Origin of the sequence: Xanthomonas arboricola (assembly GCF_002940665.1) — a bacterium.
Taxonomy (GTDB): domain Bacteria; phylum Pseudomonadota; class Gammaproteobacteria; order Xanthomonadales; family Xanthomonadaceae; genus Xanthomonas; species Xanthomonas arboricola_B.
Genome location: NZ_MIGY01000002.1, coordinates 399,562 through 456,221 on the forward strand (window position 1 = coordinate 399,562; position 56,660 = coordinate 456,221).

Below are 56,660 nucleotides of genomic sequence, written 5' to 3' on the forward strand. Positions count from 1 at the left end.
GTATCGACATCGGCATCAACATCAACATCAACAGCCATCTCGGCATCGGGATCGGCATCGACGTGCGTTGCGTCATCGCTGTCGCCGCTTGCGTCGGTGGTGCTGCCCGATGCCGGCAGCACGTCCTGCGCATCGCGGTGTTCCGGCGCAGCGTCGCTCGGGTCGGCATCCACGTCAGCGCCAACATCCGCCGCCGCGTCAGTCGTTGCATCGGCGCCGCCTGCATTCGCCGCATCCGCGTCCGCATCCATCGCCGCCGACGCCGGCACCGCGCCATCCAGTTGGCCGTCGCGGTCCAGCGGCAGCTGCGGTTCCAGCTCGGCGATGTCCTTCAACTCAGACAATGGCGGCAGCTCGTCCAATCGCTTGAGCCCGAAGTAATCCAGAAAGCCCTTGGTGGTGCCGAACAGGGCCGGCTTGCCGGGCACGTCGCGGTGGCCGACCACGCGGATCCACTCGCGTTCTTCCAGCGCCTGGATGATGTTGCTGCTGACCGCCACGCCGCGCACCTGCTCGATCTCGCCGCGGGTGATCGGCTGGCGGTAGGCGATCAGCGCCAGGGTTTCCAGCGTGGCGCGGGTGTACTTGGTGCGGCGCTCGGTCCACAGCCGGGCGACCCAGCCATGCACGTCGGCCTTGACCTGGAAGCGGAAGCCCGAGGCTACCTCGACCAGCTCCACGCCGCGTTCGGCGCAGCCGTCGCGCAGCAGTTCCAGCGCGCGCTCGACGCTGCCGGGCGGCGCCGGTTCTTCTTCGGGAAACACGCCCTGCAGCTGCGCCAGCGTCAGCGGCTGGCTGCTTGCCAGCAGGGCAGCTTCGATAATGCGGGTGATCAACGCTTGATCCATTCGATGATCGGCTTCAGATAGGTTCGTTGGCGGCATCGCTGTCGTCGAATTCGCTGGAGAATTGCAGCGGCGCATTGGTATTGCCCAGCGCCAGCGACTTCACGTAGATCGGCGCCAGCGGCGCCTCCTGCACGATGTCCAGCAATTGCTCCTTGGCCAGTTCGAGCAGCGCCAGGAAGGTGACCAGCACGCCGAGCTTGCCTTCTTCGGCGGTGAACAGTGATTCGAAGCGATAGAACCTGCCATCGTCCAGACGGCTCAGCACATCGCCCATGCGCTGGCGCACACTCAGCGCCTCGCGCTTGATCGCATGGCCGGTGAACAGTTCGGCGCGTTTGAGCACGTCGTACAGCGCCATCAGCATTTCTTTCAGTTCCACCGGCGGCGGCAGCTTGACCGCGGCGCGCTCGGGCAGATGCGCCTGCACCGGCGCGCTGTCGCGGCCCATGCGCGGCAGGGTATCCAGATCCTCGGCCGCCTGCTTGAAGCGTTCGTATTCCTGCAGCCGGCGCACCAACTCGGCGCGTGGATCGTTTTCTTCGCCTTCCTGGCTGGGCGGGCGCGGCAACAGCATGCGCGACTTGATTTCGGCCAGGATCGCGGCCATCACCAGATATTCGGCCGCCAGTTCGAAGCGCAGCTCCTGCATCACGTTGATGTAATCCACGTACTGCCGGGTGATCTCGGCAACGGGGATATCCAGGATGTCCAGATTCTGGCGGCGGATCAGATACAGCAGCAGGTCCAGCGGACCTTCGAAGGCATCCAGGATGACTTCCAGCGCGTCCGGCGGGATATACAGATCCTGCGGGATCTGCAGCACCGGTTGCCCATGCACCACCGCCAGCGGCATTTCCTGCTGCTGTGGCGGCGCGCTCGTGGCTGGCGGATTCGCGTCGTGCGCGAGTTCGGAATTCATCAGGTCGACATCGGGTGTTACGGTCGCCGGCCGCGGTCGGAGCCGCGCCTGCAGGGCTTTGCCTTGAGTTATTGCGATCAATGTCGTGCCCGTGCCGGCACGATCCTACAAATCCACATACAACGTGCGCCGCGTGGCATGCGGCGACGGAACAGCGAGGAGGTCGTCTACGCGGGTCGGCGGTGGGCAGCGAATCGGTCGTCGAGGAGGCGTGGGGCCTGGGCCGACGGGCCGCTGCGTCCGATTGCGGGTGCAGTGGTGGCAAGGGTAATGCGTGCGCGGGGGCGGTGTCCAGCGCTGAGGCGGCTAGAATCCCGGGGCTGTTCTTCACGTCTTGGGCGAGGTGGCCTATGTGGTACGTAATCGAAGGGTATGACCGGGCCGACGCACTGGCGGCGCGGCAGCAGGCGCGACCGGCGCATCTGGCCCGTTTGCAGGCGCTGGCGGCGGCAGGGCGTCTGCTGGTGGCCGGCCCGTGCCCGGCGATCGATGCCGACGATCCCGGCCCGGCCGGCTTCAGCGGCAGCGTGGTCATCGCCGAATTCGACGCGCTGGACGCCGCCCGCGCCTGGGCCGATGCCGACCCGTACGTCGAGGCGGGCGTGTACGTGCGCACCGAGGTCCGCCCGTTTCGCCAGGTGTTGCCATGAGCCGGGTCGAGCGGATCCGCGCCGCGCTGCAGGCGGCGCTGGTTCCGACCGAGCTGGAAGTGGTGGACGACAGCCATCGCCACGCCGGGCATGCCGGCGCGCGCGACGGGCGTGGGCATTTCAATGTGCGCGTGGTCAGCGCCGCCTTCGCCGGCAAGCCGCCGCTGGCGCGGCACCGCGCGGTCTATGCCGCGGTCGGCGAGATGATGCAGACCGATATCCACGCGCTGTCGATCGAGGCGATCGCGCCCGGCGAGGCCGGGTAACCAGGCAATCAAGCCGCCGTCGTAGGAGCGCACCCGGGCGCGACGGGGGCTATCGGTAAGGCCTGTCGCGCCTGGGTGCGCTCCTACGGGCGGCGACCGTTCGATACGCAGCGGACCAAACCGCCTCCAACCGTGATCGCCGTCGGCCTTCGTCCGTGGACTCATGGGCGGCATTTGTTGCGACGCAACACATTGCTTCACGCATTCATCACTTGCAGATACTTGATCTGTAAGCGTTTTCACGAGCGTGAAGACAGGGGTTTACGCCCTTGTATGAAAACGCTTACAGTCCGCGCCAGTTTTGGGAAGTCGGTCGCGGAGGGCGACACGAATGGCCAAGGGTGCGGTCACCATCAAAGATGTCGCCAGGGAAGCGCAGGTCTCCGTCGCAACGGTGTCGCGTGCGCTCAATGGGCATGACAACGTCGCCGGACCGGTGCGCCAGCTGGTGCAGGACGTGGCCGCGCGGCTGCGCTACAGCCCGCATGCGGCAGCCCGCAGCCTCAGCAGCCGACGCACCCAGACCTTAGGGGTGGTGCTGCCCGATCTGTATGGCGAATTCTTTTCCGAACTGATCCGCGGGATCGACGGCGCGGCGCGTGCCGCCGGCCAGCATCTGCTGGTGTCCAGTTACCACGGCGACCCGGAGGCGCAGGGCAGGGCATTGCAGTCCATGCGCGGGCGGGTGGATGGTCTGCTGGTGCTGTCGCCGTATGCCGAGCAGCCGGGGTTCCTTACCGATAACCTGCCGCAGGCGCTGCCCACGGTATTGATCAACGCGCACGTTCCCGGCGATGCCTATCCGGTGCTGAGCATCGACGACCATGCCGGCGCGATGGCGATGACCGAGCACCTGCTGTCGGCCGGGCATCGACGCATCGCGTTCATCGGCGGGCCGGCGCTCAATTTCGATGCGCGCGAACGCCTGCGCGGCTTCCGCGATGCGATCGCCGCACACGGGGACACGGCGCAGGGCATCGAATTGCCCGGCGACTTCGATGAGGCCTCCGGCCACCGCGCCGGGCAGGCGATGCTGGCGGACGGGCCGCTGCCCGATGCTGTGTTCGCCGCCAACGACATGACCGCGTTGGGCTGCCTGTACGCGTTTGCCCAGGCCGATGTCTCGGTGCCCGGCGACGTCGCACTGGCCGGCTTCGACGATATTCCACTGGCCCGTTTCGTCCACCCGGCGCTGACCACGATGCGGGTCAGCATCGCGCGCCTGGGCGAGCAGGCAATGTCCCGGCTGATGCGGCTGGTGGACCAGCCCGGCCGTGATGACGGCATCCGCCAACTGCTCAAGCCCGAACTGGTGATCCGCGCTTCCTGCGGCGCCGGCGAGCCCCGCCCCTGAGGTTTCCAGCCCGCTGACCCTTTTCGCGGACGTTCTGTCCGCTCCCGCTGCCCCCCGCAGCGGTCGTTCCTGCAAGTCGCAACGCCACAACAACAATCTGTACCGATCCCTGGAGGGACCAATGCGCCACCACTACCCCCATTCCGCCAGCCCGGCACGCAAGCTGCTCAGCTGCGCATTGGCCAGTTGCCTGCTGCTCGGCGCAGCACCGGCCTTCGCGCAGAGTGCCGCCGCGACCATCCGCGGCCAGGTCACCGTCGACTCGGCACCTGCCAGCCAGGCCCAGGTCACCGCGACCAACCTTGCCACCGGCCTGACCCGCACCGTGCAGGTCAGCAACGGCGGCTACTCGCTCGGCGGCCTGCCGCCGGGCTCGTACCGCCTGGACGTCACCGCCAATGGCCAGACCACCTCGCAGAACGTCACCGTGCAGGTCGGCCAGACCGCCACCTTGAATCTGGGCGTCGGCGGCGAACCGGCCACGGCCGCCGGTGGTAACGCCACCACGCTGGACGCGGTGCAGGTCAAGGCGCCGCCGGTGCTGGTGGAAACCCGTACCTCCGAGAACGCCACCTATATCTCCAACGTGCAGATCCAGAACCTGCCGCGTGCCACGCGCAACTTCCTGGAACTGGCCGACACCGTGCCGAACGTGCAGTTCACCCGCGATGCCAACGGCACCACCAAGGTCCGCTCGGGCGCCACCTCGGCCGAAGGCACCAACGTCTACATCGACGGCGTGAGCCAGAAGAACTACGTGCTGACCGGCGGCGTCAGTGGCCAGGATTCCAGCCGCGGCAATCCGTTCCCGCAGTCGGCGATCGGCGAATACAAGGTCATCACCTCCAACTACAAGGCCGAGTTCGACCAGGTCAGCGGCGCGGCCATCGTGGCTTCGTCCAAGTCCGGTACCAACGATTTCCATGGCAGCTTCTTCTGGGACACCAGCAACGACGGCTGGCGCGAGGAGAGCCCGCTGGAAAAGCGCGCCGGCGTGCGCGACGACTTCGAGGAAACCCAATACGGCGCGACCTTCAGCGGCCCGATCCTGAAGGACAAGGCGCATTTCTTCGTCGCCTATGAAGCCAAGGAATACACCACGCCGAACGTGGTGATCCCCGGTTCGATCTATTCGGACCGCGTCGATCAGCTGCCCACGCAGTTGCAGCCGCTGGTCGCCACCTACAGCACGCCATTCAAGGAAGACCTGTACTTCGCCAAGATCGACTGGACCATCGGCGACAACAGCCTGTTCGAGCTGAGTGGCAAGTACCGCAAGGAAGACGAGCTCAACGACGTCGGCGGTACCTCGACCCTGGAGCACGGCAGCATCAACGGCCAGGAAGAAAAGCGCGCCAACCTGCGCTGGCAGTACAGCGGTGCCAACTTCCTCAACGAAGCCAATCTCAGCTACGAGAGCGCGTTCTGGAACCAGGCGCCGATCAACAACGGCACCGGTTATGTGCTGAGTTATGCGCCGGTGCGCGGCATCGAGGACGAAGTGCTGTCCGCCGGCGCCGGCAGCAGCTTCCAGCGCAAGGGTCAGAAGGGCTGGACCTTCCAGGACGACCTGACCCTGAACAGCCTGGAATGGCACGGCGCGCACACCGTCAAGATGGGCGTGAAGTTCAAGAGCATCGATCTGGATTCCACCCAGTTCAACCCGGCCAATCCGCAGTACTACTACAACATCCTTGGCGATCTCGAAACGCCGTACCGGGTGCGCTTCGGTGCGCCGCTGGTCGAAGGTGGCGGTTCGGTGGTGTCCAAAAACAAGCAGTACGGCATCTATCTGCAGGACGACTGGGAGGTCAACGAGCACTGGACCCTGAACCTGGGCGTGCGCTACGACTACGAAGAAACCCCGGCGTTCCTGGACTTCGTCACCCCGTCCGACGTTGCCGGTGCGCTGCAGAACTGGACCAACCTGCAGAACGCCAACTACGACATCAACAACTTCATCAGCACCGGCAACAACCGCAAGGCATTCAAGAACGCCTGGCAGCCGCGCCTGGGTGCTTCCTATGACCTGTTCGGCGATCAGGCCCACGTGATCTACGGTGGTGCCGGCCGCGCGTACGACCGCAACATCTTCGACTACCTGGCGCTCGAGCAGCTCAACAACTCGTTCAAGTCCTACAGCTATTACTTCACCAGCCCCAACAATCCGGCCTGCCTGGGCGACCCGTGCGTGGCATGGAATCCGGCCTACAACACCCAGGAAGGTCTCGACGCACTGGCGGCGACCAGCAGTGGCGGCGGCGGTCGCGAGGTCTACCTGATCGACAACAACATCAAGACCCCGTACTCGGACCAATTCAGCATCGGCATGCGCAATATGGTGCCGCTGTGGGGCCAGGACTGGTTCACCGACGTGACCCTGAGCCGCATCGAAAGCCACGACGGCTTCGCATTCGTGCGCGGCAATCGTCTGCCGGATGGGTCGTTCTTCCAGCCGGGCACCACCTCTGGCTCGCCGACCGACGGCCCGGACGGCTACAGCGCCATCGTGCTGGGCACCAACGGCGTGGAAACCCGCAACAACCAGCTTGCCCTGCAGGTGGAAAAGCCGTTTGACGAGGAATCCGGCTGGGCCCTGACCGTGGCCTACACCTATTCCGACGCCAAGGAGAACCGCCAGTTCGGCGAGCACTACGCACTGGACCGCGAGCGCGTTGAAGACTACGGCTGGCGCGAGGCCGGTGGCATCGCCAAGAACCGCCTGGTGGTCACCGGCATCTACGAGCTGCCGTACGAGATCAAGCTGTCCGGCAAGCTGTCGCTGGCCAGCCAGACCGCGCGTTACGGGCAGAACTGCCTGGCCGGCAACGATCAGTGCTACATCGTGCAGTTCAAGCCGGACGGTACGCTGGGCTACAAGGAGTTCAGCATCGCCGCCAATAAAGAGTGGGATACCGGTGGCGGTGTCAAATTCAACGTGCGTGCGGATATCCTCAACGTGTTCAATTGGGTGAACTACGCCAACTTTAACGGCGAGACCGGGACACTCGGAGACTTGAACACGGCTTACGGCACCCCGACCGGTGTGCTGGCGTCGCCGATGCGTACCTTCCGTCTGGCCTTTGGCCTGAACTGGTGAGGTGCTCGACCGCTCCGGCAGATGCCGGGGCGGTCGAACTCGGCGCTTGGATAGGGTAGGTTGGCGTGCGAGATGTAATCGATTACACACGTGGGGGGCGGATGAACAGGGGCAGGACGTCGTATTGGTTGACCATTCCACTATTGCTGGGTGCGCTGGTACTGGCGTCGTGCAAACAGGCCGAGCAACCCAAAGTGGCCGAAAAGAAGGCACCGGTGAAAATCATCCTGGTGGAAGCGCAGCTGCCACCCAAGCCAGTCAAACCGCCGCTGCCGCCGCTGTTCTCGGACATCGAGCGCCGCACCTTCCAGTTTTTCTGGGATACCACCAACGAACTCAATGGGCTGTCGCCGGACCGCTTTCCGTCGCGCCCGTTCGCCAGCATCGCCTCGGTGGGGTTTGCGCTGACCGCGTACCCGATCGGCATCGAGAACGGCTGGGTCAGTCGCAATCAGGCGATCGACCGTACCCTGACCACACTCAAATTCTTCCGCGATGCGCCAATGGGGCCGCAGCGGACCGGTAGAGCCGGGTACAAGGGCTTCTACTACCACTTTCTGGACATGCAGCAGGGCAACCGTTACGACAGCTGGGTCGAGCTGTCGAGCGTGGACACCGCGCTGCTGATGATGGGCGTGTTGTTCACCCAGTCGTATTACGACGGCGACGACCCGCGCGAGAAAGAGATCCGGCAGATCGCCGATGCGCTGTACAAGCGTGTGGACTGGCGCTGGCTGCAGCAGCGCGCGCCGCTGATCTCGATGGGCTGGTTCCCCGAGAGCGGGTTCATCGACCACGACTGGATGGGCTACAACGAGGCGATGATGCTGTACATCCTCGCGCTCGGCTCGCCGACCCACGGTGTGGATGTGGATGCGTGGACCAGCTGGACCCGCACCTACAACAACGACTGGGGCGTCTACCAGGGCCAGGAATACCTGTCCTTCGGCCCGCTGTTCGGTCACCAGTACAGCCATGTCTGGATCGATTTCCGCGATATCCAGGACCAGTACATGCGCGAACGCGGCATCGACTATTTCCTCAACAGCCGCCGCGCCACCCTGGCCCAGCGCGACTACGCCATCGACAACCCGATGAAGTGGAAGGACTACGGCGAAAACGTCTGGGGCCTGACCGCCGGCGACGGCCCGCAGAATACCAGCCAGGAATACCGTGGCGAGCAACGCCAGTTCCGCCACTACTCCTCGCGCGGCGCCGGCCTGCGCGAGAACTTCGACGACGGCACCATCGTGCCGTCGGCGGCGATTTCCTCGATCGTGTTCGCCCCGGAAGTGGTGATCCCGGCCACCGAGGAAATGCACAAGCGCTATGGTGATTTCCTGTACTCCAGCTACGGCTTTCTGGACTCGTTTAATCCCAGCTTCAACTACGACACCCCGCTCAAGACCGGACGCATGGTGCCGGACCGTGGCTGGGTGGCCAGCGACTACATCGCCATCGACCAGGGCCCGATCCTGGCGATGATCGCCAACTACCAGAACGAATTCGTCTGGACCGTGATGAAGAAGAACCCCTACATCCGGGCCGGTCTGGAACGCGCCGGCTTCACCGGCGGCTGGCTCACCCCCGAAGGCGAGCCGCAGCCGGCGCCGCAGAAGGACGAGCAGAAGGCCGCCGCCCGCGCGCTGGGCATGGCCGAGTCGCGCGCCGCCGCCGCCCAGGCCCAGCAAGACCCCTCGCAACGCCAAAAACCCGAGTAATCCGTGCGCCTTTTGAAACTGTTGATGATCTCCGCCGCACTGTGTCTGGGTGTGGCGGGCTGCGAACGCTCCGACCCCGGCAAGACCACCGTGCGCTTCTGGGCCATGGGCAAGGAGGCCGAGGTGGTCGCCGAGCTGGTGACCGACTTCGAGAAGCAGAACCCGGACATCCACGTGGATGTGCAGAACATCCCGATGACGGCGGCGCACGAAAAACTGCTGACCGCCTTTGCCGCCGATGGCTTGCCGGACGTGTGCCAGCTCGGCAACACCTGGCTGCCCGAGTTCGCCCTGCTGGACACGCTGGAGCCGATGCAGCCGTATGTGGCCCGTTCCAGGAGCGTCGACCCGCAGGACTATTTCCCCGGCGTGTGGGACACCAATCTGGTCGACGGCACCCTGTATGGCGTGCCGTGGTATGTGGACACCCGGCTGCTGTTCTATCGCAAGGACCTGCTGCGCGAGGCCGGTTACAGCGAGATGCCCAAGACCTGGGCCGAGATGGAACAGGTGATGGCGGCGATCAAGCGCAAGGTCGGCCCGGACCGCTACGCCATCCTGATGCCGCTCAACGAGTTCGAGCAGCAGCTGTCGTTCGCGCTGCAGCAGGACGACCGCCTGCTGCGCGACCACGACAACTACGGCAACTTCCGCGGCGAGGGCTTCCGCAAGGCGCTGGGCTTCTACGACACCATGTATCAGAAAGGCTGGGCGCCGAAGGTTTCCGAGACCCAGGTCTCCAACGTCTGGTACGAATTCTTCAACGGCTATTACGCGTTCTATCTGTCCGGCCCGTGGAACGTGCGCGAGTTCAAGCTACGCCAGCCGCCGGGCATGGAAGGCAAGTGGGGCACCGCGGCGCTGCCGGGACCCAACGGCCTGGGCGCGGGGATTGCCGGCGGTTCCAGCCTGGTGATCTTCAAGTCGTCGCAGCACAAGGACGCCAGCTGGAAGCTGATCGAATACCTGTCGCAGCCGCAGGTGCAGGCGCGCTTCCACGCCATCATCGGCGACCTGCCGCCGCGTCGCAGCACCTGGAAGTTGCCCTCGCTGGCCAACGACGAACTGGCGCATGCCTTCGGCGACCAGCTGGAGCGGGTCAAGGCCACGCCCAAGGTATTGGAGTGGGAGCGCATCGTGCAGGAAATGCGCCTGGTGACCGAGCGCGTGGTGCGTGGCGGTCAATCGCACGAGGCCGCCGTGCAGGAGCTGGATAAACGCGTGGACGAGATTCTGGCCAAGCGCCGCTGGATCTTCGAACAGGAGGGCGGGCATATCGGTCCGGCCAATCCATCTGCAACGCCTGCGGCGACATCTGCCGCCGCGCCAGTGCCGGCATCGGACAAGGGAGCAGCACGATGATGAGGCGTAATTCCGTCGCCGGCTGGGTGTTCGCCGCGCCGTCGATCCTGGTGCTGGGCATGTTCTTCGGCGTGCCGGTGTTCGCCGCGCTGGTGCTCAGCGTCACCGATTTCGATCTGTACGCGCTGGCCGACAGCGGCCATTTGCGCTTCGTGGGGCTGGGCAACTACATCGACCTGCTGCAGACGCCGCTGTTCTGGAAGTCGTTGTGGAACACCACGTACTTCGTGCTGCTGGGCGTGCCGATGTCGATCGGGGTGTCGCTGGGCGCCGCATTGCTGCTCAATGCCAAGGCCTCGCGCTTCAAGGCGCTGTTCCGTACCGCCTTGTTCGCCCCGGTGGTGACCACGCTGGTGGCGGTGGCGGTGATCTGGCGCTATCTGTTCCACATCAGGTACGGCCTGGTGAACTTCGGCCTGAGCCATCTGGGCATCGCCCCGATCGACTGGCTGGGCGACCCGCGCTGGGCGATGCCGACCATCATGCTGTTCGCGGTATGGAAGAACTTCGGCTACAACATGGTGATCTTCCTGGCCGGGCTGCAGGCCATTCCGCAGGACCTGTATGAGGCCGCGCGCATCGATGGTGCCTCGCGCTGGAAGCAGTTCCTGCATATCACCCTGCCGATGCTCGGCCCGGTGCTGATGGTGGTCGGGGTGATCACCATCTCCGGCTACTTCCAGCTGTTCGCCGAGCCCTATGTGATGACCCGCGGCGACCCACTGCAAAGCACCGTGAGCGTGCTGTACTTCATGTTCGAGGAAGGCTTCAAGTGGTGGAACCTGGGCCGCGCGTCGGCGGTGGCGTTCCTGCTGTTTTTGATCATCCTGGCGGTGACCACCGTGATGCTGCGCTTCGGCCGCAAGAGAGATTTGATATGAGTCGTGATGTCGGCCAATCGCGCTGGAATGGCGTGCTGATCAACGGCGGCCTGCTGGTGCTGGCGTTGGTCAGCCTGGCACCGCTGCTGTGGATGCTGTCGGTGTCGTTCATGCCCACCGGCGAGGCCAGCCGCTTCCCGCCGCCGATGCTGCCCTCGGCGTTCACCACCGCCAACTACCACGAGCTGTTCGCGCGTACCGGCATGGCGCGCAACTTCGCCAACAGCCTGATGGTGTCCGGGCTGATCACGCTCGGCTCGCTGCTGATCAACACCATGGCCGGCTATGCGTTCGCCAAGCTGCAGTTCGTTGGCCGCGAGCGCATCTTCAAGATCCTGATGGCGGCATTGGTGATTCCGGCGCAGGTGGCGATGCTGCCGCTGTTCCTGTTGATGAAGCAGCTGCATCTGGTCAACAACATCGGCGGGGTGGTGGTGCCGGCGCTGGCGACGGTGTTCGGCATCTTCCTGGTGCGCCAGTACGCGCGCAGCATTCCCGACGAACTGATCGAGGCCGCGCGCATCGACGGTGCCAGCGAGATGCGGATCTTCTTCCAGATCGTGCTGCCGATGCTCAAGCCGGTGCTGGTCACCTTGACCATCTTCACCTTCATGGGCTCGTGGAACGACTTCATGTGGCCGCTGATCGTGCTGACCGACCAGGAGCAGTACACCTTGCCGGTGGCGCTGGCGGCGCTGTCGCGCGAGCACATCATGGACGTGGAGCTGATGATGGCCGGCGCAGTGGTGACGGTGATTCCGGTGCTGCTATTGTTCGTCGCGCTGCAGCGCTACTACATCCAAGGTCTTCTGCTGGGGAGTGTGAAGGGGTGAAGCCAATGTTCCTGCGATTGCTTGCCATGACCGCTGTTGCCACGTCTGCGGTCACGGCGCAGGCGCAGGAACGCGTGCTCGACGGCTTCAACGACATCAGCGCCTGGCGCCTGGTGGTCTCCAACCAGGTCAGCGGTTCGCTGCGGCCGGTGGCCACCAGTTCCGGCGGGCATGCCCTGTGCCTGGACTACAACTTCAACAGCGTATCCGGCTATGTCGGCATCCGCCGCAGCCTGCCGATCGACTATCCGGACAATTACCGTATCGGCTTTGCGCTGCGCGGCGAGTCGCCGTCCAACGACCTGCAGGTCAAGCTGATCGACGCCAGCGGCGACAACGTGTGGTGGATCAACCGGCCCGGCTTCAACTTCCCGAAGAACTGGACCACCGTCGGCTATCGCAGGCGCAACATCGAAAAGGCCTGGGGCCCGGGTCAGGACAAGCAGCTGCGCAGCAGCGCGGATGTCGAATTCACCATCTACAACAAGGTCGGCGGCAAGGGCACGGTGTGCTTCGACCGCCTGACGCTCACGCCGCTGCCGCCGGAAGACACCTCGCCGTTGAAGGCCGAGGCCATCACCGATACCGCGCCCGCACTGGAACAACGCCTGGCCGACGGCAAGCCGGAGACCTTCTGGCTCAGCGGCGCGGTCAAGCAACAGACCGTCACGCTGGATCTGGGCAAGGTGCGCGAATTCGGCGGCGCAGTGGTGCAGTGGGTGCCCGGCCTGCAGGCCTCGCAATACGTGGTGCGCGCGTCCAGCGACGGGCGCGGCTGGCGCGACCTGCGCACCGTCACGGCCGGTGCCGGCGGCACCGATTGGCTGGCACTGCCGGACACCGAGGCGCGTTACCTGCGTTTCGATCTCAAGGACGGCCCCAACTGGCGCTACGGCATCAAGGAAGTGCAGCTGCAGCCGCTGGCGTTTGCGGCGACCCCGAACGATTTCATCAAGTCGCTGGCCGCACAGATGCCGCGCGGCAGCTATCCGCGCAGTTTCTCCGGCGAGCAGCCGTACTGGACCATCCTGGGTCTGGATGGCGGCACCGAGCAGGGCCTGATCGGCGAGGACGGCGCGGTGGAAGTGGGCAAGGGCGGCTTCAGCATCGAGCCGTTCGTGGTCAGCGGCGGCAAGCTGCTGCACTGGTCCGACGTCAGCAGCGAGCAGAGCCTGCAGGACGATTACCTGCCGATTCCCAGCGTCGACTGGCATCACGACCTGATGAACCTGCGCGTGACCGCGTTCGTGCAGGGCACCCCGGAGCAGGCGCAACTGGTCGCACGCTATCAGCTGCACAACACCGGCAAGGAGGCGCGCGAGTTCACCCTGGCGTTGGCAGTGCGGCCGTTCCAGGTCAATCCGCCGGCGCAGTTCCTCAATACCCTGGGCGGCGTCAGCCGGATCGAACAACTGGCGGTGGACGGTGCGCAGGTCAGCGTCAACGGCAGGCCGCGCGTATTCGCCGCACAGCGTCCGGATGCCGGTTTTGCCAGCGCTTTCGACAGCGGCATGGACGTCAGCCATCTCACTGCCGCCACCCCGCCGGCGATCACCCAGGTCAAGGACGATACCGGCCTGGCCTCGGGCGTGCTGCTGTATCGCTGGAAGCTGGAGCCTGGCCAACGGCGCGAGGTGGCGCTGGTGGTTCCGCAGACCGGCACCGCGCAACTGCCGGCCGACTTCGATGCCGACAATGCGCAGCAGCAGGTGGCCCAGCAGTGGCGCAGCAAGCTTGATCGCGTGCGCATCAGCGTGCCGGCCGAAGGCAAGCCGGTGGTCGACACCTTGCGCACGGCGCTGGCGCACATGCTGATCTCGCGCATCGGCCCGCGGTTGCAGCCCGGCACGCGCTCGTATTCGCGCAGCTGGATCCGCGACGGCGCGATGATTTCCGAAGGCCTGCTGCGGCTCGGCCGCGAAGACGTGGTGCGCGAGTACGTCGACTGGTTCGCCCCGTATCAGTTCGCCGACGGCATGGTGCCGTGCTGCGTGGACGACCGCGGCAGCGACCCGGTGCCCGAGAACGACAGCCATGGCGAGCTGATCTTCAACATCGCCGAGTACTACCGCTACACCGGCGACAAGGCGTTCCTGGAAAAGATGTGGCCGCACGTGACCGGCGCCTACGACTACATGGAAAAGCTGCGCGCCAGCGAGCGCACCGAAGACAACTTCATGCGCAACCCGGCCTTCTACGGAATGATGCCGGTGTCGATCAGCCACGAAGGTTATTCGGCCAAGCCGGTACATTCGTATTGGGACAACTTCTGGGCGCTGCGCGGCTACAAGGATGCGGCGATGCTGGCCGGCGCGCTCGACAAGCCCGACGAGGTCGCCCGCTTCAGCGCCGCACGCGACGAATTCAGTGGCGACCTGGTCGCCTCGCTGGGGGCGGCGGTGCGCCAGCACAGTCTCGATTTCCTGCCCGGCTCGGCCGAGCTCGGCGACTTCGATGCGACCTCCACCACCATCGCGCTGGCCCCGGGTGGCGAGCAGCAACGCCTGCCGCAGGACTTGCTGACCAATACCTTCGAACGCTACTGGAAGGAGTTTTCCGAGCGCCGCGACGGCAAGCGCGCATGGAAGGACTACACACCCTACGAATGGCGCAACGTGGCCGCATTCGTGCGCCTGGGCTGGCGTGACCGCGCCTGGGACGCCACCGCGTTCTTCTTCAAGGACCGCGCGCCGCAACCGTGGAACCAATGGGCCGAAGTGGTCTCGCGCACGCCGCGTGCGCCGTTCTTCGTCGGCGACCTGCCGCATGCCTGGGTCGCCTCGGATTTCGTGCGCTCGGTGCTGGACATGTTTGCCTACGGACGCGAATCCGACGCCAGCCTGGTCATCGCTGCCGGCACCCCGACGCGCTGGTTCGAGGGCAAAGGCATCGGCATCGCCGAACTGCGCACGCCGTACGGGCGTCTGAATTACACCCTGCAGCGCACCGACAAGCAGCTGGTGCTGCAACTGCAGCCCGGCCTGATCCTGCCGCCGGGCGGGGTGGTGTTGCCGTGGCCGTACCAGGGCACCCCGGGCAAGGCCAGCATCAACGGCGAATCGGCGCAATGGCACAACGGCGAACTGCGGATTCAACAGCTGCCGGCCACTGTGCAGATCGATGTGCCCAGCGCGGTGCGGCGGGCCGAGCGCGCTACGCAATGAATGGCGCAGCTCGACCGAGCAGGGCAGCGCTGGCGCGGCGTGGTGACCGATGGCCGGTCGTGTGGGTGGCGCTGCTGCTGTGCGCCGGCGCTGTACACGCCACGCAGGCCAGCCACGCCCTGCAGGTCGCACAACCCGCACAGGTCAACCAGACCGATCGTGCAGAACGCGCATCCCAGCCAGTGCAGCCGCCGGGCCCGGCGCAGCGCGAGATGACCCTGGTCACGCTCAACCTGCATCACGACCGCGAAGACTGGCCGGCGCGTCGCGCCTATATCGCCAAACAGCTCAAGCAGCTGGCGCCGGACGTGATCGCGCTGCAGGAAGTGATCGAACGCCGCGACAGCGTGGAGAACCAGGCCGCCTGGCTGGCGCGCAAGCTGGGTTACGACTACACCTTCGCATCGGTCGATCCGGTCGGCGCGCCCAAGCGCTACGGCAACGCGTTGCTGAGCCGGCGCAGGGTGCTGGCTCGGCATCAGCGCCTGCTGCAGCCGCTGGACGATTACCGCGTTGCCGCGCATCTGCAGGTCGATATCGATGGCCAACCGATCAATGTCTACGTCACCCACCTCAACGAGCGTGCCGATGCACGCGGCACGGCCACACGTACGCGTCAGGTCGCCGACTTGCTGGACTTCATTTCCTCCAACAGCAATCAGGCACCGGTCGTGATTGCCGGCGACTTCAACACCGCCGCCGATGCCCTGGATCTGGAAGCGCTACGCAAGGGCTACGGCGACAGCTACGGCAGCGTGCACCGCAACGGCGACGCCAGCGTCAGCACCTTGAACCTGCATGTCTTCGACACGCCGGCGCGGATCGACCACGTGTTCTTTCAGCAGAACCGCCTGCTGGCCCGCGAAGCGCGCATCCTGTTCGACACGCCGTATGCCGAAGGTCGCTGGGCCTCGGACCACTACGGCGTCTGGGTGTGCCTGCAGCTCGCGCCACAGGCGCAGTCCGCGCCGTAGCCGCGCGCAAGCGATCGAATGCCGTAGGAGCGCACCCGGGCGCGATGGGGCGTTACCGGTAACGCCCCATCGCGCCCGGGTGCGCTCCCACGAGAAGCACCAGATTGCAGCGCCGCCACGCTCACCCGTGCAGGCGATTGAAGATCTGCACACCGGCCAGCCACACGCCCGCCATGCTGCCCACGTTGGTCAGCAGGAAGGTCAGCACCACGCGTGAGACGCGATTGCGGTACCAGCCGCGCAAGGTCTGCGCGTCGTCGCGTAGCGACAGGAAGTCGCCATAGGCCGGCTTGCGCATATGCACTTCGACCAGGGCCGCAAACGCACCGGTCGGCACGCTCAGACGGAACGGCTTGAAGGGCGCCACGACCGCCGCAGTGAGGATGCTCAAGGGATGGCTGCCGGCCAACAGGCAACCCAACGCCGCCAGTCCGCCGGTATACATCGCCCACTGCAACAACAGGTCCGCGCCCATGCTCAGACCGCCGCGCCAGAACCCGATGCCGATGCCGGTGATGATGATCGCCAGGATGCCCAATGTGATCCACGGAATGCGCTTGCGCTGCTGCACGTATTCCAGCGACTCGCGCAACGGGCCGGGTGCGGCGGTGTCCTGTTCCAGGTGGCGCGCAAGACCGGCCAGATGCCCTGCACCGACCACCGCCAGTATCTCGCGCTGATCCGTAGTGGCTTCCTCGCGCAGGCGCGTGGCCATGTACTGGTCGCGCTCGGCAATCACGGTCTCGTACAGCTCCGGGCTTTCGCTGGCAAAATCGCCGAAGCTCGCCTCCAGCATGTCGCCTTGTTTGAGCTTTTCGATTTCCTCTTCGCCCACCTCGTCAGCCGCGAACAGACCGCCGAGAAGGCCTCCGGCCAGTTTCATCTTGCCGAAGAATCCCAGCCGCCCGGACGCGCGCTTGAAGGTCAGGCCGACTTCGCGATCGATCAGGTGCACGGGCAGGCCTTGCGCGCGCGCCAGATTCACCGCTTCCTTCAACTCCGCGCCCGGCTCGATGCCGAGCTGCTTGGCCAGGCGGCGCTGGTAGGCGGCCAGGGCGAGGTTCGCCGCGAACAAGGCCACCCGGCCCTTACGAATCACCTGTACCAGGTCCAGACGGGCGAGGGCGTCCGGATCGCTGAGCGCCTGCAGGCGCTGCGCATCCAGCTCCACCGCCACCGCGTCGTAGCGGCCGCTGCCGATCGCCCGCTGCACTGCGGCCACGCTGGCCAGTGACACGTGCGCGGTACCTAGCAACGTATAGCGCACGCCATCGCGTTCGACGATGCGATGCGGCTGGCCGGACAACGCATCGTCCAGAACGTGGGTGGTTTGCTCAGTCATGGGGTCATTCATCAGAAGGAGGGGCGGTGTCGCCGGAGCCGAGCGCGGTGCATCTGCACGCCGTCCAGCCAGCGACCATGCTTGCGGCCGATACCGGTGAACACTCCGACCGTGATTGCCGGGATGTCCGCGTCGCGGACATTGCGCAACTCGACAGGCATGCGGTCAGTCGATGTAGCGCTTGAGCAGGTCGCCATACGCATCGATGCGGCGATCGCGCAGGAACGGCCAGATGCGGCGCACGTGTTCGCTGCGCTGCAGGTCGACGTCGCACACCAGCACCGTCGGGTCCTGTCCGGCTTCGGCGATGAACTCGCCCTGCGGCCCCAGCACATGGCTGTTGCCCCAGAACTGGATGCCCGACGCGCCCAACGGCGAGGGCTCATGGCCGACGCGGTTGCACGACAGCACCGGCACCCCGTTGGCGACCGCATGGCCGCGATGGCTGAGCACCCAGGCATCGCGCTGGCGCTCCTGCTCGGGTTGCTGGTCATCCGGATCCCAGCCGATCGCGGTGGGGTAGAGCAGCAGCTCCGCACCGGCCAGCGCCATCAGGCGCGCCGCTTCGGGGTACCACTGGTCCCAGCACACCAGCACGCCGAGCCGGCCGACCGAGGTGTCGATCGGCGCAAAGCCCAGATCGCCCGGGGTGAAATAGAACTTTTCATAGAAGCCCGGATCGTCCGGGATATGCATCTTGCGGTACTTGCCGAGCAGGCGGCCGTCCTTTTCGAACACCACGGCGGTGTTGTGATACAGCCCGGCCGCGCGGCGCTCGAACAACGAGGCCACCAGCACCACGCCGTGTTGCTTGGCCAGCGCGCCCAGCCGCTCGGTGCTGGGGCCGGGGATCGGCTCGGCCAGGTCGAATTCGTCCACCGACTCGTGCTGGCAGAAATACGCACCGTTGTGCAGTTCCTGCAGCAGCACCAGCCTGGCGCCCTGTGCGGCAGCTTCGGCCACGCGCGATTCGATGATGGCCAGATTGGCCGCGGCGTCGCCGTGGTTGCGCTCCTGGATCAGCGCGACGGGAAGGAGATGACGGGTCATGGCGGTTGGTCCAACTAGGTGACGCACTAAGGTAGCGCGCGATGGTGTAACACCGGCCTGCCGGCCGGAACAGGAGTGACTCAGGCAGCCAGCAAGCCGGCGGGCAGTTGCATGGTCAGACAGTGCAGGCTGCCGTTCTGCCAGATCAATGGGCGGCACGGCACCGGCACGATGGCGTGCTGCGGAAACGCCTCGGCCAGCACTGCCTGCGCGCCCGCATCGGCCTTGTCGCCGTAAGCCGGCATCAGCACCGCACCGTTGACGATCAGGAAATTTGCGTAGGAGGCGGCCAGGCGCCGGCCTTGATCCAGGATCGGCTCTGCCCACGGCAACGCGAACAGGCGATACGGCTGCCCATCGGCCTTGCGCAATGCAGCCAGTTCGGTGCCCATCGCCTGCAGTTCGGTGTAATGCGAATCGCTGGCCACATCGCAGCCCTGGTAGACGATCGCATCCGGGCCGGCGAAGCGCGCCAGCGTATCGATATGCGCGTCGGTGTCGTCGCCTTCCAGATAGCCGTGATCCAGCCACAGCACGCGGTCCTGCGCCAGCCACGCGGCAAGATCGGCACTCAGCGAATCGCGCGTGCGCTGCGGATGCCGCTCGTGCAGGCATTTCCAGGTGGTCAGCAAGGTGCCCGCGCCATCGGTCTCGATTGCACCGCCTTCCAATGCAAAGTCGACCGTCTGCACCTGCGAGGATACGAACACCCGGGCCGCGTCCAGCGAGGTGACCAGTTGATCATCCAGGCTGGCCTCGAACTTGCCGCCCCAGCCGGTGAAGCGGAAATCCATCAGGCGGAAACCGCCATCCTGGCGCAGCGTGATCGGGCCGGAATCGCGTAGCCAGGTGTCGTTGTAAGCCGCAATCACGAAGCGCACCCGCGCCATATCCACCCGTGCCGAGCGCAGCCGCGCTTCTGCGTAGATCTGCAGATCGTCATCGGCAACGCACACGATCACCGGCTCGAAACGGGAAATCGCCGCGACCAGCGCGATATAGGTCTCCTCCACCTCGGCAAGACGCTCGGCCCAGTCGGTGCCCGCGTGCGGCCACGCAATCAACACGGCGGACTGAGGTTCCCATTCGGCAGGAAAGCGAACGCTATCGGTCATAACTTGCAACTACCTAATCAATGCCAGGCAACGCCGGGCCGTTAATTCAATCCCCGCACATGGACGTGCGGGCTCTTGCGAGGGACTCGCGTCAAATCGGCTCTTGCGAGGGATTGACGTCAAATCGCCCTTTCGAAGGATTCGCCTTGGCGATCCACGGTGATCGCTTTTTGCATCATCGGATCAACCCACTGTTGCAGTCTCAATCCGCTGGAGCCCGAACAACCCGCGATCACCTGATCGGCGGTTTGGGCCCGATCTCGTTGGCATTGGCCTGATTGGCCACCACGTCGATCACCCGGCTCCTTTCGAAGTACACGGTAAAGGCCGGATACACCCAGCGATGGATCGTCGGCCACTGGCGCTTCTGGCCACCGCGCGGTTCCAGCTTTTCCTGCGGCGCGCCGTAACGGCCTTGGACCTGACTCATGCTGTCGCCGCGCAAGGGCAGGGCAGCGGCAGGCTTTTGCTGTGCACGGTCGACCAGTAGCGTATCGGCCCAGGCAACGGCACTGATCCCCATCAACGCGATCAACGGCAGGCCAAACAAACGGTTGCGCATGTCATCTACTCCCCAGTGGACAAGATTCGGATGGTGATTACAGCAAAAACCAGGACGGGCGTGCTTGCAGAGCAGTGTCACCCAACGCCGCGCCGGATGCCTGCCAGCTCCACCGGTACGCGGAGCCGGCCAAGACCTGAGACAGTGCAGCCGGCATGTCGCAACCACCGACCTGAAGCACCGGCCAAGAAAAAACCGCCCGGAGGCGGCTTTCTCGGGTCTTGCGCGCGCGGCAAAGGCTTAGCGCTGACGCGCCTTGAAACGCGGGTTCGACTTGCAGATCACGAAGACCTTGCCGCGGCGGCGGACCACCTTGCAGTCGCGGTGACGGGTCTTCGCAGACTTCAGGGAGGACAGGACTTTCATTGCACACCTCGGCGTAAACGGTTGGATTCGATGGAAGAGTGCCCGCAATCGAGGGTGCACCCGGAATTAAGCCGGCAATTCTAACCGGCTTTTCGTCGTGCTTTCAAGTGGTTGCATCCGAATTCCAATCAGCGGCGCTACACTACCGCCTGATGACCTTCCGGAAACCTGAATGACCGACCTTTCGCCCGTTCTCACCATCGATGGTCCCTCCGGCGCCGGCAAGGGCACCGTGAGCCGGATCGTAGCCGCACGGCTGGGCTGGCATTACCTCGATTCGGGTGCGCTGTACCGCGCGGTGGGCGTGGCGGCGAGCTGGGCCGATCTGGACGTTTCCGACCCGGCCGCGCTGGTGCGCTGCACCTTCGACACCAAGGTGGAGTTCGACGACGCCGGCGAGGCGGGGCTGCGGGTACTGGTCAACGGGGTGGATGCCACCGGCGAACTGCGCCTTGAGACGACCGGCGCGCTGGCCTCGGCGATTGCCGCCATCCCTGAGGTGCGTAGCGCATTGAAAGAGCGGCAACGCGCATTCAGGCGGGCGCCCGGCCTGGTCGCAGACGGGCGCGACATGGGTACGGTGATCTTCCCCGATGCTGCCTACAAGGTGTTTCTGACCGCCAGTGCTGAAGAACGTGCGGGCCGTCGCCATAAACAGTTGATGGAAAAGGGTGTTTCGGTTATCTTTGACGACCTGCTGCGCGAGATCATGGCTCGAGATGCCCGTGATGCGCAGCGGGTGGTGGCGCCATTGCGGCCGGCCGAAGACGCCGTGCTGATCGATACCAGCGGAATGGGGATCGAGGATGTCGTCCAGCGTGTGGTCGGGTTGTTAGCCGTTCGCACGTCGTCGTAAGCGTTCCGCAAGCGGGCATGTCCCGCCGACCGTAAGGCGTTCCAAGGCTCCGTCGCACATCCCGTGTGGCGGTTCTACTACTACTTAACCGACTCGCTGTCCGGAGTCGACCAACAGGCTGGGCGCTTGGCATCTGTCGTATTGGACGATCAACGCCCGTGTGTTCAACTGAGTAAAATTCAAATGACAGAATCTTTTGCTGAACTGTTCGAAGCCAGTCAAGCCAATCTGGCGAAGCTGAAGCCGGGCTCGATCGTCACCGGTACCGTCGTGGAAGTGCGCGGCGACGTGGTGGTGATCAACGCTGGCCTGAAGTCCGAAGGCATCGTGCCGATCGAGCAGTTCCGTAATGACGCTGGCGAGATCGATGTCGGCGTCGGCGACCAGGTCAAGGTTGCCCTCGACTCCATCGAGAACGGCTTCGGTGAGACCGTGCTGTCGCGCGAGAAGGCCAAGCGCGCAATGGTGTGGGACGAGCTGGAAGAGGCGTTGGAAAAGAACGAAACCATCACCGGCCGCATCAGCGGCAAGGTCAAGGGTGGTTTCACCGTGGACATCAAGGATGTCCGCGCGTTCCTGCCTGGTTCGCTGGTGGATGTGCGCCCGGTGCGCGACCCGGCCTACCTGGAAGGCAAGGAGCTCGAGTTCAAGCTGATCAAGCTGGACCGCAAGCGCAACAACGTGGTGGTCTCGCGTCGTGCCGTGGTCGAGAGCGAGCACTCGGAAGAGCGCGAGCAGCTGATGGACAAGCTGCAGGAAGGCGCGATCCTGAAGGGCGTGGTCAAGAACCTGACCGATTACGGCGCGTTCGTGGACCTGGGCGGTATCGACGGTCTGCTGCACATCACCGACATGGCCTGGAAGCGCGTGCGCCATCCGTCCGAAGTCGTCAATGTCGGCGACGAGCTGGACGTGCGCGTGCTGAAGTTCGATCGCGAGCGTAACCGCGTCAGCCTGGGCCTGAAGCAGCTGGGCGAAGATCCGTGGGACAACATCGCACGTCGTTACCCGGCCAACAGCCGCGTGTTCGGCAAGGTCTCCAACGTCACCGATTACGGCGCATTCGTCGAGATCGAGCCGGGCGTCGAAGGTCTGGTGCACGTCTCCGAGATGGATTGGACCAACAAGAACGTTAACCCGTCCAAGGTTGTGCAGGTTGGTGACGAAGTCGAAGTGATGGTGCTGGATGTCGACGAGGAGCGTCGCCGCATCTCGCTGGGCATGAAGCAGGTTGCCGCCAATCCGTGGGAAACCTTCGCAGCCACCCACAAGAAGAACGACAAGGTGTCCGGTCAGATCAAGTCGATCACCGACTTCGGCATCTTCATCGGTCTGGACGGCGGCATCGACGGCCTGGTCCACCTGTCCGACATCAGCTGGAACACCACCGGCGAAGATGTCGTGCGCAACTACAAGAAGGGCGACACGCTGGAAGCCGTTGTGCTGGCAGTCGATCCGGAACGTGAGCGCATCAGCCTGGGCGTCAAGCAGCTGGAGCAGGATCCGTTCGGCCAGTACATGGCTTCCAACCCGAAGGGTTCGAAGGTCGAAGGCGTGGTGCGTGAAGTGGATGCCAAGGGCGCCACGATCGACCTGGCCGATGGCATCGAAGGCTACGTCGCTGCACGCGACATCGCCAACGAGCGTGTGGACGATGCGACCCAGCACCTGAAGGTCGGCGACAAGATTGAAGCCAAGTTCGTGGGCATGGACCGCAAGGGCCGCACCCTGCAGCTGTCGATCAAGGCCAAGGACGATGCCGAAATGCGCGAAACGCTGGAGGAATACCAGTCTTCGGCCGCATCCGGTGGCATGACTCAGCTGGGCGCGCTGCTGCGTGCACAGTTGAACAGCAACAAGTCCGAGTAAGCGCGTAGCGCTCGCAAGAGCGTGATGGATCGGCCCGGGCTTGCCCGGGCCGATTCCGATGTGTCAGTCGAAAAAAGCAAGTCTTCCCATGACCAAGTCCGAATTGATTGAAATCCTGGCGCAACGTCAAGCGCATCTGAAGGCGGACGACGTGGATCTGGCAGTCAAATCGCTGCTGGAAATGATGGGGCAGGCGCTCTCCGATGGTGATCGGATCGAAATCCGCGGGTTTGGCAGCTTCTCGCTGCATTACCGCCCGCCACGTCTTGGCCGTAATCCGAAGACCGGCGAGTCGGTCGCGTTGCCTGGCAAGCATGTTCCGCATTTCAAGCCCGGCAAGGAATTGCGTGAGCGTGTCAGCTCCGTGGTCCCGGTCGATCTGCTGGATGCGGCTGACTAAAGTCGTTCTGCCGCTGTGTTTATGTCGGCTCGGTTAAGCTAAGCCTCTTTCGACGGAGTCTGGCCATGAAGGTGTTTCGTTTGCTGGTGATGCTGGCCTTCCTGCTGGTCGGTCTGATCATCGGTGCGGTCAATTCCCAGGACGTCACTCTCGACTTCCTCTTCTCCAGTGTGCGCACGACCTCCGGGATCGCGATCATCGTCGCGCTGCTGGTCGGCGTGTTGATCGGTGCCGGCATGGTGCTGGTCAGTGTGGTGATTCCCCTCTATTCCAAACTGCGCCAGGCCAACAAGGCTGTTGCAGTCAGTCGCACCGACGCCAGGCCCATTGCGCCTGCCGCAGTCGAGCCGCGCCCCTTTGATGGACTGTAAGCGCGTATGGACTTTCTGACCGAGTGGATCTGGTTCTTCCTGTTCGTGCCGTTGGCAGCGTTGGGGGGCTGGATCGTTGGCCGCCGCGGTGGTCAACGCCACGGCGATACCCAGGTCAGTCGCCTATCCAGCACTTACTTTCGCGGTCTGAACTATCTGCTCAACGAGCAGCCGGACAAGGCGATCGAACTATTTCTGCATATCGCCGAACTGGACAAGGAGACCTTCGAGACCCAGGTCGCGTTGGGGCATCTGTTCCGCCGTCGCGGTGAAGTCGATCGCGCGATCCGGCTGCACCAGGGTCTGGTGCAACGTGCCGACCTGACCGATCAACAGCGCGTGCAGGCCTTGCTGGCGCTGGGCGAGGACTATATGAAGTCCGGCCTGCTGGATCGTGCCGAGACCGTGTTCACCGAACTGGCGCAACTGGATCAGCGTGCCCCACAGGCACTGCGTCATCTGATCGGCATCTATCAGGCCGAGCGCGATTGGGAAAAGGCGATCGACAACGCCACCCGTTACGAAGAAGTCACCGGCGAGCCGATGGGCAAGCTGATTGCGCAATTCGAGTGCGAGCTGGCCGATCGCTATCGTGGCCTGAGCAAGCCCGACGAAGCGTTGCAGGCGATCGCGCGCGCGTATCAGGCCGATGGCACTTCGGTACGCGCCGGCATTCTGGAAGGACGCATCGAAGCCGAGCGTGGACACGATGAAGCGGCCGTGCGCGCATTCGAACGCGCCGCCCGGCATGATCCGGAGTACCTGCCTGAAATCATCCCTGCGTTGATGGCGGCCTATCGCCGGGTCGGCGATATCGCCGGTGCGCGTAATTTCCTGTCGGAGATGACCGAGCACTACCGCGGCATCGCCCCGGTGCTGGCATTGACGCAGCTGATGGAAGCGCAGGACGGCGTGGCCCCTGCGCTGGCTTACCTGGGCCGTCAGCTCAAGGACCGACCATCGGTCCGCGGCGAGTCGGCGTTGATCGACCTGACCCTGGCCGAAGGCAGCGACCCGGTGGGCACCTTGCAGGATCTCAAGCACATCACCGACCAGTTGTTGGTGCGCAACCCGAGCTACCGCTGCACCCGCTGCGGCTTCGGCGCGAAGACGCACCACTGGCAGTGCCCGAGCTGCAAGGAATGGGGAACGGTCAAGCCGCTGTTGAACTACGCGGTGGTCTGATGCCGCAGGTCTGGCTGTGGTGGTGTCTGTTGCACCTGACGGTCGCGGCAGTGGGGACCTGGTTGCTGCGACGCTACGCGCTGCATCGGCGTCTGCTCGATCATCCGGGCGAACGTCGCAGCCATGTGGTCGCCACTCCGCGTGGCGGTGGCATGGCAATCGTTGCCGCGCTGCTGTCCGGGTGCCTGACGGCAAGCGTGTTCTGGCCGGCGGCAGGCTCTGTCATCTATTGGTTCGCTGCCGGGCTGGTGCTGGTGGCCGGGGTAGGTTGGTGGGACGACCATCGTCCGCTCTCGGCCAGGCTGCGGTTCGCGATCCATCTGCTGGCGTCGGCCATGCTGGGTTGGCTGGTCAGCCGTTACACGGGCCAGCTCTGGGATGGCGTGCTCACCGCCATGGCATCGGTGATATTGATCAATGTCTGGAACTTCATGGACGGCATCAACGGCCTGGCCAGCAGCCAGGCGGCGCTGGCCGCACTGGCGTTTGCTGCGGTCGTGCCTGCCGCATGGGCGTGGGCGGGTCTTGCCGTCGCTGCATCCTGCCTGGGATTTTTGCCGTTCAACTTTCCGCGTGCGCGCATCTTTCTGGGCGACGGCGGCAGTGGTGCATTGGGATATGTACTGGCTGCATTGCTGGCGCTGACGGTGGCCAGCGAGCAAGTGAGTTGGTGGATCAGCTGGTTGCCGCTGACCGCGTTTCTCGTAGACGCCGGCTTCACGCTGCTGTCTCGCATGCTCGCCGGGCAACGGTGGTGGGAGCCGCATGCCCAACATCTCTATCAGCGGCTGGCACGCAGGCTTGAGACGCACGTTCTGGTAAGCGCTATTTATTTCGCTTTCAGCGTCGCTGCTGTCTGCTTGTATGTGTTAATTCGTCATGATGCAAATTGGCTGCAGGTCTCTGGAGCCTTGGTATGGGGTCTAGGTGCCACCGCAATCTGGCATTTTCTGCGCGACGGACTGCGCAATTGCTGAGTAATGGACGTTTATGATTTCCTGGCGTGACCATTTGACCAAGGCCCTGCCGCAGGCTGCGGTGGTGCTGCATGACCTGTTGATGGTGTGGGTGTGCTGGCAGCTGTTGCATGCCGGCCGCTACTCCATGCTGCGCGAGGCTCCCGATCTGCCGTTGTGGGATTGGCGCACCGCCGTGGTCCTGGTGGCACAAGGCCTGGTGTTCTGGAAGATGGGCCTGTATCGCGGGCTGTGGCGCTTCGCCTCGGTGCCGGACTTGTGGAACATCTTCAAGTCGAGTTTTCTGGGTCTGGTCGCGATCGTGCTGGCGCTGTCCTACGACCGCCTGGATGGGGTGCCGCTGTCGGTGTTGGTGGTCTACCCGTTTGCCCTGTCGGCATTGCTGGGTACCCCGCGGCTGCTGTATCGCGCCTGGAAGGATTACCAGATCGCGCACTCCGGCGATGCGGCGCAACGGGTGTTGATCCTCGGCGCGGGTCGCGCTGCCGAGGGTCTTGTCCGTGATCTGCGCCGCACCGGTGCATTCGTGCCGGTCGGGTATCTGGACGATGCCAACAATCTGCATGGCGCCAAGATTCAGGGCCTCAACGTGCTGGGCAACCTGGACCAGGCCGCAGCCATCGCCAAGGAGACGGCAGCCAAACTGCTGGTCATCGCGATTCCGTCGCTGGACGCCTCGGGCATGCAGCGCGTGGTGGCCATCTGCGAAAGCACCGGGCTGCCGTTCCGTATGGTGCCCAAGCTGATCAACGTGCTGGAAGGGCGCTCGTTGCCCGGCGAGTTGAAGGAAGTCGCGATCGAGGACCTGCTCAATCGCAAACCGGTCACGCCGGATTGGCGCCTGATTCGCGACTGGTTGACCAACAAGACGGTCATGGTGACCGGCGCGGGTGGCTCGATCGGTTCGGAAGTGTGCCGCCAGTGCGCCCGTCACGGTGCGCGGCGTATCGTGCTGCTGGAAATCGATGAGCTGGCATTGCTGACGATCGATTCGGATCTGCGTCGGTTGTTTCCCGATATCGAAGTGGTGCGTGTGCTTGGCGATTGCGGCGACCCGGCCGTGGTTGCGCATGCCTTGCATACCGCCCCGCCGGATGCGGTGTTCCATGCGGCCGCCTACAAACAGGTGCCGTTGCTGGAAGAACAATTGCGCGAGGCGGTACGCAACAATGTGCTGGCCACCGAAAACGTGGCGCGCGCCTGTCAGCGTGCACGCATCGAGACCTTCGTCTTCATCTCCACCGACAAGGCGGTCGAGCCGGTCAACGTGCTGGGCGCGAGCAAGCGCTACGCAGAGATGGTCTGCCAGAGTCTTGACGCGCGCGATGCGCCGACGCGTTTCATCACCGTGCGCTTCGGCAACGTGCTGGATTCGGCCGGCAGCGTGGTGCCGTTGTTCCGTGAGCAGATCCGGCAGGGCGGCCCGGTCACGGTGACGCATCCGGATGTGACCCGTTACTTCATGACCATTCCGGAAGCCTGCCAGCTGGTGGTGCAGGCTGCGGCCTCCGCCTCGCATGGCGCGATCTATACATTGGACATGGGCGAGCCGGTGCCGATTCGCCTGCTCGCCGAACAGATGATCCGTCTTGCCGGCAAACAGCCCGGTAAGGATGTGGCCATCCTCTATACCGGCTTGCGTCCGGGCGAGAAGCTGCACGAAACCCTGTTTTATTCCGACGAGCACTATCGCCCCACCGCGCATCCCAAGATTCTGGAAGCCGGTGTGCGCGAGTTCTCGCACGAGCAGGTATTGCAGCTGGTGACGCGCTTGCGTGAGGCGGTCAACCGCTATGACATCAAGGCGATGGAAACTGTGCTGGGCAGTCTGATGCCGGATTTTGCGGCTGCTCGACGGAAAGTCGACGCGCGATCTGATACGGTCGTTCCATTCCCCGCACGTGAGGTCAGAAGACTTTAATGAGCAAGCGTATTCGCAAGGCCGTATTCCCCGTCGCAGGTCTTGGGACCCGCTTTCTTCCGGCAACCAAGACGGTGCCGAAGGAAATGCTGCCAATCATCGACAAACCGCTGATCCAGTACGCCGTCGACGAAGCCATCCAGGCTGGTTGCGACACGCTGATCTTCGTGACCAATCGCTACAAGCACTCGATCGCCGACTACTTCGACAAGGCCTACGAGCTGGAGCAAAAGCTCGAGCGCGCCGGCAAGCTCGAACAGTTGGAGCTGGTGCGGCATGCTTTGCCGGAGGGCGTGCGTGCCATTTTCGTGACCCAGGCCGAGGCGCTTGGCCTGGGTCACGCCGTGTTATGTGCCAAGGCCGTGGTTGGCGATGAGCCGTTTGCGGTATTGCTGCCGGACGACCTGATTTGGAACCGTGGTGACGGTGCGCTGACCCAGATGGCGGATGTGGCCGAGGCCTCGGGCGGCAGCGTCATCGCCGTCGAGGATGTGCCGCACGACAAGACCGCCAGTTACGGCATCGTGGCCACCGATGCGTTCGATGGCCGCAAGGGGCGCATCAACGCCATTGTGGAAAAGCCCAAGCCGGAAGTGGCACCGAGCAATCTGGCGGTAGTCGGTCGTTATGTGCTCAGCCCGAAGATCTTCGAGCTGCTCGAACAGACCGGTGCCGGTGCTGGGGGCGAAATTCAGCTGACCGATGCGATCGCCGGACTGCTGCAGCAGCAGACCGTGGACGCCTATCGCTTCGAAGGCCGTCGTTTCGATTGTGGTGCGCACATCGGCTTGATCGAGGCGACCGTGCATTTCGCGCTCGAGCACGAGAAGCACGGCGGGCCGGCCAAGGAAATCCTGCGCACTGCATTGGCCGAGGCCGACGCGCGCGGCTGATCGTCTGGCCATCGGCTGCATCCACGAACGACGCCATCTGGCGTCGTTCGTCGTTGAGATCTTCCGCTTGCGGGCCCTCCAGGTCGCGGTCCGCGTGCTGGTGCTGACCGGCATCGGCGTGTTGCTCGGCGTCACGCCGCCGCTGGCATTCGTCGCCGTGTCCGGCGTCGTGCCGACCTCCACGGCGGTGCTAGGGCAGCTGGCCGAGCCTGGCGATGTCGCCTGGCTGCAGGGTCACAAAAGCGTTCAGCCGTGCCGGCGTTGAGCGGCCGCGAAGGCTTCCAGCTGCGCAGGCGTGGCGTCTTTCTGGTGCCGCTGTTTCCAGTCGGCAAACGGCATGCCGTACACCGCTTCGCGTGCCTGCTCCTTGCTCATCGGCTGGCCATGCGCTTCGGCGGCTTCGCGGTACCAGTCGCCCAGGCAATTGCGGCAGAAGCCGGCCAGGATCATCAGATCGATGTTCTGCACATCCGGGCGCTGCTGGTTGAGATGCTGCAACAGACGGCGAAATGCGGCCGCTTCGATGGACGTGGCGATGGAATCGGGTGTCGAGGTGGTGTCGGTCATGACGGAATCGGGGACAATAGACGGCCTTCGACTCTACACCTGACGCCCCATGACCGTTTCCGCGCCAGCTGCCTCTGCTCCGGCCCGCCTTCTCGATGGTCGCCGCATCGCCGAGGAACTGCTCGACGGGCTGAAGCTGCGCGTGGATACGCGCCTGGCGGCCGGCAAGGCGCGCCCTGGGCTGGCGGTGGTGCTGGTCGGCGGTGATCCGGCCTCGTCGGTGTATGTGCGCAACAAGCGGCGTGCGGCCGAAAAGGTCGGCATCGAAGCCTTCGATTACGACTTGCCGCAGGGCACCAGCGAGGCCGAACTGGCGCTGCTGATCGACCAGCTCAATGCCGACCCCAAGATCCACGGCATCCTGATCCAGCTACCGTTGCCGGGGATTCCCGATGCCAACCGCCTGATCCAGCGCATCGATCCGCGTAAGGACGTCGACGGCTTCCATCCGCAGAATGTCGGGCACCTGGCGCTGCGCGAATTCGGCCTGCGTCCGTGCACGCCGCGTGGCATTGTGACCTTGCTGGGGCACACCGATCAGCCGGTGCGTGGCCGCAACGCGACCATCGTGGGCGTGAGCAATCACGTCGGCCGGCCGATGGGCCTGGAGCTGCTGATCGCCGGTTGCACGGTCACCAGCTGCCACAAGTTCACCCCGCCCGAGGTGCTGGAAGCCAGCGTGCGCAACGCCGACATCCTGGTGGTGGCGGTGGGTCGGCCAGGCCTGATTCCGGGCGAATGGGTCAAGCCGGGCGCAGTGGTGATCGATGTCGGCATCAATCGCCTGGACGATGGCCGCCTGGTCGGCGACGTCGGTTTCGACGCGGCGGTGCGACGTGCGGCCTGGATCACGCCGGTGCCTGGTGGAGTCGGGCCGATGACGGTCGCCACGCTGATGCAGAACACGCTGGAAGCGGCCGACGCGGCTGGCTGAGGCGCGCGTAACGCTGCATTGCAGTCGCGTTGTGTCTTCGTGAAGGCTTTCAGGGTAAAATGCCGCGCTTCCCCAAACTCGGGTCCGCCGATGCTCCGCATCCAGGCTGAAGCTCTCACCTACGACGACGTTTCCCTCGTCCCCGCTCATTCGATCGTCCTGCCCAAGGACGTCAGCCTGGAAACCCGGCTGACCCGCGATCTGCGCCTGAAACTGCCGATTCTCTCGGCCGCGATGGACACAGTGACCGAACACCGCCTGGCGGTGGCCATGGCCCAGCTGGGCGGCATCGGCATCATCCACAAGAATCTGACCCCCGCGCAGCAGGCCGGCGAAGTCGCCCGGGTCAAGAAGTTCGAATCCGGCGTGATCACCGAGCCGTTCACGGTGAGCCCGGACACGACCATCGGCGAGGTGCTCAAGCTCACCCGTGCGCGCAACATCTCCGGTGTGCCGGTGGTGGATGGCAGCGAACTGGTCGGCATCGTCACCAGCCGCGACATGCGCTTCGAGAAGAAGCTCGACGATCCGGTCCGCCACATCATGACCAAGAAGGATCGCCTGATCACCGTGCGCGAAGGCGCCAGTGACGAGGAAGTGCTGGAGCTGCTGCACCGCAACCGCATCGAAAAGATACTGGTGGTCAACGACAGCTTCGAGCTGCGCGGCCTGATCACGGTCAAGGACATCCAGAAGAAGACCGACAACCCAAACGCCGCCAAGGACGGGTCCACGCGCCTGCTGGTCGGCGCGGCGGTCGGCGTAGGCGGCGACACCGAGCAGCGCATCGAACTGCTGGCGGCGGCCGGCGTGGACGTGGTCATCGTCGATACCGCGCATGGCCATTCGCAGGGCGTGATCGATCGCGTGGCCTGGGTCAAGAAGGCGTATCCGCAGCTGCAGGTGATCGGCGGCAACATCGTCACCGGCGATGCCGCGCTGGCGCTGATGGACGCCGGCGCCGATGCGGTCAAGGTCGGCGTGGGCCCCGGGTCGATCTGCACCACGCGCGTGGTCGCCGGTGTCGGCGTGCCGCAGATCACCGCGGTGGACATGGTCGCCGAAGCGTTGCAGGACCGTATCCCGCTGATCGCCGATGGCGGCATCCGCTACTCCGGCGACATCGGCAAGGCGCTCGTCGCCGGCGCCTCCACGGTAATGGTCGGCGGCCTGTTCGCCGGCACCGAGGAAGCGCCCGGCGAGGTCGAGCTGTTCCAGGGCCGTAGCTACAAGAGCTACCGCGGCATGGGCAGCCTGGGCGCGATGGAGAAGGGGTCCAAGGACCGTTATTTCCAGGATTCCAGCGATGCCGACAAGCTGGTGCCGGAAGGCATCGAAGGGCGCGTGCCGTATCGCGGCCCGGTCGGTGGCATCGTCCATCAGTTGATCGGCGGCCTGCGCGCGACGATGGGTTACGTGGGCTGCGCGACCATCGAGGAGATGCGCACCAAGCCGAAGTTCGTCGTCATCACCGGTGCCGGCCAGCGCGAAAGCCATGTCCATGACGTGCAGATCACCAAGGAACCGCCGAATTACCGCATGGGCTGATGCCCATGCGTGAATGGGGAATCGGGAGTCGGGAATCGATGAACCAGCGTCTGCGCCGCTTTGCCCATTCCCGATTCCCCGTTCCCGATTCCCGGCGCCAATGACCAACATCCATAGCGACAAGATCCTCATCCTCGATTTCGGCGCGCAGTACACTCAGCTGATTGCGCGGCGTATTCGCGAGATCGGGGTGTATTGCGAGATCTGGGCCTGGGATCATGACCCGTCGGAGATCGCCGGTTTCGGCGCCAAGGGCATCATCCTGTCCGGTGGTCCCGAGTCGACCACCTTGCCGGGTGCGCCGGTTGCGCCGCAGGAGGTGTTCGACAGCGGCGTGCCGGTGTTCGGTATCTGCTACGGCATGCAGACGCTGGCGGCGCAGCTGGGTGGCGCTACGGAAGCAGCGGATCAGCGCGAATTCGGCCATGCCGAAGTCGATGTGGTGGCCGCCGATGCCTTGTTCGCTGGACTGACCGATCATGCCGGCGCGTCGCGCCTGAACGTGTGGATGAGCCACGGCGACCACGTGTCGCAGGTGCCGCCGGGCTTCACCGTCACCGCGGTGACCGACCGCATTCCGGTGGCGGCGATGTCCAACGAGGACAAGCGCTGGTACGGCGTGCAGTTCCACCCCGAAGTCACCCACACGCTGCAGGGCCAGACCTTGCTGCGCCGCTTCGTGGTCGATGTCTGCGGCTGCCAGACGCTGTGGACGGCGGCCAACATCATCGACGACCAGATCGCGCGCGTACGCGAGCAGGTGGGTGATGACGACGTCATCCTCGGTTTGTCCGGCGGCGTCGATTCGTCGGTGGTCGCCGCGCTGTTGCACAAGGCGATCGGCGACAAGCTGACCTGCGTGTTCGTCGATACCGGCCTGCTGCGCTGGCAGGAAGGCGACCAGGTGATGGCGATGTTCGCCGAGCACATGGGCGTGAAGGTGATCCGCGTCAACGCGGCCGATCGTTACTTCGCCAAGCTCGAAGGCGTGAGCGACCCGGAAGCCAAGCGCAAGATCATCGGCAACCTGTTCGTGGAGATCTTCGACGAAGAATCCAGCAAGCTGGCCAATGCCAGGTGGCTGGCGCAGGGCACGATCTATCCGGACGTGATCGAGTCGGCCGGCAGCAAGACCGGCAAGGCGCACGTGATCAAGAGTCACCACAACGTCGGTGGCCTGCCCGAGCACATGAAGCTGGGCCTGGTCGAGCCGCTGCGCGAGTTGTTCAAGGACGAAGTGCGCCGCCTCGGTGTCGAGCTCGGCCTGCCGCGCACGATGGTGTACCGCCATCCGTTCCCGGGCCCCGGTCTGGGCGTGCGCATCCTGGGCGAAGTGAAGCGCGAGTACGCCGAACTGCTGGCCAAGGCCGATGCGATCTTCATCGACGAACTGCGCAAGGCCGACCTCTACGACAAGACCAGCCAGGCGTTCGCGGTGTTCCTGCCGGTCAGGTCGGTCGGCGTGGTCGGCGATGCACGCGCCTACGAATGGGTGATCGCGCTGCGCGCGGTGGAGACCATCGACTTCATGACCGCGCACTGGGCGCACCTTCCGTACGATTTCCTCGGCACGGTGAGCAACCGCATCATCAACGAACTACGCGGCGTTTCGCGCGTGGTCTACGACATCTCCGGCAAGCCGCCTGCGACGATCGAGTGGGAGTGAATTGACGTCCTTCGAGGACTATCGCTAGCTATCGAAAAAGCGTCGTAACGTGTTGATTTGTTAGGTTAATATGCCGCGGCATCTATCGGTGGCTATCGCCGGCTAGCAAAACAAGTTGACGGTGGCGCTGGCGGTAAGAATCGAGGCCGGATTAAGACACTCTCGTTCACTATTGAGACTTTTACCGTCTTTGACGGTAAAAGTCTTCTCGGGAAAGCTTGTTTTACGCGGCTTTCCGGGCATCAGCAGGTCTCCAGGTCCCTGACGGTAAAAGCCGTCAAAAAACCGGAGGAAAACCTCGATGCTGACCGACGCTGCACTGCGAAATCTGAAGCCTAAGTCCAAGATTTATAAGGCTTCTGACCGAGACGGGATGTACGTGACGGTATCGCCCAGCGGTACCGTCACCTTCCGCTACGACTACCGGCTCCACGGCCGCCGCGAGACGCTGACCTTGGGACGCTATGGCCCGGGCGGTATCTCGCTGGCGATGGCGCGCGAACTGCTCCTGGAGGCGCGCAAGTCCGTTCAGGCAGGCATATCCCCCGCGCTTGAAAAGCAACGCGAGAAGCGGCGGGTGGTCGCCATCAAGACCTTCGGCGCGGCGACAGAAGCATGGCTGACCAATGCGCGGTTGGCCGACAGCACCCGCGCCATGCGCAAGCACATCATCGACCGGGACATCCTGCCGGTGTTCCGCAATCGCCTGCTGACCGAGATCCAGGCCGAAGACCTGCGGGCCTTGTGCAACAAAGTCAAGGAGCGTGGGGCGCCGGCCACGGCAGTCCAGATTCGCGACATCGTGAAGCAGGTCTATGTCTACGCCATCGCCCACGGCGAGAAGGTGGAGAACCCTGCGGAGAGCGTGCGAGCCTCCTCGATCGCCACCTTCGTGCCCAAGGATCGAGCCTTGTCGCCGCTGGAAATCCGGCTGGTGATTCAGCACCTGGAATTGGTGGCGACCTATCCGACCATCAGGCTCGCCTTGCGCCTGATTCTGCTGACGCTGGTGCGAAAGAGCGAACTGATCCAGGCCACCTGGGATGAGGTCAATTTCGAGCGCGCGACTTGGACGATTCCGAAGCAGCGGATGAAGGGGCGCAATCCGCACATGGTCTACCTGTCGAGCCAGGCGCTCGACATCTTCGTCACGTTGCACGCTTGCGCGGCGGGTTCAAGGTTCGTTTTTCCGTCTCGTTACGATGCCGAGCGGTGCATGTCCAATGCGACCTTGAATCGGGTCACGCAGCTCGTGGTACAGGCTGCGAAAACCAAAGGGCTGCCGCTGCAGCCGTTCACCGTCCATGACCTGCGCCGCACCGGCTCGACGCTGTTGAACGAAATCGGCTTCAACCGCGACTGGATCGAGAAGTGCCTGGCGCACGAGGACGGGCGTTCCTCGCGCTCGGTCTACAACAAGGCCGAGTACGCCGAGCAGCGGCGCCACATGCTGCAAGAGTGGGCCAACCTGATTGAAGCCTGGGGCGGCGGGCAGACCTATGTGCCGAAGCTGGTGCCGAGGAGCGTGGTCGTGCCGGCGCTGAGCGCGATCGTATAGGAGGGCCGCATCATGATGTGCCTTGGATCGGCCTTTGACGGATCGGGCCAAGTTCATTTCTTCGAGGAAAAGATCACTTTGAGTGATCGAAAACCTGGAAATCTGAACCTCCTGATGGTCGAGCCGCGCGATACGCGGGCCAATTCCGATGAGGCCAGGTTGTCACTTGACAACCTAGTCGATTGTCTCGATACTGGAGATCACTGATGGCCCGTTCCTCTCATCCGAAGAGAGAGGTCGAGGAAGCTCTCAGGCATGCCGAAGGGCAGGGCTGGCGCGTCGAAGTCGGCGGCAGCCACGCTTGGGGGCGGATTTACTGTCCGTACAACGACGAGGAGTGCCGCTGCGGCGAGTTCTGCATCACATCGGTATGGAGTACGCCGAAGAACCCCGGCAACCACGCCCGCGCCTTGCGGCGTGTCGTGGACAACTGCACCACGCATCGCAAGCAGCGAGAGGCTGGCGACGATGCCAAGGAGTAGCGCGATGGAATACACCTTCACCTTGAAGTACCAGCTTGCCGACGACGATCGCGAGCCTGACGTGCTGGTCGAGCGCCTGGGCGAGGCTGGCTGCGACGATGCCCTGGTTGGCATCGGACAGCCGGGGCGGCTCGCTCTGGAGTTCACCCGCGAGGCGGACAGTGCGGACGCGGCTGTCCGCAGCGCGCTGGCCGACGTGCGGCGCGCCGTACCGTTGGCCAGGCTGATCGAGGTCGCGCCGGATTTGGTCGGGCTGACCGATGTGGCCGACATCGTGGGCCTGTCGCGGCAGAACATGCGCAAGCTGATGCTGGCCCATCCGGGCAGCTTCCCGGCGCCGGTGCATGAGGGCAGCGCGTCGATCTGGCACTTGGCGGATCTGTTGGCCTGGCTGCAGGCCAAGGGCAGCTACTCACTGGCCTTGGACGTTCTGGAGGTGTCGCGCGTAGCCCTGCAGGTCAATGTAGCCAAGGAGGGGCGGCGGTTATCGCGTTCGGCTTCCGAGGAACTGGAAGCTCTTGTGGGATGAGGCCGTCGCAAGCCTCACCCCCGGGAACCCGCCCCAACAGGGCGGGTTTTTCGCAGCTGGACATCCGGTTTGGCGGCGCCAGTGCGAGGAGCCAGCTTGCGTTCGTCGATCCAAGCCTCGACTTCGGCCAGGTCCCACACCACGCAGCGGGGCGTCAGATTGAAGCGCCGTGGAAACTCGCCGCGGCGCTCCATTTCGTAGATCGTCGTTTCGGCAAGGGGGACGATCTGCCGCAACTCGTGGCGGCGAATGGTTCGCCGAAAGGGAAGGGGGCTGTGCTTTGGAAACTGCGGCAGTGCCTCGTAGGCTTCCGTTCCCGGTAAGGGGAGCGACTGTCGGGCGACGATGCCGGATGCATTGGTTGCTTGCGATAGTTTTTCCACCTCGGACTCCATGGCTTGCTGCATGGAGACATGGTGAAGCTCAGGACCTATCGCGACAACCTGTAGTGGCGTAGAAGGGAGTAGTACGTTTGCGGATCGCGCGCACTCTTTTACTCATCTCACCCCACCCAACGTGCCTCGCCCCGCCCTATGCGGCGGATTCTGACATTCGCTCCGTCCTGCAGCGGTTCGACTTCAAACAGGCTGGGCGATTCAGCTTGGAGCCTCTGCTGAATCGTCGTCAGCTGTACAAAGTCAGGTGTTGCAGTGGACACTTGGCCACTTTGCGAATCAACCTCTATCCGCATGGGGAAAGCCGAGCGAGAAGGCCATTGCATCGTCCATTCCTGTGCAGCCCATTTCCCGTCTATGCTGGCAAGAACGTCGAGTCGGAACTGTTGCCAGATTGACTTCGTTTCGGGCGTGGGCCAATTGGGAACATCATCGAAAGCTGCCACCTCCGCCGAACGAAGCCACGCCTTCATCTCTGCGCGAGTTGTGAAATCGGGCTCGATTTGCTCAATGACCGTCTTGGCCGCGACGCGCGAGGGCAAGCCCGCTCGAACAAGCATGGCCATCGCATTGGATGGAAGTCCAGCCTCCAAGCATGCCGCGGCAGCACCTTCGACAAGCATCTCTGATTCGCCACCATTGATGCGCCGATACATCCGGATAGCTTCAATCGCCCATACCAAGCGATAGACGAAAGCGTCGTCCACGACGCGCATGTCTTCCTGGCCAATCGTCGCTACATCGTCGCCTCGAATCCAGGCGCCTAGAAGGTCTCTCCAGTTCGCAGGTAGCGGGTCATCTGGAGCAAAGGGGCGGATCGCAAGTAGCCTCTCGCCCATTCCAACCAGTGCTGCGGTCAAGGCTTCTGCATTTCCAACGAGGGCCGCAGCATCGCCGAGATCAAGAAGCTCGGTCAGCTCAGTAGCCATTGCGTCGATGGCGAGCCCCGATTCCAGGCCCACACCCATTGCAAACTGTCCCTTGCGCTGCTCAACCGTTGTTTTGTTCCAGATGAGCCGTGCTCTACTGACGAGAATCCAGAGCTGCTTTTGCTTTTCAAGGGCATCGAGGTGGGCGATTTGTCTTGCCCAAAGTGAGCCCGCAAGGGCCTCATCAAGCAGTCGTGGAAGATCCGCGCTATCCGCATCAAGCGCCTCGATTAGGCCGAGCACAGTTGAGTCCAGCCGCTCTATAAGGCTTTCCATGGAGTCTGACTCTTGATCATCTTCCACGGCATCCGGAAACCAAGCCTCCTGTGTGTTGGACAGGTACTCTATGGCATCCGCGCGCGCAAACACTCCTGAAGTCGAGAGGCGCCGTATTGCCTCATTGACTACGACGATGATTCCACTCGAAAGAGAGCGGGCCTTGGCCGACGTGACCAGCTCTCGCCATCTCGCGTGACGCCAATCTTCCGGGTCATGCATCACGTGGATTACCAGCCCTTCCAGATCCACAAACGCTCGGCCGGCACGTCCCGCGACGTTGGCGAACTCTTCTCCCGAAATCAGTGTTCCCGCCCTGTACAAGTTGGGAATCAGGAGTACCGCTGCGTTGAGATTCAGGCCCTGGGCCAATGTCGGGGAGGCCACAGTGACACGTAGAACGCCCGCGGAAAGCAGTGCCTCCACCTCTCGCAGGAAGGGGCCTGGGAGACGTCCATGATGAATGGCAACGCCTATGGTCAAGCAACGCACTGCTGGATGCTCGGCCCCTAGCCATTCTCGGCCCACGGCCATGGCACGCTCGACTTCATGTGCATCAGTGAGAAGAGAGGGCAAGAAGCCCCGTCTTTGCATATCCAGGGCGGTTTCTGCAAATCCCTCAACATGATCGCGTTGGGTGCAAAAGATCAGTGCGCGTTTTCCTTGCTCGGAGAACTTCCACGCAGCCGCGAGCGTCAATTCCTTGTTGTCCCTCGGGAACGGAGTTCGACGGGGTCGAATAGGAGGAACCTCCGGCACAAAGTGTCGAATGAACGGACCATCTCGCTCAAGGTCGAAACTCAGGCGTGCCGAATTTCCGAGCCAAGATAGCGTGCCAAAACGCTGGCGTGTAGGCCGCCAGTTGGACTGAATCGGATCGCCCGGAGCATCGCTGCGAATCCATGCAGTCAAATCGTTGAGCTGATCCCCTGCCGGCAGGATCGCCGATAGGCAAACGATTCTCCGATTGGCATGGTCAGGGCGTCGCAGCAATCGCTGCACCAGGTTTTCGTAGCGAATCTCGCGCTCGCTAGGACCAATCAGATGCCCTTCGTCCAGCACAATCAATCCAACGTCATTGATGATGTCAGGGTCGTTTCGCAGCGCGAAGTCCAGTTTTTCAGGCGTGGCGATGACAATGTTCTGTTCCCGCAGAGCATCCTCGTCTGTTCCAGCCACGCCGCTGCTTCCGTAGAGCGATGAGACGGAGAATCCAAGGGGCGTGAATGTCTTGCGAAAGGAGCGCTCGGTTTGCGCCGAAAGCGCACGCAGTGGCGTTACGATCAAAACCCGATGGCCACAAGCCAATGTCATCAACGCCGCGATTTCTGCTATTCGCGTCTTGCCCGCGCTAGTGGGGAGGGCGACCACCAAATCGTCGGATACGTCAACGGCCCGCTGAGCTGCCAGCAACTGAGAAGGCCACAACTCCACCTCGGAGGAGCGCCGGCTATATAGCTCCGAAACAAATAGCTTCCTAAGCTGGGTATAGTTTTCTGAGCCGGGTGGTCCTTCTACGGGCAAGACCTTGTGTAGGCTGCTTGACCAAAGATCGTCGATAAGGTTTGCGGTGATCCGGAGAATCCACCAAAGCGAAACTGCACTGGCAGCCCTGGTCAATGAAATCGCTCGCTTCAGGAGATTGCGCGCTTCCACAACGAGGGAGTTCTGGCCGGTCTGCAGGCCAAACTCGAAGAACACCAGCGATCTGAACATCGTTGATGTCGCCACACGCGAGACAACATCGTCGGGGTCAAGCTCTTCATCGGTTGCGGCTCTGCTGATGCCCTGATCGCTGTTCGCGGGGTCATGTAGCCACTGCCTTGCGCGTTGTTCTAGCCCCTTCAGATCACGCACGATCAGAAGTGCAAGTGCATCCTCGGCAGGTGAGCGATTCTGGTCGGTTTGCGCTTGCGTCAGAAGAGAGAATGCCAGCGCAGAGTAGTTTGCTAGGTGATAGGCTGCGGCCCCGACTGTTCGATAGAAGCCACGGAATGCGTCCTCCTGCGAGCCATTCTGGACCAGCGCCTCGAAAGCTCCAGCTGCATGAACAAAACCCCGTCGCCAAGTCTCCTGATCGCCTCCTAGCTCGCGCAATGCTAGCGAGGCGCGTAGTACCGAAAGACCATAGTCAGCGAGGTCCGAGTCGATTCCCTCGCTAAAAGCGGGGGCATCCGGTGGCAAATGCCCGTCATGGCGGATCAGTGCCCGCGCTTGACCACGGGCCTGCAGACGGCCTCGGTATCCGTCTTGGGTTGTTTCGCGCAGAAATCCTGCCAGTTCTTCAATCGTTTCCAAGCGCCAGAGCCCTTTCGTAGCAGTCCTGGATAAAGGCCTGGTGGTCCTCTATGTGCAGGTGTGCGGATAAATGAGGGCGGGTTCCATCCGCCGCTGCCAGATCATCACGCTGCGCCTGAGGGGTGGAATTGCCCGACATGGTGAAAAGCATGTGACTGGTCCGCGCTGGGGGCGCGGCTCGACTGGCGACATCGTTGCGAATCCGTCTGCCCATCTGCCGACGTTCGCCTTCGCCCTCCATGAGTCGATCCGCGACGAAGAGCAGGGATGTTGCCGTAGGTTTGCCGTCGTCTCTGGAAAGCGCCTCTCGCGCCTCCGAAATGGCGGCGTTCGCGAGGTTTGCTCGACTCTTCGACTCGCCTTTCAAGAAGTGAAGATTCTCTTGGGCATCGAGCTTCAGACCGACAAAATCATCGCCACGCAGGGCCATCTCTCGACCATCCTTGTATCGCAGACGACGGACCGGAACCTCAAACTCAAGATGCTCCTCGACCAACTCGGTCGCGAGGATCTCGCCAAGCTCTCCCGAACGTGCGCGTGGTGAGCGCGGCATGCGCTCAGCCAGAATTGCAGCCGCGCCCGGATATCCCAACTCACGGACGTCTTCAGCTATTTCGTCCAGATTGTCGTAGTGAGATCGGATCCGAGTAGTGAGAGTAGCTTCGATTGCAGCTCTTCCTCCGTCTCGCTCGGATAGGCGCCATAGCTGCTTGCTGCCTTGCTCCTGGATACTTCTGTCGCACCAAGGTTGATATAGCATTCACGAGCTCCGGATTCTTGTGCCAGCACTCTTCTGAGAGGGGGTAAATTGAAGCCCAGTTCGATGGTCGCAAGCTGCAATCATCTTCTAGCCTGAGAGTAGCCTCACGTCATCACCTTAAGTTCTTCGACGTTACCCGCCCCGAATAGATGGTTGACTGCTTCGAGCGCAGGCTTGGGGACGGTTTGGGTCGCGAGCACAGCGAGCCGTGTCTTTGGGCGAGATATGGATACGTAAAGGAGATTGCGGGCGCGGTAGAAGCCTTTAGTGTTCTTTGCATTCAACGCCTTTGTTTGAATCAACTCAAGAAGCTGCGGCCAGTTATAGTGATTCCAGCCGCCACCGAGTACGACCAGGACGTTTTCGAATTCGGCGCCCTTGACGCTGTGCTGTGTTGCGAAGGAAGTTTGTTTCTCAATGAATCTGACTACGTGGGTAACTTCCCGATAGGGAACCTCCCGCAGCTTGCTGTAACGTTGCAGTGCGGATGACTCCTCGGGGATTGGGGCGCCATCCAGCGCCTTAAGTTCTTCCTCGCGCCACAGGACGCGGTCGGGGGGGAGCGGTCGTTTGGTTGATTGTAAAAAATCGATAACTTGACCGATCGTACCCTCTGCCCGTAGCTTCTGGAGAGCATCCATATCCCGACGCCAATTCGCCTTATCCTCGTGTCTGGCAATCGCTGGCCCCGAGCCAAGTATTTTGAACATTTCTCCATAGCGCGAAGAGGCATAAGCCGTGCACATCGGCTCGACAACTTCGGCGAAGAACTTGATCGTAGGATCTTCCTTCTTTGCGAAAAGGTCAGTGCGCCCGCTAAATATCTCTGCGATATTTGGATAGCCTTGCTCCGCAGCCAAGGCGTTGTGGGTGAGCATAAGTACCTTTGTCTTGCTCATGTCCCACCCTTCGGCTTGAAGGCGCTGCGTCAGACCCTCGCGGGTCTTTCGCGCCAAGTCTGGTGGCAGATCCTCTTTGGAATGCCTATCACTTGTTCGCTCGCCTCGGTAGGAATTGGTGTGAAAAAACCTAGCCTCTCCCTTCGCTTCTGGGTCATGAACAGCCTGTTTTAGTTCAGGGCGTAGATTGTTGAGTACGTCTACGACGGCTGGCACCGATCGGAAGTTTGAGCCTTTGGCGATCTCTTCGATTGGGTACTGCGCCAGCTCATACTCGCTTCGATAAATGGTTTGCCAGTGATCCCCGAAAAGTCCAACGAGAGGACCGGCTGCGGGCTTCAGAAAGTTGTCCGTTATCGACTCCATGAACTGGCGATGCGTGTCTTGGTACTCATCGATGAAAATCACTGGAAACTGCTGGCCTAGAATCCGCCTGAATTTCTCTTGGTATAGGAGCTTCGCCATCATCTCTGGGATGTCGTCGTGGCTAAGCGTTATCTTGTCTGTTCCGACCCCAAAAAAACCGAGGTCGTAATCCACCGGCTTTGTACCGACGCCGCCGCTTTGCTCGATCTTCTCCTTTCGCTCCTCCATCTCCGCCAAGCTGTCTCTCAATGCTTTCTGAAACTGGCGTAAAAAGGCCCAGGAGAACCCATGGATGGTGTCGACCAGGATCGCGGGATGGTCCTCAATTTCCTGTGCGATCTCGTTTCTTGCCACCTCGGTGAATGTGATGCAGGCAACTTTTTGCCCGGATTGAACGAGCGCAGGTCCACGCTCTGTAATCAGCCGTTTTAGCGCCGCGACCAAAGAATATGTCTTTCCAGCACCTGCACCGGCCTCAAGCCTAAAGCTGCGGCCCGCGTCAAGGGCTTCGTCGATCCTCATCTGCGCCTGTTGCGCTGCTTCAAGCGCGGGATTTTTAACCTGGCCTGTCATACGACCACCGCGGCGTTCTGCCCTTCTGGGACTTGTGCTGGCGGTGGCGGTGGCTCGGATAGCCACACGAGGCCTTCCTCGATGTATCGCGGCACCTTCCACTCCTTTTCGCGAATCGCAAACCGCAAAGCGGTATCTGCTTTCGCAAGCCCCTTTGCGATGTCCCATGCTTCGGTGGCCTCGTCTTGCTCCTTGGGCCATTCGAACCGATCGGGGTTGGCGAGGACGAGCGCGTCTTCATAGCTTCGCGCGCAGGTGGCTGTTTTTGGGTTCTCTGGAATCTGATAAGCGATGCGGCGGCAACCATTGATCTTTTCTTTTGCAGACTTTGCAAGCAACTGAGCCGGCGAGATCTGCCAACCGTCCACATCCTTGGGATTGGGTGGGCGGAACCAATCCTTGATTGCGGCATTTGATGTGCGCTGACCTTCAGCTACGGGGCACTTCTCCCAAGTAGTGATCATTTTTCCCTTCTTGTTCTCCTTCTCAATTGGCTTGGTGGAATCCAAATCCGTGACAACCAGCGTCTTGAGCTCAAGGAAGTCGAGCAAGGGGTAAAAAATATGAGAGTACGCTCCACCCACCTCAACGCAGGTGACGTACTGCCTGGCCAACTTGTGTTTGTCGTCAAGTGATTTGTCCACGAGACCACACAGTCGCGGAATCAGAAGTCGCTCAGTGGTCCCTTCTACCATGATTGCCTTGTCGGCAAAGTAGAGGTCACACTTGGTCAATGTCATGTACTGATGGAGGAAGTCCTGATCATCAGAGGATATGTTCGCCATCCCCTTCTTGAAGTCCTTGACCTTCGTTTGCCGCGTATTCGGTGTCGCAGGCAACTCGTTCAAGAAATATCGTACGGCCTCGAATGAGGCGGCATTTGCCACGTGCGGTGAGTGTGTCGTGATCACAAACTGCACCTTCCACGCGGGCTCGTCCGGATACGTGGCAGATAGTTTATTGATTGCGATGTTCAGTTGGCTGATGAACACTTCTTGCATCTGAGGATGCAGGTGGGCTTCTGGCTCTTCGATGAAGATCAAGTGCGTGACAGGGCGGGTTGGCTTTGCGCGATAGATCTTGTGGTAGCTCTCCAACTGCAAGAGCATGTAAATGAGGTTTCGCGTCCCTAGACCGTTGTAGCCCTCGGGAAGGTGAACTCCGTCTGTGCCCGCGTATACCACCCTTGTGTGGTCCGAAAGAAGCGCCTCAACGTTGAGAGATGTTTCCGGCCTTAGCTCGGTGTCATTGAGACTTGGGAAGCCCAGAACCTCCATCGTCGGAAGGAGCTCCTTCAGCATTGCGTCAAAGTCGCCTTGAACGCCGCGTTCGATCTCTTCCACAGAAGTCTTCAGCTTCGCTGCCAGTTCTTGATCGGCGGCGGCGGCTGTTGGGGCCGTGGCCGTCTTGAAAAGCGTACTCAGCAATTTTCCGATCACATCAGCATCGCCTTGGCTAGCGTGATCGAGGGTGCGTTGGGCTCGAACGAAATTACATTGGACGAGCGCCGAAAGTGCAGAGGTCCCTTCAAATTCTCGCCGATTGGTTTCGTCCGTCGGATCGATGGCGTTGACGTGAATGGAATAGGCCTTGGGGATTGTGTCGCGCAGTGACCTAAGGAAATGGGCGTTTTGATCAACACCCTCAGCGGGAGCGGGGACGTCGAGCAGGGTGTGGAGCGTTGCTAATGTTGGCTTATATTCCACACGCACCAGCGCCCGGGTGGAGGCGACATCCAAGTCGATGACAAATGGAGCAAGCGGGCCCAGATTCGGTTCGGTGGTGTCGTACGAGAATGTCAGAGTGAGCGCGATCGTCGGAAATGCCGAGAGCACATCTTCCGGTTTCGCTCCACTCTCCCTCAATGTCTTCGCTTTGAAGAAGTTCCCGCGTGAAGCAGCGGAGAAGTCCTCCAGCCGGAAACGAGTTCCACTTTGGCCAATGAAGCGATCAAAGATGTCCGTGAGGGATGTCTTTCCGCTGTTGTTTCGACCGACTACCACAGTCGATTTTTCTTCCAGCATGATCTCGACATCCTGGAGAAGCCGGAAACCTTCGACCTTGACTTTCTCAATTCGCATCTCAGTCCCTGAAAATTGTGTCAATGAGTAATCCAAGGATACATGTAGTTCGTCTTTCATGGTCACATCGTTAGCCCGGTGTGGTCGAATGCGAGACATCGCGCGGTGCCGTCGGCCCATCGTTTGGATCAGCGCCATAGGCGGCATCCGCGATGCGGTCGTATGTCCAGGAAAGGGGCGCTCTGCTCGGTGCTTGCCCAAACGCGGAGCTTGCGAGTGTCTTTCGCCCGAGTAGCTTTCAGGTACTACCAGGGATTTGGCGTCCCCGGCCAAGAGACGGCCGGTCGCGCTGTCGTGCTTCGCATCGAACCCCCTGCGGGGTTTCGCCCCTGACGGGCTTCCATCGTTCCCTCGCTCCGCTCGGCTGACGCCTTCGGCCCGGCTTCCAGCTTCGGGCCTGCGCGCTTCGCTTGCGTGCGGTCAGCACAAAGGGATGGCCGTTGCCTTGTCCAGCCGTCTCCCCTGACTTCATCACCTTACCCGCGACCGTAGCCCGCTCCCGTGTGCCGTCAAGGCGCGCAGGGCCGTGTCCTCGGCTGCGCCTGCGGGCCGCACCAACCCTGCGCTTGTCTCCTTGACGGCCCCCGTCCGCGCGCTCCTGACCGTCGCGGGCGATGAACTCAGGAAAGACGGTGGCAACAGGGCCAACCGGGTTCCTCGTGCCGACCGCACCGAACAGCCGAAAGGCTGGGCTCCGAATCTAGGAATCCGGTGTGCGGTTTGAACAGCAAACCCTTTTCGTCAGGAGAAATGCAATGCAACTCGCATCCCGATTCGCTTCCCGTTCCCCGTCGCTGCGCAGCGATTACCCACTGTCCGATGACCAAATCCGCCGCGTGGCCCCCTCCATCTTCGCGGACGCCCCGCATGAGAGCCGTTCCGAACGGTACGCCTATATCCCCACCGCCGCCGTGCTGACGGAGCTTCGCAAGGAAGGGTTCCAGCCCTTCATGGTGGCGCAGACCCGCGTGCGCAACGAAGACCGCCGCGACTTCACCAAGCACATGATCCGGCTGCGCCATGCCAACCAGATCAACGATGCGGAAGCCAATGAAATCGTCCTGCTGAACTCGCACGACGGCACCAGTAGCTATCAATTGTTGGCTGGCCTGTTGCGCTTCGTCTGCCAGAACGGATTGGTATTCGGCGACACCGTGGCCGATGTGCGCGTACCCCACAAAGGCGACGTGGCCGGACACGTCATCGAAGGCGCTTACGAAGTGTTGAGCAGCTTCGACCGGGTGAAGGAATCCCGCGATGCCATGCGCGCCATCACCTTGAACGATGGCGAATCCGAAGTGTTCGCCCGCGCCGCGCTGGCCCTCAAGTACGACGACCCCGACAAGCCCGCGCCCATCACGGAATCGCAAATCCTGATGCCGCGCCGTCACGACGATTGCCGCCCGGACTTGTGGAGCGTGTTCAACCGCACGCAAGAAAACCTGACCCAAGGCGGCCTGCGCGGGCGCAGCGCCAACGGACGCCGCCAGCAAACCCGCCCGGTGCAGGGCATCGACCAAAACATCCGCCTCAACCGTGCGCTTTGGCTGCTGGCCGATGGCATGCGCCAGTTGAAAGCCTGAATCCCCACGCGGCAGGGGCAGGCAGCAGCCCTTGCCGCTTCTCTCGCTGCTGCATCCCTAACCGCAAGGAGTTGTCACCATGAACGCCGTTACCCAAACCGAAACCCGCGCCATCGAAACCGCCGCGCCGCTGGAAGTGGCCGACCCGACCAAGAACCTGATTTTGGTTCCACTCTCGCAGTTGCTGCCGCGCCGCTCCAAGCGCAACGCACGCAAGACCCCGCACCTGTCCATTCCCGAACTGGCCGCGAGCATCGCCCGCATTGGGCTGCTGCAAAATCTCGTCGTCATCCTGTCCGCCGATGGCGAGCAATACGAAGTGGTGGCCGGCGACCGCCGACTGAGCGCGTTGAAGCTGCTGGCGAAGAAGAAGCGCATTGCCGCCGAATTTGAGGTGCCGTGCCTGCTGGTGCCCGACGCTTCAGCCCGTACCGTCAGCCTCGCGGAAAATCTGCTGCGCGAGAACATGCACCCCGCCGACCAGTTCGAGGCATTCGCCGCGCTGGTCAAGGAAGGCCGCCCCATAGAAGACATTGCCGCCGACTTCGGCGTGTCCCCGCTGGTGGTGCAGCGTCGCTTGAAGCTGGCGAACGTCTCGCCGCGCCTGCTGGCCGACTACCGGGCCGGAGCCGTCACGCTGGAACAGTTGATGGCCCTGACCATCACCGACGATCACCCCGCACAGGAAGCCGCGTTCTACGGTGCGCCGGAATGGCAGCGCAGCGCATCCGCGCTGCGCGAACGCCTGACCGAACGCGAAATCGACGCCACGCATCCGCTGGTGCGCTTCGCCGGGCTGGGCGCCTACACGGCGGCGGGCGGCGGCATCCGCCGCGACCTGTTCGCGGAAGGCGATGCCGGAACCTACCTGACCGACGCCGCGCTGCTGGAAACGCTGGTGCGCGGCAAGCTGGATGCACTGGCCGGGGACGTGCGCGCCGAGGGTTGGGCGTGGGTGGAAGCCGTGCCGCACATGAGCTACGCCGAGCGGCAGGCGTTCCAGAACGCGCCACGGCAGCGCCGCGAACCGAACGCCCGCGAAGCCCGCCGCATCGCCTCGCTGCAAACCCGCCTCGACAAGATCGACGCCGAACTGGAAGAAGCCTACGACGCCGAGGACGAGGGTAAGACCGAGGCGCTGGAACCGCGCCGCGAACAGGTCGCCGGGGAACTGCAAGCCGTGGAGGAAGCCTTGCAGGGCTACGCCCCGGACGTGCGCGCCGTGGCCGGTGCCATCGTCACCCTCGACCGCAGCGGCGAAGCCGTGATTCATCGTGGGCTGCTGCGCGAAGCCGAAGCCAAGGCGCTGCGCACGCTGGAACGCTTGCGGCAGGGTTTCGGCAGCGCGGAAGGCGAAGCCGGGAACGACGACGAAGGCGAGGACGCCGAGCAGCCCAAGGCCGCGAGCCTGTCCGACCGGCTGGCGCAGCGCCTGAGCGCGCACCGTACCGCCGCGCTGCAAATCGAAGTCGCCCGGCATCCGCACGTCACGCTGGCCGCGCTGGTGCATGGCATGGTGCAGACCGTCTTGCAGGACAGCCATTACGGCCACGATTTGCCGCTGGGCGTGCGCCTGACCGTGCAAGACCGGCTGGAAGGCATGGCCCCCGACTGGCCCGATTCGCCTGCCGCCGTGGCCCTGCGCGAGTTGCAGCAGGTCGCGGGCGAAGCGCTGCCGCAGGACAGCGCCGAACTGTTCGCCGCGCTGCTGGCGATGGAGCAAGGCGAACTGGTGCGGCTGCTGGCGGTATGCGTAGCGGCGACCGTGGACGTGGTGACGCCTCGCGCCACGCCGCACCAGCCCGGCGCGGAACTGGCGCAGGCCGTGGGGCTGGACATGGCGGCATGGTGGCAGCCCACCGCAGAAGGCTACTTCCAGCATGTGCCGAAGGCCGCGATTCTGGAAGCCGTGGGCGAGTTCGCACCGTCGCACGCTGCCCGGCTGGCGAAGTTGAAGAAGGCCGACATTGCCAGCGAAGCGGAACGGCTGGCCGATGGTACGGGCTGGATGCCCGCCATCTTCAAGACCGAAGGCCCGGAAGCTGCGCCGCAGGAAACGCAGGCGCAGGACGCCGCGGAGGATGCCAAGGCAATGGCGGATGAACCCGCCGAGGCACTGGTCGCTTGACCCGCGCCGAAGGCAAGCGCCCCGGCCTCGACCGGGGCGCTTCGCTTGAAGGAGAAGCCCCCATGACCCGCACCCCCACCAGCCGCCCGCGCATGGCGGCGATCTATGCACCTGGCACGGTGCGAGCCCGCCGCTGGCACGGCGAAGGCGACGTGCGCGGCTACCGTCCGCCCCCCGGCTGGACGGCCTGCGCCGACCTCACCGACATTCACCCCATCAGCGGCCAGCTCTTGCCGCGTTCGGTGTAGTGGATCATCGAAATCAAGGAATAACGAGCAGCACCGGCCCCAAGCCGTTCCGCCTTTGGGCCGGTGGTCGAAGATCCGGGCGCAGCGGTGGCCGCGCCCGGTTCCAGCGTCCAAAGCAAAATCGCCACGTCGCCGCCTTCGACCAGGCGGCGACATGGCGGACGTGCAAGTGCCTTGCACGCGGTACAGCCATCGGCTCCCGCTGACGCGGGCAAGGTTTCGATGGCGCCCCGCCGCAATGGGCGGGGCTTGTGGGGCTACGCCCCGGCTTGCTGCGGCAGGTTGTGCCAAAGCGTGCCGTCCTCGACGCTGGCAGTTCGCGCCTGTACGTCACGAAGGACGGTTCACCGACACGCCGCCCGGCTTCGCTATGGAGCATCCACGCCACGCCTCAAGCCCGTCGCCGCAATCTGCGGCAAGGAGCGTTCTCGCTCGTCGTTGGGGTATTGGCCTTGCCCGCGGCAGGGCGCAAGCCAGTGAAGCCGTCATGCGGGGATGCCGAGTCGGCCATGTCTCCATTCGGGACAGGCGGCCCGTGCGTCCTTGGCTTGTCGTGAATCCTGGCGGGGGCGCGGCTGCGCCTTGGGCTTCATGGCCACAACCTTCCAGCGAAAACAATTTCCCCGCCGCTGCGCGGCTTCCTCGCGCAGCAAATTCTTTTCGCTTCCAGGTTCTCCACGGTGTTGCGACCGCTGCGCGGTGCGGCCAGCCCATCCCCCGCCGGCCGGTTCACAACAAGGACGCACTGGCGCGACCTTGTTCAACCCGAAAGGAGAAATCATCATGGCCAACATCGGCACCTTCACCGCAGAGAAAGACGGCTTCACCGGCCAGCTCCGCACCCTGACCCTCAACGTCAAGGTCAAGCTGGTTCCCAACGACAAGGGCGACACCGAGAACGCCCCCGACTTCCGCCTTCAGGCTGCCGGCCACGACATCGGCGCGGCGTGGAAGAAGACCAGCGAAGCCGGGCGGCCCTACGTGTCCGTGTCCCTCGACGACCCTTCGTTCCCGGCGACGGTCTATGCCCGCCTGATCGAGAACGAAGACGGCACGCACGACCTGATCTGGTCGCGCAGCAAGCCCAAGGCGGCCTGACGGCCGCCCACCGCGCCCCGTCCATTGCGACGGGGCGCCGTGCTGGCACGTCCGTAGAGAGGATGTCTCCACTGCATGCGGACGTGCTCGTCCAATACCATCTAACCTTGGGAATCGACGGCAACCGATGGGATAGAACATGCAGCAGCGGTTTGAAGGAATCAACGGCGAAATCCTGCCGGATACGCAGATGCCGGATTGGCTGCGAGTTGAGCACGTGCTGCAGCGATTCCGCGACGTGTGGGTTCCGATCGAGACTTATCCATTCTTGGCGGTAGATACCGCGCGGGTCGAGGCGTACCGCAAAGAAGTCCACGAGTTTTCAGTGTTCGCCAACGGCCGCTTGATGCAGAACATACGACCCGACGAAGGCGGGCGCCGATTGCTCAATGTATTCATGGGTGGTGGCGTCGATGCTGGGATGTCGCCGGAGGCACAGGTGATCGTCGAAGGCATGGCCAACCCGCGCGCCCAATGGATGATCTATTTCAACGACCCCTTCTACATCGGGATGCACCCGTTCGCCGCGCTCGGCACGCAATACATCTATGCGGATCGCAGTGGCAGCTATCAGCGTACTTTCGCTGAGCTGGTCATCGTCGATCGGCACAGCCGACCGCGTTCTTCGCACGTCGATTTCGACCCGCTGGCGGACATGGTTCGCACCTTCCACGAGGACTACATCAACGGGCCGCGCGATGCGCCACGCGACATCGGTCGCCTAGCCACGCTACTCGATGCGATGTTCGTCGAGAACGGGAAAATTCACGCCGCTGCGATGCAACACCATCGCGAGCGCGCGCCGCTGGAAAAACCGTTCGACTACATCGCGCCGACACTGACCCGCTACGGCCGACTGACCCACGATGCCGCCGGTCAGCCGCGCATCGAACTGTCGTTCGCGCTGCTGCACTACGAAAAGGCGCTGCGCGAGTTGCACGAGTTAAAGGCGGCCATGCAGAAGCGCGATACCGAAGGTGCGTTCTTCCACGGCGTCTATTGCGTTGTCGCAGTCGCGGCCTGCGCCGAGGCGATCGGCAACCGGCTGGTGTTCCAGCAGACAAAGGTCCATCCCGATCACCGCGACAGGCGGACGCCGGTGCAGAAGATCAACGAGGCCGGGGCGGCGCTGGCTCAAGCCGCTGGCCGGAGCTTCGCGCCTCTGACAGCGGGGCAGCCTCCCTATGACGCGCTGGAGATGGTGCGCGAGCTGCGCAATGCGTTCATGCACGCCAAGGAACGCGACGAGGAAGTCGATCCGGTGGCATTGACCTCCACCGTGTTCACTGCGGTGGACGAAAGCCGCTGTCGCGGCTACTTGCGGACTCTGCGTCTGGCCGTGGCCTGGGTCTACGACCAACTTGCGCCCGAGCACGCGCCGCCGATCGTGACACGTGAGAACGTGAAATGGTTGGGGGATCTGGAAGTACCCTAGAAAGGGCGACTTCTTGCTGCACTACAAGGCCGCCAACAACGCGGCCGAAGGCCCGGCGACTACGGACAGGGCGTTGTCGCTTTGCGTGCGATTGATGTCCCTGACTTCGGTCGCCGTGGCATTGCGCCGGGACAGCAACGTCTGCGGGACCAGAGCGGGACACGCCAGCACGGCGAGGGATCGGGACAGCGGCACCGAGAAACCCTGACGCAGATCGGATTGCGGAATCGGCGTGTCTCCCAACACAAACGCCTCAGTCGCTGGCACATCGAGCAGCCACAGCTCCATCTGCTGCAAGTGCTGCTCGACCAGCGGCATCGCACGAAGGGCATCTTGCTCGGGAAGCTGCGAGGACTGCGGCGACAGCCCGGTCAGTTCGGCCAGATCCGCTGCTAGTTGCTCCTTGGAGCGCGAGCACAGAACTACGTAGCAGTCGTGCGCATCGGCCTCGCTGACGGCAAAGCCGGTTATCCGCGCCTTGAACTCGTCTAGCGAGTAATCATGAGCGGTAGCCAGCACTTGGCCCAACTCGCGGCTGCGTTTCGTTCCGTGCCGGAGGATGTCAGGGTGCCGTGTCGCTTGCAGAGCCAACACTGCGCAAAGGTGGTTCCTGTCATCCGCTGTGCTCGTATAGCTAGGGCTGTGCAGCCGTTGGAACAGCTTGGCATCTTCGGCTTCCACTGCGGAGAGCGCATCTTCCAGTGAGTCCGACGGGTTCCACTGATCGTCGAAGACCGTGTAGAGGTAGTCCTGCTGCATGATCGTTCGCGTCGACACGACTCTGATCCCGTCGCGGAACTTCCCATAAAGGTGCCCATTCGGCCCCCTGAAGCCGCGTTGCCAGTATTGCGGCACGTAGTGGTGATTGGTTTTCTCGAATTTCATCATGAGCAGCTTTGAGCGGATCGCACACAAGAGGAAGGTAATGCAATTCCTGCGCGGCGTCAGATGTCCTTGCGAGTGGCTTCGATCTCTTCCAGCTCTTGGCGCACCTGCGCCAGGAGCTGGTCAACCTTGCGCGTGCTGTCGCCGGCGTAGGCCAGCGTCAGCAGCGTGAGCGGATGCACTCCCATGACCTCGCACAGCTCGGCCAGTTTGTGCATGGTCGGACTTTTCAGGTCGCGCTCCAGCGAACTCATATAGGTGCGGCTCGACACGTCAGAGAACGCTTCCTGGCTCAAGCCACGCGCTTTTCTGACCGTCCGTATTGCCGTCGCCAATGAGTTTTTCGCCGCCACCTATGGTTTCCCCTGAAAAACCAAGATGACAGCCGATTGCGCTCTATAGGGCTACAATCTATAGTGTTCATTTCTGGTTGAGCAACCCGCCTTCGTGCTTTTACGGAAATCCGCCTGGGCGGATTCCAACAGAATCGGGGAACCGCATTCGTGTCTTTCCTGGCCTGCACAATTCCGCTTCTGCGTTTCCGTGCATGTACGGATTCGACGGCTCGCGCCTTCGTGCTTCCGCACGAAAGCACGCATCCGCTTCGCCGGTTCCGCGCTTTGACGGGAAGACGTATCCATGCATCGTCGGATTCGTGGGAGTGCCGACCATGACCCAACCGCTCATCACCGCCGAACACCGCGCCCAACTGCTCGCCATCGGCGAGGCACGCGCTGCGGGCCAGAGCATCGACCCGATGCCGGCGGTGCGGCTGTTCACCTCTGACGCGCACGCCACCTGGCTGCTGGCCGCGCTTGATCCGGCCGATGGTGATACGGCATGGGGACCTGGGAATTGGCATGCCCGGGCTGGGCCATGTGAAGCTGTCCGATGTGGCGTCCATCGTCGGGCCGCGCAAGCAGCCGGTGATGCGCGACCGCTACTTCCAGCCGGTGCGGCTGCTGTCGGAGTACCTGCGGCTGGCCGAGGAAAACGGCTCGATCACCGACTGAGCAACCTCAGCCAACGACGGCGCATTCTGACTATTTCGGTCTTACCCAAGACCCGGAACGTCTGAATCCACACTCTTGCACCGAAGCGGTACGCTTCTGATGCAAACAGTCATGATCTTTGACGCGGGCTGCTGCACGGTGCTCCACGCTGCGCACCATTTTTGTGGCGGCGCAGCCGTCGCATTCAGACGATTTCCGCAATGCCCTGGAGCGAATCAGTCTTGACACCAGCAGTTACAGTTTACCTCGATTTCGATGACTACTTGATGGCGACTCGATAGCTCTCGCACGCCGGAATCCGTCGCGACGTTCCTGCTGAACGACAGGAGGTTGCGTCATGGCTGACCCGAGCGCCGAACACTGGTATCCGACCGCCGCGTATCTCTACACGCTGCACCTTGACGGCCCCGCGCTGGCCTGGGAATACCTGCGCCGCAACCCCGACTACCGGCGCGACTGGCTGCGCCGTCGCCGCCGACCAGACGCGGCGCACGCCTGGGGCCTGCGCCTGCTGGAAGACCCGGCCCTGGATGCGCGCGACGCACATCCGGCCTGGTTCCCCGATCACGATGCCGTGGTGCAGCTTTATCCCGATGCCGACCCACCGCCCGAAGCCTACGCCTTCGAGTTCTGGCGCGTCCCCGGCCGCAAGCACCTGATCCATGATGGCAAGCGCCTGGTGCTGGTGTCGCGCTGGCCCGGCTGCTGTATGCGGCTCGCACTGGCGCCGGGCCTGGAAGACGGCATGGCCTACCTCTACGCCACCCGTGCCTGCGCCACGCCCTGCGCGCGCTATCGCACGCTCGCGGCCGAGTTGGATGCGCTGTCCGCCGCGACCGTGGCCGCGCCTGTGGCAACGGCCCGATCCCGGCCCACACCCGCCGCGCTGCTGGAACTGCACACCTTGCAGGCGCTCGACGCGACCCTCGCGGGCGCGTCCTTGCGCGAGGTGGCCGAAGGGCTGTTCGGTGCCGATGCCGTCGCGGCCGACTGGCACAAAGACAGCGCCTTGCGTGCCCGCGTGCGGCGGCTGGTGCGGCGTGGCGAGGCGCTGATGCGCGGCGGCTATCGCCGCCTGGCGCAGCTTCCGCCAATTGCACCGCATTAGGGGGGACGTTTCGCGCCCCCTGCAAGTCGTCCCTTAGCAGGAAGCCTCGCTTTCTTGAGACTGACTCCATCCGGTCGCGCTGCGTGACCGGGCTTTGCCGACCGATGGAGGTTCACACCATGCGACCCGCTCCCTTGCGGCCTGCCGCCGCTGCCGTCGCTGCGCCCGCGCAGCCCCAACGCTACCTCACCAACGACGAGGCCGCCGAATACCTGCGCCTCAGCCCGCGCACGCTGGAGAAACAGCGCGTGATCGGCGGCGGGCCGAAGTTTCGCAAGTTCGGCCGGCGCGTCATGTACGCGGTGGCCGACCTCGACGCCTGGGCCGATGCACGTAGTTTCGATGCCACGTCCGACCCGGAGTACGCCGAGCGCCATGCGGGTGACTACCGTGATCGCCGCTGATCGTCGGTTCACGGGTGGCCGCCGTCATGTCCAGTCCCGCGCTGCCGTCCCGGCAGCGGTCGGTGCAGGAGCGCGAACAGCTCGACCTGTTCCGCGCCTTGCCGGGCGACATGGCGCCGCGCGACAGCCAGGATTTGATGGCCTATCCGTTCTTCTCGCTGGCGAAGTCGCGGCGCACGGCGCCGATCGACTTTCGCGCAGGCAACGTGACGATCCGCGTGGAAGGCACGCAGGAGCACGGCATCGCCACGATCTGGGACGCGGACGTGCTGATATGGGCGGCCTCGCAGATCGTGGAGGCGAAGGACGCGGGCTTGCAGCCGTCGCGGCTGATGCGTGCCACGCCTTACGAGATCCTGCGCTTCATCGGGCGCGGCAAGTCGCTACGCGACTACCAGCGCCTCAAGGCCGCGCTGGATCGCCTGCAATCGACCACGGTGGCCACGTCCATCCGCGAGACGACGGGGCGGCGCCTGCATCGGTTTTCATGGATCAACGAGTGGAAGGAACTGGCCGATGCCAGCGGCACGCCGCTGGGCATCGAACTGATCCTGCCGGACTGGTTCTATGCAGGCGTGCTCGACGCCGCCCTGGTGCTGACCATCGACCCGGCGTATTTCCGACTCACGGGCGGCATCGAACGCTGGCTGTACCGTCTGGTGCGCAAGCACGGCGGCAAGCAGGAATACGGCTGGCAGTTCGACTTTCGCTACCTGCACCAGAAATCCGGCAGCACCGCCAAGCCCTACGACTTCGCCTGCGACCTGCGCGCACTGGTGGCGCGGCAGTCGCTGCCCGGCTACGTCCTGGGCATCGAGCGGATGCCGGACGACGGGACGGAACTGCTGACGTTCCGGCCCGTGCCGCCCACGGCACGGGGATAACTCCGGGACAAGCTGTGAATGGTGTCGTGCTATCAGGCGTGCGGGGTATCGTGCTATCAGGCGTGGCACTATCGTGCTATCAGGCGTGCCAATCAGCCGCAAACCCGTGCCAGTATTGGGTTTTCTCGCCCTCTAACTACCTAACTTTTAAATCTCTAACTTTTAGTAGAGCAGCGCCGTTTCGGTGGACAACTGCCGCAAGGCAAAAAGCGCCGCAGTCCCGAAGGCAAGAACAGCCCCAAAACCAACCTCGTTCGGCAAGGCAAAACCAGGCTGGCTTTCCAGATCGGAGGGCCGCGCCATGATCGTCGCCTTGCTCAACCAGAAAGGCGGCGTCGGCAAGACCACGCTCGCCACGCACATCGGGGGCGAACTGGCGCTGCGCGGCCTGCACGTCATCCTGCTGGACGCCGACCCGCAGGGTTCGTCGCTGGACTGGACACAGCGCAGAAGCCAGCAGGGCTTGCCCCGGCTGTTCAGCGCCGTGGGCCTCGCCCGCGAAACGCTGCATCAGGAAGCGCCGGAGCTGGCCCGCCGCGCCGATCACGTCATCATCGACGGCCCGCCGCGCATCGCCGCGTTGACGCGTTCCGCGCTGCTGGCGGCCGAGCGCGTGCTGATTCCCGTGCAGCCCAGTCCGTATGACCTGTGGGCCAGCGCCGAGATGGTGGCGCTGATCCGCGAGGCACAGGTGTTCCGGCCTGCGCTGCGCGCGGCCTTCGTCATCAATCGGCGCGTCAGTACCACCATCATCGGCAGAGAAGCACGGCAATCGCTGGCCGAACAGCCGCTGCCGGCGCTGCGCAGCGAAGTGCGCCAGCGCATCGTCTTCGCCGACAGCGTGGCCGCTGGCCGGCTCGCCCGCGAAACCGCGCCCGACAGCGCCGCCGCACGCGAGATCGCCGTGCTCACCGATGAACTGCTGCGGTGGCCGACATGAGCAGCCCGCGCAGCAAGCGCGTCGGCATCGGCGCACGTCCGCCCGCGAATCCGCACGCCGAGGCGTGGATTCGCCAGGGCGATGCCGATGCGCT

50 protein-coding genes and 2 pseudogenes (2 of these 52 only partly in view) are annotated in these 56,660 nt (G+C 63.4%); 36 read left to right on the plus strand and 16 right to left on the minus strand.

The features are described 5' to 3' along the window. Positions 1-923 carry the 5' portion of an SMC-Scp complex subunit ScpB gene (gene scpB / locus XarjCFBP7645_RS08615; protein WP_104537158.1) on the minus strand. The gene continues 340 nt to the left of window position 1, outside the view, so only the first 923 of its 1,263 coding nucleotides appear in the window; the start codon lies at positions 921-923; its stop codon lies beyond the left edge, outside the window. Then, on the minus strand, positions 862-1,767 hold the full coding sequence (locus XarjCFBP7645_RS08620; RefSeq protein WP_104533522.1) for a segregation and condensation protein A: 906 nt from the start codon (positions 1,765-1,767) through the stop codon (positions 862-864). Before XarjCFBP7645_RS08620 ends, scpB begins: the two co-directional genes overlap by 62 nt. Before the next feature lie 350 nt (positions 1,768-2,117). Between XarjCFBP7645_RS08620 and XarjCFBP7645_RS08625 the strand changes: the two genes are divergently transcribed. The 10 genes from XarjCFBP7645_RS08625 (at position 2,118) to XarjCFBP7645_RS08670 (ending at position 16,072) form a co-directional block, all read left to right on the plus strand. Continuing rightward, positions 2,118-2,417: a YciI family protein gene (locus tag XarjCFBP7645_RS08625; RefSeq protein WP_104537159.1), complete on the plus strand. Its 300-nt coding sequence runs from the start codon at positions 2,118-2,120 to the stop codon at positions 2,415-2,417. Continuing rightward, the gene (locus XarjCFBP7645_RS08630) at positions 2,414-2,683 is read left to right on the plus strand and encodes a BolA family protein (protein ID WP_104537160.1); all 270 of its coding nucleotides are present in this window, start codon (positions 2,414-2,416) and stop codon (positions 2,681-2,683) included. The genes XarjCFBP7645_RS08625 and XarjCFBP7645_RS08630 overlap by 4 nt, the downstream gene beginning before the upstream one ends. A gap of 331 nt (positions 2,684-3,014) precedes the next feature. Further along, complete coding sequence (locus XarjCFBP7645_RS08635; RefSeq protein ID WP_104537161.1) at positions 3,015-4,037, plus strand: LacI family DNA-binding transcriptional regulator; 1,023 nt, start codon at positions 3,015-3,017, stop codon at positions 4,035-4,037. A gap of 121 nt (positions 4,038-4,158) precedes the next feature. Next, complete coding sequence (locus tag XarjCFBP7645_RS08640; protein ID WP_104537162.1) at positions 4,159-7,137, plus strand: TonB-dependent receptor; 2,979 nt, start codon at positions 4,159-4,161, stop codon at positions 7,135-7,137. Positions 7,138-7,238: 101 nt separating this feature from the next. Continuing rightward, positions 7,239-8,858, plus strand: a complete 1,620-nt coding sequence (locus XarjCFBP7645_RS08645) for a glucoamylase family protein (RefSeq protein WP_104537163.1) — start codon at positions 7,239-7,241, stop codon at positions 8,856-8,858. A gap of 3 nt (positions 8,859-8,861) precedes the next feature. Next, complete coding sequence (locus XarjCFBP7645_RS08650; protein ID WP_104537164.1) at positions 8,862-10,220, plus strand: sugar ABC transporter substrate-binding protein; 1,359 nt, start codon at positions 8,862-8,864, stop codon at positions 10,218-10,220. Then, complete coding sequence (locus XarjCFBP7645_RS08655; RefSeq protein ID WP_104537165.1) at positions 10,217-11,101, plus strand: carbohydrate ABC transporter permease; 885 nt, start codon at positions 10,217-10,219, stop codon at positions 11,099-11,101. Before XarjCFBP7645_RS08650 ends, XarjCFBP7645_RS08655 begins: the two co-directional genes overlap by 4 nt. Continuing rightward, complete coding sequence (locus XarjCFBP7645_RS08660; RefSeq protein WP_046342961.1) at positions 11,098-11,934, plus strand: carbohydrate ABC transporter permease; 837 nt, start codon at positions 11,098-11,100, stop codon at positions 11,932-11,934. Before XarjCFBP7645_RS08655 ends, XarjCFBP7645_RS08660 begins: the two co-directional genes overlap by 4 nt. A 26-nt stretch (positions 11,935-11,960) precedes the next feature. Then, entirely contained in the window at positions 11,961-15,098 is a 3,138-nt protein-coding gene (locus XarjCFBP7645_RS08665) for a discoidin domain-containing protein (protein WP_181126262.1), read from the plus strand. 59 nt (positions 15,099-15,157) lie between these two features. Continuing rightward, positions 15,158-16,072, plus strand: coding sequence for an endonuclease/exonuclease/phosphatase family protein (locus XarjCFBP7645_RS08670; protein ID WP_104537167.1), 915 nt, complete (start codon positions 15,158-15,160; stop codon positions 16,070-16,072). 121 nt (positions 16,073-16,193) lie between these two features. Here XarjCFBP7645_RS08670 and XarjCFBP7645_RS08675 read toward each other — a convergent pair whose 3' ends face one another. The 6 genes and pseudogenes from XarjCFBP7645_RS08675 to ykgO all read right to left on the minus strand — a co-directional run bounded on the left by XarjCFBP7645_RS08675 (position 16,194) and on the right by ykgO (position 20,507). Further along, positions 16,194-17,426, minus strand: a complete 1,233-nt coding sequence (locus tag XarjCFBP7645_RS08675) for a TraB/GumN family protein (protein WP_047124345.1) — start codon at positions 17,424-17,426, stop codon at positions 16,194-16,196. Beyond that, a pseudogene (locus XarjCFBP7645_RS08680) lies at positions 17,419-17,527 on the minus strand (GNAT family N-acetyltransferase); the annotation flags it as partial. The gene XarjCFBP7645_RS08675 and the pseudogene XarjCFBP7645_RS08680, both read right to left, overlap by 8 nt. Positions 17,528-17,579: 52 nt before the next feature. Then, positions 17,580-18,464 carry a carbon-nitrogen hydrolase gene (locus XarjCFBP7645_RS08685; protein ID WP_104537168.1) on the minus strand — a complete coding sequence of 295 codons (885 nt, stop codon included), beginning with the start codon at positions 18,462-18,464 and terminating at the stop codon, positions 17,580-17,582. A gap of 80 nt (positions 18,465-18,544) precedes the next feature. Beyond that, positions 18,545-19,579 (minus strand): agmatine deiminase family protein, encoded by a 1,035-nt coding sequence (locus XarjCFBP7645_RS08690; RefSeq protein ID WP_181126263.1) that lies wholly within the window; start codon positions 19,577-19,579, stop codon positions 18,545-18,547. A gap of 232 nt (positions 19,580-19,811) precedes the next feature. After that, the gene (locus XarjCFBP7645_RS08695; RefSeq protein WP_104537170.1) at positions 19,812-20,141 is read right to left on the minus strand and encodes a hypothetical protein; all 330 of its coding nucleotides are present in this window, start codon (positions 20,139-20,141) and stop codon (positions 19,812-19,814) included. Between the two features lie 240 nt (positions 20,142-20,381). Further along, positions 20,382-20,507 (minus strand): type B 50S ribosomal protein L36, encoded by a 126-nt coding sequence (gene ykgO / locus XarjCFBP7645_RS08700; RefSeq protein ID WP_005913193.1) that lies wholly within the window; start codon positions 20,505-20,507, stop codon positions 20,382-20,384. 172 nt (positions 20,508-20,679) lie between these two features. Here ykgO and cmk point away from each other — a divergent pair, with 172 nt between their 5' ends. The 9 genes from cmk to XarjCFBP7645_RS21655 all read left to right on the plus strand — a co-directional run bounded on the left by cmk (position 20,680) and on the right by XarjCFBP7645_RS21655 (position 29,244). Beyond that, positions 20,680-21,363, plus strand: coding sequence for a (d)CMP kinase (gene cmk, locus XarjCFBP7645_RS08705; RefSeq protein ID WP_104537171.1), 684 nt, complete (start codon positions 20,680-20,682; stop codon positions 21,361-21,363). Positions 21,364-21,546: 183 nt separating this feature from the next. Then, a complete protein-coding gene (rpsA, locus tag XarjCFBP7645_RS08710; protein WP_016903550.1) occupies positions 21,547-23,232 on the plus strand; it encodes a 30S ribosomal protein S1 in 1,686 nt (561 codons plus the stop codon). Positions 23,233-23,320: 88 nt separating this feature from the next. Next, entirely contained in the window at positions 23,321-23,632 is a 312-nt protein-coding gene (locus tag XarjCFBP7645_RS08715) for an integration host factor subunit beta (RefSeq protein WP_104537172.1), read from the plus strand. A gap of 65 nt (positions 23,633-23,697) precedes the next feature. Continuing rightward, the gene (locus XarjCFBP7645_RS08720; protein ID WP_104537173.1) at positions 23,698-24,003 is read left to right on the plus strand and encodes a lipopolysaccharide assembly protein LapA domain-containing protein; all 306 of its coding nucleotides are present in this window, start codon (positions 23,698-23,700) and stop codon (positions 24,001-24,003) included. A 6-nt stretch (positions 24,004-24,009) separates the two neighbouring features. Beyond that, positions 24,010-25,188: a lipopolysaccharide assembly protein LapB gene (gene lapB / locus XarjCFBP7645_RS08725; protein ID WP_104537174.1), complete on the plus strand. Its 1,179-nt coding sequence runs from the start codon at positions 24,010-24,012 to the stop codon at positions 25,186-25,188. Then, positions 25,188-26,165 (plus strand): MraY family glycosyltransferase, encoded by a 978-nt coding sequence (locus XarjCFBP7645_RS08730; protein WP_104537175.1) that lies wholly within the window; start codon positions 25,188-25,190, stop codon positions 26,163-26,165. Before lapB ends, XarjCFBP7645_RS08730 begins: the two co-directional genes overlap by 1 nt. A 13-nt stretch (positions 26,166-26,178) precedes the next feature. Then, entirely contained in the window at positions 26,179-28,086 is a 1,908-nt protein-coding gene (locus XarjCFBP7645_RS08735) for a polysaccharide biosynthesis protein (protein ID WP_166774688.1), read from the plus strand. Next, the gene (gene galU, locus XarjCFBP7645_RS08740; protein WP_104537176.1) at positions 28,086-28,979 is read left to right on the plus strand and encodes a UTP--glucose-1-phosphate uridylyltransferase GalU; all 894 of its coding nucleotides are present in this window, start codon (positions 28,086-28,088) and stop codon (positions 28,977-28,979) included. The genes XarjCFBP7645_RS08735 and galU overlap by 1 nt, the downstream gene beginning before the upstream one ends. A gap of 94 nt (positions 28,980-29,073) precedes the next feature. After that, positions 29,074-29,244, plus strand: a complete 171-nt coding sequence (locus XarjCFBP7645_RS21655) for a hypothetical protein (protein ID WP_166774689.1) — start codon at positions 29,074-29,076, stop codon at positions 29,242-29,244. Here XarjCFBP7645_RS21655 and XarjCFBP7645_RS08750 read toward each other — a convergent pair. Next, positions 29,226-29,546, minus strand: coding sequence for a DUF1244 domain-containing protein (locus XarjCFBP7645_RS08750; RefSeq protein WP_104537178.1), 321 nt, complete (start codon positions 29,544-29,546; stop codon positions 29,226-29,228). The genes XarjCFBP7645_RS21655 and XarjCFBP7645_RS08750 overlap by 19 nt on opposite strands. 49 nt (positions 29,547-29,595) lie before the next feature. Here XarjCFBP7645_RS08750 and folD point away from each other — a divergent pair, with 49 nt between their 5' ends. The 6 genes from folD (at position 29,596) to XarjCFBP7645_RS08780 (ending at position 36,263) form a co-directional block, all read left to right on the plus strand. Then, complete coding sequence (gene folD, locus XarjCFBP7645_RS08755; protein ID WP_104537179.1) at positions 29,596-30,480, plus strand: bifunctional methylenetetrahydrofolate dehydrogenase/methenyltetrahydrofolate cyclohydrolase FolD; 885 nt, start codon at positions 29,596-29,598, stop codon at positions 30,478-30,480. 90 nt (positions 30,481-30,570) lie between these two features. Beyond that, positions 30,571-32,028, plus strand: coding sequence for an IMP dehydrogenase (guaB, locus tag XarjCFBP7645_RS08760; RefSeq protein WP_104537180.1), 1,458 nt, complete (start codon positions 30,571-30,573; stop codon positions 32,026-32,028). 100 nt (positions 32,029-32,128) lie between these two features. Continuing rightward, positions 32,129-33,694, plus strand: coding sequence for a glutamine-hydrolyzing GMP synthase (guaA, locus tag XarjCFBP7645_RS08765; RefSeq protein WP_104537181.1), 1,566 nt, complete (start codon positions 32,129-32,131; stop codon positions 33,692-33,694). Between the two features lie 301 nt (positions 33,695-33,995). Further along, positions 33,996-35,252, plus strand: a complete 1,257-nt coding sequence (locus XarjCFBP7645_RS08770) for a tyrosine-type recombinase/integrase (RefSeq protein ID WP_104537182.1) — start codon at positions 33,996-33,998, stop codon at positions 35,250-35,252. A gap of 206 nt (positions 35,253-35,458) precedes the next feature. Next, positions 35,459-35,734: a hypothetical protein gene (locus XarjCFBP7645_RS08775; protein ID WP_104537183.1), complete on the plus strand. Its 276-nt coding sequence runs from the start codon at positions 35,459-35,461 to the stop codon at positions 35,732-35,734. A gap of 4 nt (positions 35,735-35,738) precedes the next feature. Next, the gene (locus XarjCFBP7645_RS08780) at positions 35,739-36,263 is read left to right on the plus strand and encodes a helix-turn-helix transcriptional regulator (RefSeq protein WP_104537184.1); all 525 of its coding nucleotides are present in this window, start codon (positions 35,739-35,741) and stop codon (positions 36,261-36,263) included. Between the two features lie 14 nt (positions 36,264-36,277). On the opposite strand, the gene XarjCFBP7645_RS08785 is transcribed toward XarjCFBP7645_RS08780, so the two are convergent. From XarjCFBP7645_RS08785 to XarjCFBP7645_RS08805, 5 genes are all read right to left on the minus strand, one after another. Then, complete coding sequence (locus XarjCFBP7645_RS08785; protein WP_258079525.1) at positions 36,278-36,670, minus strand: AlpA family transcriptional regulator; 393 nt, start codon at positions 36,668-36,670, stop codon at positions 36,278-36,280. Positions 36,671-36,765: 95 nt separating this feature from the next. Then, the gene (locus XarjCFBP7645_RS08790) at positions 36,766-40,161 is read right to left on the minus strand and encodes a DEAD/DEAH box helicase (RefSeq protein WP_146096304.1); all 3,396 of its coding nucleotides are present in this window, start codon (positions 40,159-40,161) and stop codon (positions 36,766-36,768) included. After that, positions 40,148-40,921 carry a Hachiman antiphage defense system protein HamA gene (locus XarjCFBP7645_RS08795; RefSeq protein WP_104537186.1) on the minus strand — a complete coding sequence of 258 codons (774 nt, stop codon included), beginning with the start codon at positions 40,919-40,921 and terminating at the stop codon, positions 40,148-40,150. The genes XarjCFBP7645_RS08790 and XarjCFBP7645_RS08795 overlap by 14 nt, the downstream gene beginning before the upstream one ends. Positions 40,922-41,025: 104 nt before the next feature. Further along, on the minus strand, positions 41,026-42,759 hold the full coding sequence (locus XarjCFBP7645_RS08800) for a UvrD-helicase domain-containing protein (RefSeq protein WP_104537187.1): 1,734 nt from the start codon (positions 42,757-42,759) through the stop codon (positions 41,026-41,028). Beyond that, positions 42,756-44,900, minus strand: a complete 2,145-nt coding sequence (locus XarjCFBP7645_RS08805) for an ATP-dependent nuclease (RefSeq protein WP_219842087.1) — start codon at positions 44,898-44,900, stop codon at positions 42,756-42,758. Before XarjCFBP7645_RS08805 ends, XarjCFBP7645_RS08800 begins: the two co-directional genes overlap by 4 nt. Positions 44,901-45,595: 695 nt before the next feature. Between XarjCFBP7645_RS08805 and XarjCFBP7645_RS08810 the strand changes: the two genes are divergently transcribed. The 5 genes from XarjCFBP7645_RS08810 (at position 45,596) to XarjCFBP7645_RS08840 (ending at position 51,332) form a co-directional block, all read left to right on the plus strand. Beyond that, complete coding sequence (locus tag XarjCFBP7645_RS08810) at positions 45,596-46,423, plus strand: DUF932 domain-containing protein (RefSeq protein WP_104537188.1); 828 nt, start codon at positions 45,596-45,598, stop codon at positions 46,421-46,423. Between the two features lie 79 nt (positions 46,424-46,502). After that, positions 46,503-48,551, plus strand: coding sequence for a ParB/RepB/Spo0J family partition protein (locus XarjCFBP7645_RS08815; protein ID WP_104537189.1), 2,049 nt, complete (start codon positions 46,503-46,505; stop codon positions 48,549-48,551). A gap of 62 nt (positions 48,552-48,613) precedes the next feature. Further along, on the plus strand, positions 48,614-48,799 hold the full coding sequence (locus XarjCFBP7645_RS08820) for a hypothetical protein (RefSeq protein ID WP_064122839.1): 186 nt from the start codon (positions 48,614-48,616) through the stop codon (positions 48,797-48,799). A gap of 783 nt (positions 48,800-49,582) precedes the next feature. Further along, entirely contained in the window at positions 49,583-49,897 is a 315-nt protein-coding gene (locus tag XarjCFBP7645_RS08835; protein ID WP_104537190.1) for a DUF736 domain-containing protein, read from the plus strand. Between the two features lie 139 nt (positions 49,898-50,036). Further along, positions 50,037-51,332, plus strand: coding sequence for a hypothetical protein (locus XarjCFBP7645_RS08840; RefSeq protein ID WP_104537191.1), 1,296 nt, complete (start codon positions 50,037-50,039; stop codon positions 51,330-51,332). A gap of 21 nt (positions 51,333-51,353) precedes the next feature. On the opposite strand, the gene XarjCFBP7645_RS08845 is transcribed toward XarjCFBP7645_RS08840, so the two are convergent. Both XarjCFBP7645_RS08845 and XarjCFBP7645_RS08850 read right to left on the minus strand, forming a co-directional pair. Next, positions 51,354-52,217 (minus strand): DUF4238 domain-containing protein, encoded by an 864-nt coding sequence (locus XarjCFBP7645_RS08845; protein WP_181126264.1) that lies wholly within the window; start codon positions 52,215-52,217, stop codon positions 51,354-51,356. 59 nt (positions 52,218-52,276) lie between these two features. Next, a complete protein-coding gene (locus XarjCFBP7645_RS08850; protein WP_094098531.1) occupies positions 52,277-52,570 on the minus strand; it encodes a helix-turn-helix domain-containing protein in 294 nt (97 codons plus the stop codon). A 317-nt stretch (positions 52,571-52,887) separates the two neighbouring features. On the opposite strand from XarjCFBP7645_RS08850, the pseudogene XarjCFBP7645_RS08860 reads away from it, so the two are divergent. The 6 genes and pseudogenes from XarjCFBP7645_RS08860 to XarjCFBP7645_RS08890 all read left to right on the plus strand — a co-directional run. Beyond that, positions 52,888-53,230: pseudogene (locus XarjCFBP7645_RS08860) on the plus strand (DUF2958 domain-containing protein). Between the two features lie 337 nt (positions 53,231-53,567). After that, the gene (locus XarjCFBP7645_RS08865; protein WP_104537193.1) at positions 53,568-54,338 is read left to right on the plus strand and encodes a DUF2285 domain-containing protein; all 771 of its coding nucleotides are present in this window, start codon (positions 53,568-53,570) and stop codon (positions 54,336-54,338) included. 119 nt (positions 54,339-54,457) lie between these two features. Beyond that, on the plus strand, positions 54,458-54,742 hold the full coding sequence (locus XarjCFBP7645_RS08870) for a helix-turn-helix transcriptional regulator (protein WP_084304870.1): 285 nt from the start codon (positions 54,458-54,460) through the stop codon (positions 54,740-54,742). 14 nt (positions 54,743-54,756) lie between these two features. Continuing rightward, positions 54,757-55,626, plus strand: a complete 870-nt coding sequence (locus tag XarjCFBP7645_RS08875) for a replication initiator protein A (protein WP_429001460.1) — start codon at positions 54,757-54,759, stop codon at positions 55,624-55,626. 301 nt (positions 55,627-55,927) lie between these two features. Continuing rightward, the gene (gene parA, locus XarjCFBP7645_RS08885) at positions 55,928-56,566 is read left to right on the plus strand and encodes a ParA family partition ATPase (protein ID WP_104537195.1); all 639 of its coding nucleotides are present in this window, start codon (positions 55,928-55,930) and stop codon (positions 56,564-56,566) included. After that, positions 56,563-56,660, plus strand: partial view of a chromosome partitioning protein ParB gene (locus XarjCFBP7645_RS08890; protein WP_104537196.1) — the beginning only. The gene runs 166 nt beyond the window's last position; only the first 98 of its 264 coding nucleotides appear in the window; it begins with the start codon at positions 56,563-56,565; its stop codon lies beyond the right edge, outside the window. Before parA ends, XarjCFBP7645_RS08890 begins: the two co-directional genes overlap by 4 nt.

Bases quoted from the DNA above. Each gene is read 5' to 3' on its own strand.
- XarjCFBP7645_RS08620 (WP_104533522.1), bottom strand. From the start codon at position 1,767: ATGAATTCCGAACTCGCGCACGACGCGAATCCGCCAGCCACGAGCGCG.
- XarjCFBP7645_RS08625 (WP_104537159.1), top strand. From the start codon at position 2,118: ATGTGGTACGTAATCGAAGGGTATGACCGGGCCGACGCACTGGCGGCG.
- XarjCFBP7645_RS08630 (WP_104537160.1), top strand. From the start codon at position 2,414: ATGAGCCGGGTCGAGCGGATCCGCGCCGCGCTGCAGGCGGCGCTGGTT.
- XarjCFBP7645_RS08635 (WP_104537161.1), top strand. From the start codon at position 3,015: ATGGCCAAGGGTGCGGTCACCATCAAAGATGTCGCCAGGGAAGCGCAG.
- XarjCFBP7645_RS08640 (WP_104537162.1), top strand. From the start codon at position 4,159: ATGCGCCACCACTACCCCCATTCCGCCAGCCCGGCACGCAAGCTGCTC.
- XarjCFBP7645_RS08645 (WP_104537163.1), top strand. From the start codon at position 7,239: ATGAACAGGGGCAGGACGTCGTATTGGTTGACCATTCCACTATTGCTG.
- XarjCFBP7645_RS08655 (WP_104537165.1), top strand. From the start codon at position 10,217: ATGATGAGGCGTAATTCCGTCGCCGGCTGGGTGTTCGCCGCGCCGTCG.
- XarjCFBP7645_RS08660 (WP_046342961.1), top strand. From the start codon at position 11,098: ATGAGTCGTGATGTCGGCCAATCGCGCTGGAATGGCGTGCTGATCAAC.
- XarjCFBP7645_RS08665 (WP_181126262.1), top strand. From the start codon at position 11,961: ATGACCGCTGTTGCCACGTCTGCGGTCACGGCGCAGGCGCAGGAACGC.
- XarjCFBP7645_RS08675 (WP_047124345.1), bottom strand. From the start codon at position 17,426: ATGAATGACCCCATGACTGAGCAAACCACCCACGTTCTGGACGATGCG.
- XarjCFBP7645_RS08685 (WP_104537168.1), bottom strand. From the start codon at position 18,464: ATGACCCGTCATCTCCTTCCCGTCGCGCTGATCCAGGAGCGCAACCAC.
- XarjCFBP7645_RS08690 (WP_181126263.1), bottom strand. From the start codon at position 19,579: ATGACCGATAGCGTTCGCTTTCCTGCCGAATGGGAACCTCAGTCCGCC.
- XarjCFBP7645_RS08695 (WP_104537170.1), bottom strand. From the start codon at position 20,141: ATGCGCAACCGTTTGTTTGGCCTGCCGTTGATCGCGTTGATGGGGATC.
- ykgO (WP_005913193.1), bottom strand. From the start codon at position 20,507: ATGAAAGTCCTGTCCTCCCTGAAGTCTGCGAAGACCCGTCACCGCGAC.
- cmk (WP_104537171.1), top strand. From the start codon at position 20,680: ATGACCGACCTTTCGCCCGTTCTCACCATCGATGGTCCCTCCGGCGCC.
- rpsA (WP_016903550.1), top strand. From the start codon at position 21,547: ATGACAGAATCTTTTGCTGAACTGTTCGAAGCCAGTCAAGCCAATCTG.
- XarjCFBP7645_RS08715 (WP_104537172.1), top strand. From the start codon at position 23,321: ATGACCAAGTCCGAATTGATTGAAATCCTGGCGCAACGTCAAGCGCAT.
- XarjCFBP7645_RS08720 (WP_104537173.1), top strand. From the start codon at position 23,698: ATGAAGGTGTTTCGTTTGCTGGTGATGCTGGCCTTCCTGCTGGTCGGT.
- lapB (WP_104537174.1), top strand. From the start codon at position 24,010: ATGGACTTTCTGACCGAGTGGATCTGGTTCTTCCTGTTCGTGCCGTTG.
- XarjCFBP7645_RS08730 (WP_104537175.1), top strand. From the start codon at position 25,188: ATGCCGCAGGTCTGGCTGTGGTGGTGTCTGTTGCACCTGACGGTCGCG.
- XarjCFBP7645_RS08735 (WP_166774688.1), top strand. From the start codon at position 26,179: ATGATTTCCTGGCGTGACCATTTGACCAAGGCCCTGCCGCAGGCTGCG.
- galU (WP_104537176.1), top strand. From the start codon at position 28,086: ATGAGCAAGCGTATTCGCAAGGCCGTATTCCCCGTCGCAGGTCTTGGG.
- XarjCFBP7645_RS08750 (WP_104537178.1), bottom strand. From the start codon at position 29,546: ATGACCGACACCACCTCGACACCCGATTCCATCGCCACGTCCATCGAA.
- folD (WP_104537179.1), top strand. From the start codon at position 29,596: ATGACCGTTTCCGCGCCAGCTGCCTCTGCTCCGGCCCGCCTTCTCGAT.
- guaB (WP_104537180.1), top strand. From the start codon at position 30,571: ATGCTCCGCATCCAGGCTGAAGCTCTCACCTACGACGACGTTTCCCTC.
- guaA (WP_104537181.1), top strand. From the start codon at position 32,129: ATGACCAACATCCATAGCGACAAGATCCTCATCCTCGATTTCGGCGCG.
- XarjCFBP7645_RS08770 (WP_104537182.1), top strand. From the start codon at position 33,996: ATGCTGACCGACGCTGCACTGCGAAATCTGAAGCCTAAGTCCAAGATT.
- XarjCFBP7645_RS08775 (WP_104537183.1), top strand. From the start codon at position 35,459: ATGGCCCGTTCCTCTCATCCGAAGAGAGAGGTCGAGGAAGCTCTCAGG.
- XarjCFBP7645_RS08780 (WP_104537184.1), top strand. From the start codon at position 35,739: ATGGAATACACCTTCACCTTGAAGTACCAGCTTGCCGACGACGATCGC.
- XarjCFBP7645_RS08785 (WP_258079525.1), bottom strand. From the start codon at position 36,670: ATGCAGCAAGCCATGGAGTCCGAGGTGGAAAAACTATCGCAAGCAACC.
- XarjCFBP7645_RS08795 (WP_104537186.1), bottom strand. From the start codon at position 40,921: ATGCTATATCAACCTTGGTGCGACAGAAGTATCCAGGAGCAAGGCAGC.
- XarjCFBP7645_RS08800 (WP_104537187.1), bottom strand. From the start codon at position 42,759: ATGACAGGCCAGGTTAAAAATCCCGCGCTTGAAGCAGCGCAACAGGCG.
- XarjCFBP7645_RS08805 (WP_219842087.1), bottom strand. From the start codon at position 44,900: ATGAAAGACGAACTACATGTATCCTTGGATTACTCATTGACACAATTT.
- XarjCFBP7645_RS08810 (WP_104537188.1), top strand. From the start codon at position 45,596: ATGCAACTCGCATCCCGATTCGCTTCCCGTTCCCCGTCGCTGCGCAGC.
- XarjCFBP7645_RS08815 (WP_104537189.1), top strand. From the start codon at position 46,503: ATGAACGCCGTTACCCAAACCGAAACCCGCGCCATCGAAACCGCCGCG.
- XarjCFBP7645_RS08820 (WP_064122839.1), top strand. From the start codon at position 48,614: ATGACCCGCACCCCCACCAGCCGCCCGCGCATGGCGGCGATCTATGCA.
- XarjCFBP7645_RS08835 (WP_104537190.1), top strand. From the start codon at position 49,583: ATGGCCAACATCGGCACCTTCACCGCAGAGAAAGACGGCTTCACCGGC.
- XarjCFBP7645_RS08840 (WP_104537191.1), top strand. From the start codon at position 50,037: ATGCAGCAGCGGTTTGAAGGAATCAACGGCGAAATCCTGCCGGATACG.
- XarjCFBP7645_RS08845 (WP_181126264.1), bottom strand. From the start codon at position 52,217: ATGAAATTCGAGAAAACCAATCACCACTACGTGCCGCAATACTGGCAA.
- XarjCFBP7645_RS08865 (WP_104537193.1), top strand. From the start codon at position 53,568: ATGGCTGACCCGAGCGCCGAACACTGGTATCCGACCGCCGCGTATCTC.
- XarjCFBP7645_RS08870 (WP_084304870.1), top strand. From the start codon at position 54,458: ATGCGACCCGCTCCCTTGCGGCCTGCCGCCGCTGCCGTCGCTGCGCCC.
- parA (WP_104537195.1), top strand. From the start codon at position 55,928: ATGATCGTCGCCTTGCTCAACCAGAAAGGCGGCGTCGGCAAGACCACG.